At 69.3% G+C, this 54,190-nt stretch carries 62 protein-coding genes and 1 pseudogene; 33 read left to right on the top strand and 30 right to left on the bottom strand.

Annotation, left to right across the window (positions count from 1 at the left end):
- Positions 1–505 precede the first annotated feature (505 nt).
- A complete protein-coding gene (locus tag AW272_RS18700) occupies positions 506–1,078 on the top strand; it encodes a dihydrofolate reductase family protein (RefSeq protein ID WP_066366656.1) in 573 nt (190 codons plus the stop codon).
- Positions 1,079–1,176: 98 nt separating this feature from the next.
- Here AW272_RS18700 and AW272_RS18695 read toward each other — a convergent pair whose 3' ends face one another.
- From AW272_RS18695 to AW272_RS18685, 3 genes are all read right to left on the bottom strand, one after another.
- Entirely contained in the window at positions 1,177–2,184 is a 1,008-nt protein-coding gene (locus AW272_RS18695) for an RNA polymerase subunit sigma-70 (protein ID WP_066366654.1), read from the bottom strand.
- Between the two features lie 271 nt (positions 2,185–2,455).
- Entirely contained in the window at positions 2,456–2,947 is a 492-nt protein-coding gene (locus AW272_RS18690) for a quercetin 2,3-dioxygenase (RefSeq protein ID WP_066366652.1), read from the bottom strand.
- Positions 2,944–3,354 carry a VOC family protein gene (locus AW272_RS18685; RefSeq protein ID WP_066366651.1) on the bottom strand — a complete coding sequence of 137 codons (411 nt, stop codon included), beginning with the start codon at positions 3,352–3,354 and terminating at the stop codon, positions 2,944–2,946. Before AW272_RS18685 ends, AW272_RS18690 begins: the two co-directional genes overlap by 4 nt.
- A 69-nt stretch (positions 3,355–3,423) precedes the next feature.
- Between AW272_RS18685 and AW272_RS18680 the strand changes: the two genes are divergently transcribed.
- A complete protein-coding gene (locus AW272_RS18680) occupies positions 3,424–4,068 on the top strand; it encodes a TetR/AcrR family transcriptional regulator (protein WP_066366650.1) in 645 nt (214 codons plus the stop codon).
- A 120-nt stretch (positions 4,069–4,188) separates the two neighbouring features.
- Here AW272_RS18680 and AW272_RS18675 read toward each other — a convergent pair whose 3' ends face one another.
- Complete coding sequence (locus AW272_RS18675; protein ID WP_066366647.1) at positions 4,189–5,088, bottom strand: cation diffusion facilitator family transporter; 900 nt, start codon at positions 5,086–5,088, stop codon at positions 4,189–4,191.
- A 409-nt stretch (positions 5,089–5,497) separates the two neighbouring features.
- Here AW272_RS18675 and AW272_RS43205 point away from each other — a divergent pair, with 409 nt between their 5' ends.
- Together AW272_RS43205 and AW272_RS43200 are read left to right on the top strand one after the other, a co-directional pair.
- Positions 5,498–6,586: a ZIP family metal transporter gene (locus AW272_RS43205; protein WP_169807565.1), complete on the top strand. Its 1,089-nt coding sequence runs from the start codon at positions 5,498–5,500 to the stop codon at positions 6,584–6,586.
- 127 nt (positions 6,587–6,713) lie between these two features.
- Positions 6,714–7,088 carry a DivIVA domain-containing protein gene (locus AW272_RS43200; RefSeq protein WP_066366641.1) on the top strand — a complete coding sequence of 125 codons (375 nt, stop codon included), beginning with the start codon at positions 6,714–6,716 and terminating at the stop codon, positions 7,086–7,088.
- Between the two features lie 14 nt (positions 7,089–7,102).
- Here AW272_RS43200 and AW272_RS18660 read toward each other — a convergent pair whose 3' ends face one another.
- Entirely contained in the window at positions 7,103–7,513 is a 411-nt protein-coding gene (locus AW272_RS18660; RefSeq protein ID WP_066366637.1) for an ArsR/SmtB family transcription factor, read from the bottom strand.
- A 124-nt stretch (positions 7,514–7,637) separates the two neighbouring features.
- On the opposite strand from AW272_RS18660, the gene AW272_RS18655 reads away from it, so the two are divergent.
- Positions 7,638–8,933, top strand: coding sequence for a cation diffusion facilitator family transporter (locus AW272_RS18655; RefSeq protein WP_083958437.1), 1,296 nt, complete (start codon positions 7,638–7,640; stop codon positions 8,931–8,933).
- On the opposite strand, the gene AW272_RS18650 is transcribed toward AW272_RS18655, so the two are convergent.
- Positions 8,934–9,878, bottom strand: a complete 945-nt coding sequence (locus tag AW272_RS18650) for a coiled-coil domain-containing protein (protein ID WP_066366635.1) — start codon at positions 9,876–9,878, stop codon at positions 8,934–8,936. It abuts the gene before it with no gap.
- 188 nt (positions 9,879–10,066) lie between these two features.
- Positions 10,067–10,426 carry a hypothetical protein gene (locus tag AW272_RS18645; protein ID WP_066366633.1) on the bottom strand — a complete coding sequence of 120 codons (360 nt, stop codon included), beginning with the start codon at positions 10,424–10,426 and terminating at the stop codon, positions 10,067–10,069.
- Positions 10,427–10,565: 139 nt separating this feature from the next.
- Here AW272_RS18645 and AW272_RS18640 point away from each other — a divergent pair, with 139 nt between their 5' ends.
- The gene (locus tag AW272_RS18640; RefSeq protein ID WP_066366632.1) at positions 10,566–11,246 is read left to right on the top strand and encodes a DsbA family protein; all 681 of its coding nucleotides are present in this window, start codon (positions 10,566–10,568) and stop codon (positions 11,244–11,246) included.
- On the top strand, positions 11,227–11,835 hold the full coding sequence (locus tag AW272_RS18635; protein ID WP_066366631.1) for a vitamin K epoxide reductase family protein: 609 nt from the start codon (positions 11,227–11,229) through the stop codon (positions 11,833–11,835). The genes AW272_RS18640 and AW272_RS18635 overlap by 20 nt, the downstream gene beginning before the upstream one ends.
- Here the strand turns inward: AW272_RS18635 and AW272_RS18630 are convergent.
- Positions 11,832–12,173 carry a BlaI/MecI/CopY family transcriptional regulator gene (locus tag AW272_RS18630; RefSeq protein WP_066366630.1) on the bottom strand — a complete coding sequence of 114 codons (342 nt, stop codon included), beginning with the start codon at positions 12,171–12,173 and terminating at the stop codon, positions 11,832–11,834. The genes AW272_RS18635 and AW272_RS18630 overlap by 4 nt on opposite strands.
- A 129-nt stretch (positions 12,174–12,302) precedes the next feature.
- Between AW272_RS18630 and AW272_RS18625 the strand changes: the two genes are divergently transcribed.
- The 4 genes from AW272_RS18625 to AW272_RS18610 all read left to right on the top strand — a co-directional run bounded on the left by AW272_RS18625 (position 12,303) and on the right by AW272_RS18610 (position 16,267).
- Positions 12,303–12,677 carry a BlaI/MecI/CopY family transcriptional regulator gene (locus AW272_RS18625; protein WP_066366629.1) on the top strand — a complete coding sequence of 125 codons (375 nt, stop codon included), beginning with the start codon at positions 12,303–12,305 and terminating at the stop codon, positions 12,675–12,677.
- Complete coding sequence (locus AW272_RS18620; protein ID WP_066366628.1) at positions 12,674–13,606, top strand: M56 family metallopeptidase; 933 nt, start codon at positions 12,674–12,676, stop codon at positions 13,604–13,606. Before AW272_RS18625 ends, AW272_RS18620 begins: the two co-directional genes overlap by 4 nt.
- Before the next feature lie 69 nt (positions 13,607–13,675).
- Positions 13,676–14,632 carry a C40 family peptidase gene (locus tag AW272_RS18615; RefSeq protein WP_245657615.1) on the top strand — a complete coding sequence of 319 codons (957 nt, stop codon included), beginning with the start codon at positions 13,676–13,678 and terminating at the stop codon, positions 14,630–14,632.
- Positions 14,633–14,773: 141 nt separating this feature from the next.
- Entirely contained in the window at positions 14,774–16,267 is a 1,494-nt protein-coding gene (locus AW272_RS18610) for a CehA/McbA family metallohydrolase domain-containing protein (protein WP_245657614.1), read from the top strand.
- A gap of 189 nt (positions 16,268–16,456) precedes the next feature.
- On the opposite strand, the gene AW272_RS18605 is transcribed toward AW272_RS18610, so the two are convergent.
- Positions 16,457–17,155, bottom strand: a complete 699-nt coding sequence (locus AW272_RS18605) for a cation efflux transmembrane domain-containing protein (protein WP_157518629.1) — start codon at positions 17,153–17,155, stop codon at positions 16,457–16,459.
- On the bottom strand, positions 17,152–17,514 hold the full coding sequence (locus AW272_RS18600; protein ID WP_066366624.1) for an ArsR/SmtB family transcription factor: 363 nt from the start codon (positions 17,512–17,514) through the stop codon (positions 17,152–17,154). The genes AW272_RS18605 and AW272_RS18600 overlap by 4 nt, the downstream gene beginning before the upstream one ends.
- Before the next feature lie 605 nt (positions 17,515–18,119).
- Between AW272_RS18600 and AW272_RS18595 the strand changes: the two genes are divergently transcribed.
- Positions 18,120–18,674 (top strand): hypothetical protein, encoded by a 555-nt coding sequence (locus AW272_RS18595; RefSeq protein WP_218010944.1) that lies wholly within the window; start codon positions 18,120–18,122, stop codon positions 18,672–18,674.
- A 110-nt stretch (positions 18,675–18,784) separates the two neighbouring features.
- Entirely contained in the window at positions 18,785–19,789 is a 1,005-nt protein-coding gene (locus AW272_RS18590; protein ID WP_066366622.1) for an amidohydrolase family protein, read from the top strand.
- A gap of 15 nt (positions 19,790–19,804) precedes the next feature.
- On the opposite strand, the gene AW272_RS18585 is transcribed toward AW272_RS18590, so the two are convergent.
- On the bottom strand, positions 19,805–20,089 hold the full coding sequence (locus AW272_RS18585) for an NUDIX hydrolase (RefSeq protein ID WP_218010943.1): 285 nt from the start codon (positions 20,087–20,089) through the stop codon (positions 19,805–19,807).
- A 17-nt stretch (positions 20,090–20,106) separates the two neighbouring features.
- Positions 20,107–20,658, bottom strand: a complete 552-nt coding sequence (locus AW272_RS18580) for an NADPH-dependent FMN reductase (RefSeq protein ID WP_066366619.1) — start codon at positions 20,656–20,658, stop codon at positions 20,107–20,109.
- 113 nt (positions 20,659–20,771) lie between these two features.
- Between AW272_RS18580 and AW272_RS18575 the strand changes: the two are divergent.
- The 4 genes and pseudogenes from AW272_RS18575 to AW272_RS18560 all read left to right on the top strand — a co-directional run.
- Positions 20,772–21,689: pseudogene (locus tag AW272_RS18575) on the top strand (cupin domain-containing protein); the annotation flags it as partial.
- A 159-nt stretch (positions 21,690–21,848) separates the two neighbouring features.
- Complete coding sequence (locus AW272_RS18570) at positions 21,849–22,403, top strand: EF-hand domain-containing protein (RefSeq protein WP_066366612.1); 555 nt, start codon at positions 21,849–21,851, stop codon at positions 22,401–22,403.
- Between the two features lie 9 nt (positions 22,404–22,412).
- On the top strand, positions 22,413–22,850 hold the full coding sequence (locus tag AW272_RS18565; protein WP_066366604.1) for a cupin domain-containing protein: 438 nt from the start codon (positions 22,413–22,415) through the stop codon (positions 22,848–22,850).
- 159 nt (positions 22,851–23,009) lie between these two features.
- The gene (locus tag AW272_RS18560; protein WP_066366602.1) at positions 23,010–24,146 is read left to right on the top strand and encodes a DUF418 domain-containing protein; all 1,137 of its coding nucleotides are present in this window, start codon (positions 23,010–23,012) and stop codon (positions 24,144–24,146) included.
- Between the two features lie 4 nt (positions 24,147–24,150).
- Here AW272_RS18560 and AW272_RS18555 read toward each other — a convergent pair whose 3' ends face one another.
- Together AW272_RS18555 and AW272_RS18550 are read right to left on the bottom strand one after the other, a co-directional pair.
- Positions 24,151–25,011, bottom strand: a complete 861-nt coding sequence (locus AW272_RS18555) for a nitroreductase/quinone reductase family protein (RefSeq protein ID WP_066366596.1) — start codon at positions 25,009–25,011, stop codon at positions 24,151–24,153.
- A gap of 184 nt (positions 25,012–25,195) precedes the next feature.
- Entirely contained in the window at positions 25,196–26,110 is a 915-nt protein-coding gene (locus AW272_RS18550; RefSeq protein WP_066366594.1) for an SDR family oxidoreductase, read from the bottom strand.
- Between the two features lie 103 nt (positions 26,111–26,213).
- On the opposite strand from AW272_RS18550, the gene AW272_RS18545 reads away from it, so the two are divergent.
- The 4 genes from AW272_RS18545 to AW272_RS18530 are packed head-to-tail and all read left to right on the top strand — an operon-like array spanning position 26,214 to position 30,100.
- On the top strand, positions 26,214–27,056 hold the full coding sequence (locus AW272_RS18545; RefSeq protein WP_066366591.1) for a helix-turn-helix domain-containing protein: 843 nt from the start codon (positions 26,214–26,216) through the stop codon (positions 27,054–27,056).
- Between the two features lie 34 nt (positions 27,057–27,090).
- Entirely contained in the window at positions 27,091–27,606 is a 516-nt protein-coding gene (locus AW272_RS18540; protein ID WP_066366589.1) for a PadR family transcriptional regulator, read from the top strand.
- Complete coding sequence (locus tag AW272_RS18535) at positions 27,603–28,289, top strand: ABC transporter ATP-binding protein (RefSeq protein WP_083958433.1); 687 nt, start codon at positions 27,603–27,605, stop codon at positions 28,287–28,289. The genes AW272_RS18540 and AW272_RS18535 overlap by 4 nt, the downstream gene beginning before the upstream one ends.
- The gene (locus AW272_RS18530; RefSeq protein ID WP_066366587.1) at positions 28,286–30,100 is read left to right on the top strand and encodes an ABC transporter permease; all 1,815 of its coding nucleotides are present in this window, start codon (positions 28,286–28,288) and stop codon (positions 30,098–30,100) included. Before AW272_RS18535 ends, AW272_RS18530 begins: the two co-directional genes overlap by 4 nt.
- On the opposite strand, the gene AW272_RS18525 is transcribed toward AW272_RS18530, so the two are convergent.
- On the bottom strand, positions 30,081–30,902 hold the full coding sequence (locus AW272_RS18525) for a CPBP family intramembrane glutamic endopeptidase (RefSeq protein WP_066366584.1): 822 nt from the start codon (positions 30,900–30,902) through the stop codon (positions 30,081–30,083). The two genes, AW272_RS18530 and AW272_RS18525, sit on opposite strands and share 20 nt — an antisense overlap.
- Positions 30,892–31,755: an alpha/beta hydrolase family protein gene (locus AW272_RS18520; protein WP_066366581.1), complete on the bottom strand. Its 864-nt coding sequence runs from the start codon at positions 31,753–31,755 to the stop codon at positions 30,892–30,894. Before AW272_RS18520 ends, AW272_RS18525 begins: the two co-directional genes overlap by 11 nt.
- A gap of 75 nt (positions 31,756–31,830) precedes the next feature.
- Between AW272_RS18520 and AW272_RS18515 the strand changes: the two genes are divergently transcribed.
- On the top strand, positions 31,831–32,367 hold the full coding sequence (locus AW272_RS18515; RefSeq protein ID WP_066366579.1) for a helix-turn-helix domain-containing protein: 537 nt from the start codon (positions 31,831–31,833) through the stop codon (positions 32,365–32,367).
- Positions 32,368–32,376: 9 nt separating this feature from the next.
- Here AW272_RS18515 and AW272_RS18510 read toward each other — a convergent pair whose 3' ends face one another.
- Positions 32,377–33,258, bottom strand: coding sequence for an NmrA family NAD(P)-binding protein (locus AW272_RS18510; RefSeq protein WP_066366571.1), 882 nt, complete (start codon positions 33,256–33,258; stop codon positions 32,377–32,379).
- 139 nt (positions 33,259–33,397) lie between these two features.
- Here AW272_RS18510 and AW272_RS18505 point away from each other — a divergent pair, with 139 nt between their 5' ends.
- From AW272_RS18505 to AW272_RS18495, 3 genes are all read left to right on the top strand, one after another.
- On the top strand, positions 33,398–35,089 hold the full coding sequence (locus tag AW272_RS18505) for an acyl-CoA dehydrogenase family protein (RefSeq protein WP_083958432.1): 1,692 nt from the start codon (positions 33,398–33,400) through the stop codon (positions 35,087–35,089).
- Positions 35,086–35,709 (top strand): 2'-5' RNA ligase family protein, encoded by a 624-nt coding sequence (locus AW272_RS18500; RefSeq protein ID WP_218010942.1) that lies wholly within the window; start codon positions 35,086–35,088, stop codon positions 35,707–35,709. Before AW272_RS18505 ends, AW272_RS18500 begins: the two co-directional genes overlap by 4 nt.
- 72 nt (positions 35,710–35,781) lie before the next feature.
- On the top strand, positions 35,782–36,015 hold the full coding sequence (locus AW272_RS18495) for a DUF3040 domain-containing protein (RefSeq protein WP_218010941.1): 234 nt from the start codon (positions 35,782–35,784) through the stop codon (positions 36,013–36,015).
- Here the strand turns inward: AW272_RS18495 and AW272_RS18490 are convergent.
- Genes AW272_RS18490 through AW272_RS18465 form a run of 6 tightly spaced genes read right to left on the bottom strand, consistent with a single transcriptional unit; the run spans position 36,012 to position 41,393 of the window.
- Positions 36,012–36,701 (bottom strand): siderophore-interacting protein, encoded by a 690-nt coding sequence (locus tag AW272_RS18490; RefSeq protein ID WP_066366566.1) that lies wholly within the window; start codon positions 36,699–36,701, stop codon positions 36,012–36,014. The two genes, AW272_RS18495 and AW272_RS18490, sit on opposite strands and share 4 nt — an antisense overlap.
- A gap of 29 nt (positions 36,702–36,730) precedes the next feature.
- On the bottom strand, positions 36,731–37,804 hold the full coding sequence (locus AW272_RS18485) for a VWA domain-containing protein (protein WP_066366563.1): 1,074 nt from the start codon (positions 37,802–37,804) through the stop codon (positions 36,731–36,733).
- Positions 37,804–38,766, bottom strand: coding sequence for a VWA domain-containing protein (locus tag AW272_RS18480; RefSeq protein ID WP_066366561.1), 963 nt, complete (start codon positions 38,764–38,766; stop codon positions 37,804–37,806). The genes AW272_RS18485 and AW272_RS18480 overlap by 1 nt, the downstream gene beginning before the upstream one ends.
- Positions 38,763–39,623: a DUF58 domain-containing protein gene (locus tag AW272_RS18475; protein ID WP_066366559.1), complete on the bottom strand. Its 861-nt coding sequence runs from the start codon at positions 39,621–39,623 to the stop codon at positions 38,763–38,765. Before AW272_RS18475 ends, AW272_RS18480 begins: the two co-directional genes overlap by 4 nt.
- Positions 39,624–39,626: 3 nt before the next feature.
- Entirely contained in the window at positions 39,627–40,619 is a 993-nt protein-coding gene (locus tag AW272_RS18470; protein WP_066366558.1) for an AAA family ATPase, read from the bottom strand.
- Between the two features lie 12 nt (positions 40,620–40,631).
- A complete protein-coding gene (locus AW272_RS18465; RefSeq protein ID WP_066366557.1) occupies positions 40,632–41,393 on the bottom strand; it encodes a S1C family serine protease in 762 nt (253 codons plus the stop codon).
- 62 nt (positions 41,394–41,455) lie between these two features.
- On the opposite strand from AW272_RS18465, the gene AW272_RS18460 reads away from it, so the two are divergent.
- Both AW272_RS18460 and AW272_RS18455 read left to right on the top strand, forming a co-directional pair.
- Entirely contained in the window at positions 41,456–42,433 is a 978-nt protein-coding gene (locus tag AW272_RS18460; RefSeq protein WP_066366555.1) for an RNA polymerase subunit sigma-70, read from the top strand.
- Between the two features lie 50 nt (positions 42,434–42,483).
- Positions 42,484–42,936 (top strand): hypothetical protein, encoded by a 453-nt coding sequence (locus tag AW272_RS18455; protein ID WP_066366553.1) that lies wholly within the window; start codon positions 42,484–42,486, stop codon positions 42,934–42,936.
- Here the strand turns inward: AW272_RS18455 and AW272_RS18450 are convergent.
- The 3 genes from AW272_RS18450 to AW272_RS18440 are packed head-to-tail and all read right to left on the bottom strand — an operon-like array spanning position 42,933 to position 44,295.
- Entirely contained in the window at positions 42,933–43,241 is a 309-nt protein-coding gene (locus AW272_RS18450) for a winged helix-turn-helix domain-containing protein (RefSeq protein WP_066366550.1), read from the bottom strand. The two genes, AW272_RS18455 and AW272_RS18450, sit on opposite strands and share 4 nt — an antisense overlap.
- Positions 43,235–43,648 (bottom strand): hypothetical protein, encoded by a 414-nt coding sequence (locus tag AW272_RS18445; protein WP_066366548.1) that lies wholly within the window; start codon positions 43,646–43,648, stop codon positions 43,235–43,237. The genes AW272_RS18450 and AW272_RS18445 overlap by 7 nt, the downstream gene beginning before the upstream one ends.
- A gap of 44 nt (positions 43,649–43,692) precedes the next feature.
- Positions 43,693–44,295 (bottom strand): HNH endonuclease family protein, encoded by a 603-nt coding sequence (locus AW272_RS18440; protein ID WP_066366546.1) that lies wholly within the window; start codon positions 44,293–44,295, stop codon positions 43,693–43,695.
- A gap of 101 nt (positions 44,296–44,396) precedes the next feature.
- On the opposite strand from AW272_RS18440, the gene AW272_RS18435 reads away from it, so the two are divergent.
- Genes AW272_RS18435 through AW272_RS18415 form a run of 5 tightly spaced genes read left to right on the top strand, consistent with a single transcriptional unit; the run spans position 44,397 to position 49,600 of the window.
- Positions 44,397–45,071: a response regulator transcription factor gene (locus tag AW272_RS18435; RefSeq protein WP_066366539.1), complete on the top strand. Its 675-nt coding sequence runs from the start codon at positions 44,397–44,399 to the stop codon at positions 45,069–45,071.
- Positions 45,068–46,441: a sensor histidine kinase gene (locus AW272_RS18430; RefSeq protein ID WP_066366537.1), complete on the top strand. Its 1,374-nt coding sequence runs from the start codon at positions 45,068–45,070 to the stop codon at positions 46,439–46,441. Before AW272_RS18435 ends, AW272_RS18430 begins: the two co-directional genes overlap by 4 nt.
- A gap of 59 nt (positions 46,442–46,500) precedes the next feature.
- A complete protein-coding gene (locus AW272_RS18425) occupies positions 46,501–47,304 on the top strand; it encodes a polyphosphate polymerase domain-containing protein (RefSeq protein ID WP_066366535.1) in 804 nt (267 codons plus the stop codon).
- A 5-nt stretch (positions 47,305–47,309) separates the two neighbouring features.
- Positions 47,310–47,990, top strand: a complete 681-nt coding sequence (locus tag AW272_RS18420) for a DUF4956 domain-containing protein (protein ID WP_066366533.1) — start codon at positions 47,310–47,312, stop codon at positions 47,988–47,990.
- Positions 47,990–49,600 (top strand): CotH kinase family protein, encoded by a 1,611-nt coding sequence (locus AW272_RS18415; protein ID WP_066366531.1) that lies wholly within the window; start codon positions 47,990–47,992, stop codon positions 49,598–49,600. The genes AW272_RS18420 and AW272_RS18415 overlap by 1 nt, the downstream gene beginning before the upstream one ends.
- A 35-nt stretch (positions 49,601–49,635) precedes the next feature.
- On the opposite strand, the gene AW272_RS18410 is transcribed toward AW272_RS18415, so the two are convergent.
- The 3 genes from AW272_RS18410 to AW272_RS18400 are packed head-to-tail and all read right to left on the bottom strand — an operon-like array spanning position 49,636 to position 51,525.
- Positions 49,636–50,577, bottom strand: coding sequence for a M56 family metallopeptidase (locus AW272_RS18410; protein WP_066366527.1), 942 nt, complete (start codon positions 50,575–50,577; stop codon positions 49,636–49,638).
- Positions 50,574–50,927 carry a BlaI/MecI/CopY family transcriptional regulator gene (locus tag AW272_RS18405; protein WP_066366525.1) on the bottom strand — a complete coding sequence of 118 codons (354 nt, stop codon included), beginning with the start codon at positions 50,925–50,927 and terminating at the stop codon, positions 50,574–50,576. The genes AW272_RS18410 and AW272_RS18405 overlap by 4 nt, the downstream gene beginning before the upstream one ends.
- Before the next feature lie 10 nt (positions 50,928–50,937).
- On the bottom strand, positions 50,938–51,525 hold the full coding sequence (locus tag AW272_RS18400; RefSeq protein WP_066366524.1) for a dihydrofolate reductase family protein: 588 nt from the start codon (positions 51,523–51,525) through the stop codon (positions 50,938–50,940).
- Positions 51,526–51,679: 154 nt separating this feature from the next.
- Between AW272_RS18400 and asnB the strand changes: the two genes are divergently transcribed.
- Entirely contained in the window at positions 51,680–53,524 is a 1,845-nt protein-coding gene (gene asnB, locus AW272_RS18395; protein WP_066366522.1) for an asparagine synthase (glutamine-hydrolyzing), read from the top strand.
- On the opposite strand, the gene AW272_RS18390 is transcribed toward asnB, so the two are convergent.
- On the bottom strand, positions 53,508–53,921 hold the full coding sequence (locus AW272_RS18390) for a hypothetical protein (protein ID WP_157518628.1): 414 nt from the start codon (positions 53,919–53,921) through the stop codon (positions 53,508–53,510). The genes asnB and AW272_RS18390 overlap by 17 nt on opposite strands.
- Positions 53,922–54,190: the final 269 nt, after the last annotated feature.

The following is a 54,190-nucleotide window of genomic DNA, read 5'->3' as shown; positions in this document are numbered from 1 at the left end:
TGACTCCTCGGCCGCCGCGTGTCCCTCTCCGCCGCGATGCCCGCGCTCATCTGAAAGTTCGTGTACGGCTACAAACCCCAACGGTGCAAAAGAAGATCGCGAAGCTCACCCGTATGATCAAGCTTCCTAGCCTCCGTTTCCGTTGCAGTTCGCCTGTGTCCGCCGCTGACCGTCAGAGGTCGCGTGTGCTCTGACCAGCGGATTTGGACAGTAACGAGCTTGAGAGGACTGCCCTTGACTGCGGATCCGGAGGCTCGTAACGCGTAGGTCTGGGGGTCGATTCCCCAAGGCGGCTCCACTCTTGACCAGGGCGTTTCCCTTCGGGGAGGCGTCCTGTGATCGTTTCCGGTTGCATTTCCTCCGGTGTCCGTGCAACTGCCGCCTGTGGCCGGAACTCATGGACCCCGCCGCGCGGCGGCCCGATCCGGTCGTGCTCGCGCACCGATGAGATTTCCGCGCCGCGCCCGTCTGTACGTGTGAGATCGACTCACAGGAGGCTGGCACGATGCGGAAACTGATCTTCGCCATGAACGTGACCCTGGACGGCTACATCGCCGCGCCCGGCGACGACCTCGGCTGGAGTGGAGGGGATGGACCGAGCACCGAACTGTTCCAGTGGTGGTCCGACCGGGTGGGGGCCACCGGCCTGGCGCTGTACGGGCGCAAGCTGTGGGAGGCGATGAGCCCCCATTGGCCGACCGCCGACCAGCAGCCTGGGGCCACACCGGCGGAGATCGAGTACGCCCGCCGCTGGCGCGATATGCCGAAGGTGGTGTTCTCGTCGACGGTCGACAAGGTCGACTGGAACACCCGACTCGTCACGGGTGACGCGGTCGCCGAGATCGCCCGGCTCAGGGCCGGGGACGGCGGCCCGATGGACATCGGCGGCGCGACGCTCGCGGCGGCGGCCATGCGGGCCGGGCTGATCGACGAGTACGTGCTGGTCACCGTGCCGGTCATAGTGGGCGGCGGCACGCCGTTCTTCACCGCGTTGGACAGCTGGGTGAACCTGGACCTGATCGAGACGCGGACATTTCCCGGCGGCGTCTTGCTGACCCGGTACGAGACGAGGCGATGAGCACGGGCGAGTGATGCCCCGCCGGGAACGCCGGCGGGGCGGTGGTGTTCAGCTGGTCGGGTGCTCATCCTGCGGTGACTTCGGGGACGCCGGCCTGATCACAGTGTCGCGGGCAGGCCCAGCCAGGGTTTGTCGGCGGCGCTGAATCCGGTGAGCTCGGCGATCTTCCCGTCGACGATGCGCAGGACCGCGATGGTGAACAGACGGTGTTCCGGGTTGTCGGGGGTGCGGAGGTACAGCACGGCGGCAGGCATGCGGTTGACCGTCGTGGCGATGCAGCGCCAGTCGTCGCGGCCGCGCTGGAAGAGCCCATTGGAGACCCAGCCGTCCACCGCGTCCTTGGCCGTGACGATCAAGGTGCCCGGCTTGGGCAGCATCGCGAAGCGCAGGTCGTCGCGCAGCAGGGCCATCAGCCCGTCGAGGTCGTTGCGCTCATGGGCGTCCATATATGACTTCACCACGCCGCGCTCGTCATCCGACAGCTCGTGCGTGGCGTGGCTCCGCCAGTCGAGGCGGCGGTCGGGCAGCTGCTCGCGCATCGTCACGCGCGCCCGCTGCAGTGCGCTGGTCACCGATGCGACGGTCAGCTCGAGGGCGTCGGCGGCCGTCGACGCCGGCCAGCCGAGGACGTCGCGCACGATGAACACCGCCCGCTGCCGCGGCGGCAGGTGCTGGACGGCGACGATGAACGCCAGCTCGATCGTCTCCCGCGCCACCACCGATTCTTGCGGGTCCTCCGGGAGCATGTGATCCGGGTAGGGCTGCAGGTAGCGCACTTCCGAGCCCGCGCCGGGCAGCTCGGCGGGCACGGGTGTGCGGTCGTTGCGCTTCTCCAGGAAGTCGAGGCAGGCGTTCGTCGCGATCCGGTACAGCCAGGTCCGCACCGCGGCGTGGCCCTTGAACGACTCCCGCTTGTTCCACACCCGCAGAAACGTCTCCTGCGTCATGTCCTGGGCGTCGTCGTAGTTGGCGAGCATCCGGTAGCAGTGCACCTGCAGCTCACGCCGGTAGCGCTCCGTGATGAAGGCGAACTGCGCCGCGTCGTTTGAGCGGGCCGCCGCGATGAACGCCGCCTCGTCGTCGCCTGGCAATCTGGCGTCGGTCATGGTCGTCAATCCTTCCGCAGGTGGCGAGGAGCTACCAGAACTGACGACGTGGCGGAGGATTTCTGAGCGGTGAAGCGGCTGACACCGAGGCGGTCCAACTCGCGGACCGTCCGTGTCGAACCGATACGAGCCTCTTCGCATTTCCTCCTAGAGCACTATCGCGCGGAGGCTCGTAGTGCGTGAGGGCGCCCTTCGTCGTTCCCGGAGCCGAAGCCGGCGGACGGTGGCCTTCGTCGGTGCGGGCGGACGCGTGCCGGCATGTGCGGCTCGGTCATTGTGCGGGTGAGCGTGGTGGCGGGCCGAGGATCTGTTGGTGGTGGCGCTGGGCAGCCGCGATCAGGCGGGGGAGGTCAGGTTCGGTGGGTTCGGGCAGGCCTGGCCCGGTCGCCGGGTGACCGATCTCGGTGATGAAGTCTTCGAACCCCGACGGCGCGGTGATCTGCAGACCGCGTACGGGACCCTGGGTGACGAGGAAGCTGTGGGGAATGCCGCGTGGCAGGAACGTGAAGTCTCCGGGCCCGGCGGTGAAGTGCTGGTCGCCGCACTCGACGCTGATCTCGCCGTCCAGGATGTAGAACCCCTCGTCCTCGACGCCGTGGACGTGCAGAGGCGGGCCGAAGCCGACCGGCGCGGACCATTCGATGAGCGTGAACGCCCCGCCGGTCTGGGCGGCGCCGGCTTTGATGTTCATCCGGGTGTTCAGGAACCACACCTGCGGCCCGTCGTCTGGAGTCAGCCGGTACCCCTTGGTGTCGAAGCTCATCGTTCGCCTCCGGCGTGCGCCTCGGCGGGGAAGTAGAGGCGCACCTCGATACCGTCCGGGTCACACAGGCCGACGAGCACCCGGCCCATGTGTCCGGCGACGATCTCGCCGTACGGCTGGCCGAGGTCCTCGAGGCGCTGCTGCCACGCGTCGAGGGCGGCCGACGTGGGGATGCGCAGGGCGAGCGGATCGAACCCGGCCAGCGCGGCCGCGCGCGCCGGGTCGTGACGCAGGGCGAGTTCGACGCTGCCGCCGGGATCGCGCATCGCCACTCCCATGAGCACGCCCTCCTCCATGAACTCGATGTGGGTTTGCAGGCCCAGCACGCGCGCGTACCAGTCGCGGCTGCGTGGCAGGTCGGCGACGGGCAGCTTGACGTGGTGGAAGCCGTTGACCGCGGTGTCCACGAGGTATCCCCTTCCGGCTGAGTTTGGCTAGAGCTAGCTCTAGCCATTCACTAGAGTACGATCTAGCGAATGAGCCAACGTGTCAAGGCGGAGGGCCAACCTGGCACGCGCCGCGTGGAGCAGGCGCGCGCCACCCGGCGCCGGATCATCGACCAGGCCGCCAGCCTGTTCATCGAGCACGGCTACGCGGCCACGACCCTCACCCAGATCGCCAAGGGCGCCGGCGTGGCGGTCCAGACGCTCTACTTCCACTTCGGAAACAAGGCGACGGTGCTCAAGGAGGTCGTCGACGTGCTGGCCGTCGGCGATGACAAGCCGGTGCCCCTGCTGGATCGGACCTGGGCTCAGCGTGTGCGCGACGAGCCGGACGGCCGGCGCGCGCTCGCGATCTGGGTGCGCAACGCCCGCGCGGTCTTCGGCCGGGTGGCACCGATCATGAAGATCGTGCGTGACGCGGTCGGCGCCGATCCGGAGATGGCCGCGCAGTGGCAGACCAACCTCGGGCAGCGTTACCTCGCGCAGCGCACGGTCGTGCAGCAGCTGGCCGAGAAGCACGCGCTGCGGCCAGGACTGACCGTGGACCGCGCAACGGACATCGTCTTCTGCCTCGTGAGTATCGAGGTCTATCAGCTGTTCACCATCGAACGGGGTTGGACACCCGCCCAGTGGGAGCGGTGGATCAAAGACACCCTCACCACCGCGATCCTCCCCTGAGCGCGGCACCCCGACACGACGAGGCGTCGGTCCCGCTGTCATCGTCGCGGTGAGCGATGCTGAGGATGGCTCCCGTCCGATCGGCGAGCTGGGCGAGTGGATCCAGCGCGCGGGAAAGCCCTACCAGCCGATCTCGTCGCAGCCCTGGTGTTCGCGGGGTTCGACCTGGAGCGTGGCGTGCGCGACGCCGTGTTTGCTCCGCAGCACGTCACGGGCTCGGTCCAGGACGGCGTGATTGTCGCCCGGATCGTCGGTGACGAGGTGGGCGGTCGCGACGTTCATTCCTGAGGTCAGCGTCCAGAGATGAAGGTCGTGGACGTCGCTCACCCCGTCGATGTCGGCCAGGTCCGTGGCCACCACTGTGGTGTCCATGCCCTCAGGTACGTGCTGGCCCAAAACTGCGAAGACCTGACGTCCCAGGCCGATCGCCCGGACGGCGACGAAGACGCCGATGACCAGGGCGGCCACCGTGTCCCAGAACGGTTGCCCGGTCGCGATGACCAGCCATCCCGCCACGATGACACCCACCGATCCGGCGGTGTCGGCCATGACCTCCAGGTACGCGCCCTTGACGTTGAGGCTCTCGCTGGCGCCCGAGCGAAGGAGGAACAGGGCGATGAGATTGATCACCAAGCCGATGCCACCCACCACGAGCATCAGTCCTGTCGAGACCTCCGCCGGTTCGCCGATACGGCCGATGGCCTCGAAAACGATGTAGATCGACACCCCGAGCATGAGGGCGACGGCGAGGAGCGAGGCGAAGACCTCGGCCCGGTAGGAACCATAAGTACGGCGGCCCGTGTTGTCGGGGCGGGTGGCCAGACGCGTGGCCAGCAACGCGGCGCCCAAGGTGACGACATCAGCGGCCATGTGGCCCGCGTCCGACAACAGAGCCAGGGAACCGGCGATTAAGCCGGCGACGAGTTCGACGACGAAGAACATGCCAACGAGAGCGAAGGACAGCGCTAGACGCCGGCGATGGCGACCTGCGGCGTGACCGTGTCCATGTCCGCTACTCATCAGTCCCACACTTCAACGTATGAGCAAGTATTCATATATCTAGATTTGCATCCCAGGTGGCGGCGACGCAAGGGGGCGTTTGAACTTCTGAACACCTGCTCATATGTTTGACTGTCTGTCGCGAGGAGATGACGCTCAGTAATAATCAGAGAAGGGAACGCCCATGATTGAGCCCCATCAGCACGCCGAGGACGAGGACTGCGTCGAGTCGGAGCGCCCGGCGGAGACGGAGTGCAAAGACCATGACCACCCCCACGAGCACTAGTCCGCGCTCGGCTTGATCGATCGTGGCCGGTCGGCAGGTGAAGACCTCTGGCCGGCCACACTTGCGAAGGGCCTCGACATGTTCTTTCTCCAGCCGGCGTTGGCGGCCCATGGTGCCGACGGTCCCCAGGACTGGACGGTATGGGTGGCGGTCCTGCTGGTGGCGCTGAGCACACTGGCCGGAGCATGGGCGGCTCGCCGGAGCATGGACAGGATCAGCGTCGTGCTGGGGGTGGCCTCGGCGCTGATGCTGATGACGGCCATGGCCGATCTCCTGCCCGATGCCTACGAAGAGGCGATGGAGTCGGGCGTTCCGCTCTGGTGGGTGGTGCTGGCCGGGCTCTTCGGTTTCCTGGTGATCGCGTACTTCACCCGGAACGGTTGCGGACACGGCCACGAGCGCGAGGTGGGTCTTCGGCATGCGCCGGGATTCCACCGCGCTCGAGCGGGCGCGGCGGGTGCCGCGATCGCCGGTGGAGCCGGGACCGCTGTCGCTCTGTCGGCGCACCGGGTGGTGGAGGGGGCGACGCTCGCCCTTGCCGCGTCTGTCGTCGTCATCCTCGCCCTGATGGTGCACTCCGCGAGCGAGGGAGTGGCGCTGGCGGCGATGATCGACGTCGCGGGACGATCGCTGGCTCCATGGCTGGTGCTCTCCTGCCTCAGCCCCGCCGCGGGCGTACTCATGGCCAAGGTCGTGAGCCTGCCCGAGCAGGCGATACCGCTGCTGCTCGGCCTGATCGCGGGCATTTTGCTCCGAACGGCGATCGTGGGCCTCGAACTCGCCCGCGACAGCCGCACGGGAAGGCTCAAGCCGCGAGAGTGGCTGGGGGGAGGGGCCGTGGTCGCGGCGGCTGTGGGACTGGTCTTCGGAGTGCCGCACCTGATGGAGTCCGGAGAGCCTGCGCCGCTCGTCGTGGCGAGACCCGCGCCAAGACCGATGCCGGCACCAGATCCGACTCCGGCGGCTTTCACCCCGGCGACGCGCGCCGATCTGCGGATGGCCTTCGCCGACGGCCGAATCCGATTGAGGCAACTCCTGGACAGGACAGACGTCGTGACGGTCAGTACCCACATCGGCTGGCTCCTGCAGGCGCTGCCCGGCTATGACACTGGTGCGATCGTGGCCATGTTGCGGCGCGGTGGAATCGGTGGGGGTACGCACATCGGAGACCTCAACGCCGCACAACGTCGGTACCTGCTCATTCGGCTCGACCCGATCGGGCGCGGGAAGTGACCCGGCCAGGTGCGATCCGGGGCATTGCGCTCCGTCCGCCACAATCGGCGCCTTCCACACGTTGCGGATCTTCGCCTGCCGCGCGGGCGCCCTTCAGTACGGTCTGAAAATCTGTTCATCTATACAGGTGAAGGCGGTGACGGTCATGGGCTACGGGCATGGCCATGGAACGGATACGATCCCGCATCTCGATCTCGGCATGTTCCCCGGAGATCGCGATGTCCTCACTCCCGCTGAGGTCCATCACACGATCTTCACCACGGTCCGGTTCCGGGTCGGCTACGACCCGCGTGAGGTCGACGCCTTCATGGCTCGCGCTGAAGCCACTGTCGGCGCGCTCCTCCGGGAGAACGGGGAGCTGCGCGCCCAGCTCTCTCGGACCGGCCTGCCCCAGGGAGATCCGGACGCGGGTCTGCGCGAGGCTCACCGGCAGGTGTCGGACGACGTCCAGCAGGCGATCGACCGGTATCGCGATCGGATCCAGGGGATCCTCAACGCCTGATGAGACCCGCCGGTTCAGGACTCGTCGCGCTCGGGGTGGATGGCGTCGGTGTGCTCGGTGTGCGCGACGGCCAGGTCGAGAAGCATCCGGACGTGCGCGTCGTCGAGCCGGTAGTAGGCCATGCGCCCGGCTCGGCGAACGGAGACGACGCGGTGCGCGCGCAGCAGTCGCAGGGCGTGCGACGCCGCTGATTCGCTCAGCCCGCTGACGACCGCGAGGTCGCACACACACAGCTCTCCCTCCAGCAGGGCGAGCAGGAGGCTGAGGCGGCGGGGATCGGCCAGGAGCCCGAAGATGTCGGCCGTGTCGACCAGGTCGGTCTCCGACGGCATTCGCGAGCGGACCACGGCGACGCGCTCGGGATTCACCACCTTCGCCGCGCAACTGTCGATGTCAGTCGCCTGCTCGGATGAAGAGCTCTGCATACGCACGACCTTATGCGGAATCCGAACGTGACGAGCTCTCGGTGAAGGCCGGACACCCTGCCTCGCCGGGTGATATCAACGTATGAGCAAATGAACAGATGTTGATGCTATCGAGGTAGGAGCCATGGCCAGCACGAACTCTCAGGAGACTCCCGATGCCGATCACGCACCCGAGCATGGACATGGCCACGGTCACGGGCATGGTCACGGCGTCGTTCCAGGGGCTGACCGGCGTTATCTGACGCTCGCGCTGGTCCTGCTGGTGGTGTTCATGGCCGGTGAAGTGGTGGTCGGGTTCATGGCCAACTCGCTGGCCCTGATCTCCGACGCCGGGCACATGCTGACCGACGCCAGCTCGATCGTCCTGGCTCTGATCGCGATGAGGCTCGCCGCCCGGCCTGCCAAGGGCGCGTACACCTTCGGGTGGAAACGGGCCGAGATCCTGTCGGCCCAGCTCAACGGCGCCACCTTTCTCATCCTGGTGGGCTACTTCCTGTACGAGGGCGTTCGCCGGCTCATCGACCCGCAGCCGGTGGAAGGCCCGCTGGTCCTCTACACCGCGCTGGCCGGCATCGTCGTCAACGCCGCCTGCACGTGGTTGTTGTCCAAGGCCAACCGGCAGAGCCTGAACGTCGAGGGCGCCTACCAGCACATCCTCAACGACATGTTCGCCTTCATGGCCACCGCCGTGGCCGGGGGAGTCGTCTGGCTGACCGGCTGGGAACGCGCCGACGCGGTGGCCGCACTGGTCGTGGCCCTCCTCATGGCCAAGGCCGCCGTGGGCCTGCTCCGCGAGTCCGGGCGGATCTTCCTGCAGGCCGCCCCCAAGGGCCTGAACCCAGATGCCATCGGCTCCGCCCTGGCCGCGCAGGACAAGGTCGTCGAGGTCCACGACCTTCACGTATGGACGGTGACCAGCGGCTACCCCTCCTTGTCCGCCCACGTCCTGGTCGAGGCAGGCACCGACATGCGCCGAGTCCGCGCCATCCTGAACAGGCTCCTGCGGGAGCGATTCCAGATCGAGCACGTCACCCTCGAAATGGATCTGGCCGACGAGACCGCTCCGCAGGCCGGCGCGGCCGGGCACTGCGGCGACGCACACGGCCCCAGCTACCCGGCCGCGCGCGAAGGCGGCATGGACCGCCTGGGCCGCGCCCTGCTCGTACCGCAACGGCGCCGCATTCTCATCGCGCTGGTCACCGGCTCGCGCGCCACGAATGAACTCGCCGAACGCCTGATGGTCACCCCGGCGGAGGTGGCCACGCATCTGGCCTGTCTCGAAGGGTGCGGCCTGGTGCGCGGGGGAGCAGGTGGCTACGAGCTGACCGACGACCGCCTGGCGCACGCGCTGTCGGATCTCCTGAGCTTCGGCCTGGTGGTGAAACACGAGGCCGCGTGCCTGGAACCGGCATCGGCGTGATCAGTACATCGAGATGTGGACGTGGTCCTGGTGGTTGGCCGTGACGCCGCCCCGGTTCGACATCGACCGCCAGCCAGAGCCCTGCCAGATCCGCTGGCGGTAGATGACGTATTTGACTCCCAGACGGCGGGAATTCTCGATGGCCCACGCCGCCAGCCGATCGCCCAGCGCGGCCTCGGCGGGAGTCGGCCACGTACCGCCAGAAGTGATCATGAAGTCGCAGGCCCGGCCGAGGGGATGTTCCCCGCCGTCCTGGAGGGACCGGTAACAGCCGACTCCGTCGGGCAGCGAGAAACGTTCTTTGACCTGGTCGCGGATCAGTCGCGTCCGGGGCGTGATGTAGTCGGGCCCGTCGGGAAGCTGCGGAACCCACGTGCCGTTGGGCCGCCGCCCGCTGGGTGTCAGGACCAACTGGTCGATCTTCTTCTTGATCTTGTCGATCGTGTCGTCGGCCTCGTCGCGTTGCGTGCGTAGCGTCTTGTCGCGTTTCTGGAGGTCCTGGCGTTTGTCCGTGGCGGACTCCTCCGCCCGGAGCCGTTGGTCGCGCAGTTTCTCCAGCCGGATGATGGCGGCATTGTTCTCCGCGGCCCGCTGGTGCAACAGGGCGGTGGTGTGGATGCGCTCGTGCGGTTCGGCGTCGCCGAAGGCGATCCCCGCGTTCGACGGCGCACCCTGGTAGCTGAGCGTGGCGAGGAGCGTGACCTGGCGTCGGGCGTCCTCGTAGGTTTGTTCGGCGGTTGCCAGCCGCTCCCCGGCCTGTTCTTCGGCGGCCCGCGCGTCTTCCAGCGCTACCCTGTTGGCGTTGTAGTCGCCGACGATCGCGTCATAGTCCTTCTGTAACTCGGCCAGCTCGCGCTTCAACTGCTCGGGCGTCGGCTTGCGTTCGGCGTCGGCGGAGGAGCCGACCATGAGGACGACGGTTGCCGTCGTGACCAATGCCGCCATCGCTCTCCGGGACACAGACCTCTTCCTCGCCAACTTTTACGCAATGTAGAAACAGCTCGCACAGTCTAGTCAGACTTGGTTTTCTCATGGCGAATCGGCGCGTAGCGCACCTGCGCCCAAAAGGCATCGGTCAGAGCAGCAGCAGGAGCGGGCCCGCATGATGGGCGAGGCTCGGAAAGGCGCTGAGCTCAGACGCTGATGTCCTCAAGCTCTCCGCCCGTCTTGTCCTGGAGGCTCTCCAGCAGGTCAGGCTTGGCGACGATGGCCCACAGCTCGCCGATCAGGTAGATGCCGCCCCACATCTGGGCGTAGTCGAGCCAGTCACGCTTGCCCTTCTCGGTGACGAAGGTGGTGATGGTGTAGCGGCCCTGAGGTGTCTCGCAGATGCCCTGGCGGAGCTCGTCGGCGTCGATCTGCAAGTAGGTGCCGGCGCAGCCGATCGCGGTGTACATCTGCTCGACACTGCGCGGCCCGCCCTCCGGCATCGACCCGCAGGCCGCGCACAGCAGGGCCGCGACGAGGGCGGCGGAGAACTTTATGGCGTCCACACCTGGGATACGCCACTCTTGTTTCTACGGTTCATAGAACTTCCCGCTATCTTCTACATTAGGTAGAAATTAGAGCGGAAGGACTGTCGTGACGACGTCAGAAGGCCGCGCCAAGGCGCGGCGAGCGAAGATCGATTCCATGCGGGCCCACAATCGGCAGCGGGACGCGCGCCTGCGCAACGTCAAAGTCACTCTCGCGGTCGTCGGGGTCTTCGTGCTCCTCGCGGTGGCGTTCGTGTTCATCGACAGGGCGACGAGCGATCCGAACGCCACTCTCGCGGCCGGCGAGACCCAGTATGTCCGCGCCGACAGTCACCGCCTCCAGACGGCCCCGGACGGCAAGGTGACACTGGTCGAGTTCCTCGACTTCGAGTGCGAGGCGTGCCTGTCGTACTTCCCCGTGGTGGAGAAACTGCGCGAGCAGTACGAGGGCAAGGTCACCTTCGTCGCCCGCTACTTCCCGATCCCCAGCCACTTCAACGCCGAGCGTGCGGCGCGGGCGGTGGAGGCCTCCGCGCAGCAGGGCAAGTTCGACGACATGTACAAGAAGATGTACGAGACCCAGAAGACGTGGGGTGAGAAGCAGGTCCCGGCCGACACCCTCTTCCGCGGGTTCGCCGAGGAGATGGGGCTCGACATGGCGAAGTGGGACAAGGACTTCGAAGACCCCGCCACGCTGGCACGGGTCAAGAAGGACGTGGCTGATGGTGAAGCGCTGGGAGTGGGCGGCACGCCGACCTTCTTCCTCAACGAGAAGAAGATCCAGCCGCAGTCCGAGGACGAGTTCAAGGCGGCCATCGATGCAGCTCTCGCAGGCTGAACCCCTCACGTCGCAGGAAGGCGACGAGGAGCCCTACCCCCGGCTCCTGCCTCGGCTGCTGGCGGCCGGAGGCCTGTTCGGCCTGGTGGCAGCCTTCATCCTGGCGGTCGAGAAGATCGCGCTGCTGAAAGATCCCTCATATGTGCCGAGTTGCAGCATCAACCCGGTGCTCTCGTGCGGCTCCGTGATGACCACGCCGCAGGCGGAGGCGTTCGGGTTCCCCAACCCGTTGCTCGGCATCGCGTCGTTCGCCGTGGTCACGACGGTCGGTGTGGTGCTGCTGGCCGGTGCCGTGCTGCCCCGGTGGGTGTGGCTGGGGTTGCAGGCCGGGGTGACCTTCGGTGTGGTCTTCGTGCACTGGCTCATCTATCAGAGCCTGTACGTCATCGGCGCCCTGTGTCCCTACTGCATGGTCGTGTGGGCGGTCACCATCCCGCTCTTCCTGTACGTCACCCTGCACAACCTGCGCCGACGCCCGGCGGCGTGGCTGCTGTCCGGCTACCACCTGCCCATCTTGGTGGCGTGGTATCTGGTGATCGTCGCCCTCATCGGGGTGCGGTTCTGGTCGTACTGGAGCACCCTGATCTAGTCGTCGCGGGCCTCCAGCGCATCGCGCAGTGCCGCCGCCACCTCGGGTGGCACGACACCGACGAAGCGCTGGACCGCCAGGGTGACGTCCCCGGCATCCTCCAGGGCCGCGCGCATCGCCTCCGCGACGACGGCGTCCTTCTCGACGGCGGCTTCATAGAGGTGGGCACGGCCGATCCGGCGACGACTGACCATGCCCTTCTTCGTGAGCCGCACGAGCACGGTGAGGACGGTCGTCGTCGCGGGACGGGACTCGAGACTTTCGGCGAGGTCCTGCGCGAAGATGCCGTCGGGCCGCTGCCAGAGGGCTTCCATGATCGCTCGTTCGAGGGTGCCCATGCGCACCGTGCTGCCTCCCGGCGGAAAGTTACTTCTATGCTGTGTAGAAGTTTAGCCGCCTTCGTCCACGTGCGGGCGCTCTACGATGCCCCGTAGGATTGGGCCGTTCTGGTCGGGGAGGTGTAGTTCATGGTCCGAGGCCTCGGCGAACTCGAAGCCACGATCATGGATCGGATGTGGTCCTACCGCAGGCCCGCCCTGGTGCGGGAGGTGCTGGACGACCTCCGTCGCGATCGGGAGATCGCCTACACGACCGTGATGACGGTGATGGACAAGCTGCACACCAAGGGCCTGCTCAAGCGGTGGCTCGACGGCCGTGCCTACGTCTACGAGGCGGTGACCTCGAAAGAGGCCTACACCGCCGACCTCATGCGCGAGTCCCTCGCCGGCAGTGGCAACCAGGCCGCCACGCTCGTCCACTTCCTGGAACGGCTGACCCCTGAGGAAGCCGCGGCCATGGAGGCGGCGCTGCGGGTGATCCCGCCGTCCACCAGGCGATCATGATCGTCGCCCTCGTCCTGGTCGTGTACGCGGCCGTCGCCTCGGTAGCCATGCCCTCCTTGATGGCCGGTACGAAACTGGCCGAGCGAGCGCCCCGGCTCGCCATCGCCGTCTGGCAGGCGGCCAGTTTCTCCGTCGTCGCCTCCCTGCTCCTCGCGGTCTTCGTGGTGGTCGTCCCGGCTCACCTCGTGGGTCACGGGCTGGCCGATCTCTTCGAGGCGTGCGCCGAGTTGCTCTCGTCCCGGATCGACCTGGGCTCGGCCGCCACGGTCACCGCGCTGACCTTGGGGGCGGTCGTCTGCGCGCGGATGGCGTACACCACCATCGCTGTTCTCTGGCAGTCCCGCCAGGCCCGGGGTAGGCATGGCGACGCCCTGGCCCTGATCGGCCATCACGACGCGGAGCTGGACGCCCTCGTCGTCGACTACGACGAAGGCCTCGCCTACTGCCTGCCCGGCCGGAACGGGCACGCCGTCATCACCACCGGCGCGCTGGGCGCGCTGACGCCCGCGCAGGTCGCGGCCGTTCTCGCCCACGAGCACGCGCATCTGCGCGGCCGCCACCACCTGGTGCTCGCCGCGGCCGAGGCGCTCGATCGCGCGTTCCCCGGCGTGCCGCTCTTCCGCTCCGGCCGCAGTGAGGCGGCGCGGCTGATCGAGCTGCTGGCCGACGACGTCGCCGCCCGGCGCCACGAGCGGGTGGACATCGCGGCCGCCTTGGTGGGGCTCGCCACGGGGCGGGTGCCCGCCTTCACGCTCGGAGCCGGAGGGGAGACGGCTCTTGTCCGGGTGCTGCGGATGCTGAGTCCCGAGGCGCCTCTCGGGCGGGCCGAGCGCCTGGCCGGCGTGTTCGCGGTGGTACTGCTCATCGGCGGTCCGGCCGCCATGGCCGTCATGCCGGGAATCAGCGAGATGATCGCCCATCACGGCTGAAGTCCGGCGGGGCACATGCCATCTTCTGTACGATTTCGCCTACGTCGGCAAGTACTAAGGAGCATAGTAGTGACGCCTCGCGTGGGAATTGCGACGGTCCTCGCCCTCGTCGTCACGATCGTGCTGACCGGGAGCGCCGTCGCGGACCCACCGCCAACGATTCCCCAGGCCAGGGCGAAGCTGGTCAAGCTCAACGAACGCGCCGACGAGATCGTCGAGAAGTACAACCGAGCCACCGAGGCGTACAAGAAAGCCGGCAAGAAGCACCAGCGCCTCAACGCCGAGTTGAAACGGCAGAGCGCGACCGCCGACGTGCTGCGCGACAACCTCGCCGGCCTCGCGGTCAACACCTATCAGTACGGCGGGATGGACCCATGGGGTTCATTCATGGACTCCGGCGGCGGGTCGATGGCGCTGGTCAGTCAAATGGCGCTGACCGCCGAGGCGGAACTGGCGGCCTTCGAGGTCGCGACGCGCGAACTGCGTGAGCGCCGGGACGCCGCCAAGACGGTACTGGCCGAGGCGAAGGCGGCGCAGGCCGAGATCCGCACCGAGAGGGCCAAGGTCGAGAAGCTGAAGACCCAGCAGACCGCGCTCTTACGCCGGTTGGGCGCCTTCCGGGTCGGCAACCCCGACAGCGTCGGCATCACGTACACGGGGCCTGCGTCCGGGAACGCGCGGGCCGCCTTGCAGTTCGGCTTCGCGCAGGTCGGCAAGCCCTACCAGTTCGGGGCCACGGGGCCGGGTTCCTACGACTGCTCCGGCTTCACTCAGGCCAGCTGGCGTGCGGCGGGCGTCCAGCTTCCCCGCACCACCTACGAACAGTGGGCCTGGGGCGCGACCCGTCGAGTCTCCCTCGACGAACTCCAGCCGGGCGACCTCCTCTTCAGCAAGGGCCTCGGACACATGGGCATGTACGCGGGCGACGGCAAGATGGTCCACTCCCCGCAGACGGGCGACGTCGTCAAGGTGGTCGACCTGGACGACTACTGGCGGACGCGACTGCTCGGCGCCGTGCGCCCGTGAGGACGCTCGCACTTCACGGTGATTTCGGCCATATGGCGTCGTTAGTTCTCTATAAGCGCGTTAGCTATTTATGTCCTGTTCAGCCGGTCGCTGGAGGCTCATCTGTTGCACCCTTCTCGTAAGTGAGCGGAAGGCTCAGACGTGACAGACAAGCACCACGAAGAGACCGAAGGCGGCATGTCGCGCCGCCAGCTGGTCAGGTACGCGGGCATCGGCGCCACCCTGGTCGCCGCAGGCCAGGTGGCGACCACCGGCACGGCCGCCGCCGACGACAAGCACGGCAACGACAAGCCCTCGTCGTCCAAGGGCCGGATGTGGCGCGCGGGCGACCACCATGTGCACTCGGAGTACAGCGGAGCGTTCGACACCTCCGTGACCCCGCCCAAGTTCAGCAAGGGCGCGGACGCGGTCTACCCGATCGTGACCAACGCGATCATGGCGAAGCACTTCGGCCTCACTTGGGCCATGTGCACCGACCACGGTGGGCCGAACCACTCGAAGGTGAACCTGGAGCAGGCCTACCCCGACCTGCTGCGCTCGCGCATCCTCGTACCGGATGTCCTGCAGTTCTGGGGCATGGAGTTCGACGCGCCCGCGCTCGACCACCACACCCTGATGATCCCGCACCACAGCGGCGAGGCTCAGCAGCTGTTCGAGCTGGAGAAGCACTACGCCAAGCTCGAGGCCTTCCCGGTCGACCCGGGCCGCGACACCGAGGCCAAGATGGTCGAGTTCCTCAAGGCCGCCAAGGGCATGGGCAACAAGCCGCTGGTGATCGCCCACCACGCCTCGCGCTCGGCCACGGGCCTGGGCGTGTACGGCCTGGACACCCCCAAGGAGTTCCGCAACGGCAACAACGCCGCCCCCGACATCTACGTCGGCTTCGAGGGCGCCCCCGGCCACCAGGCCGGTCCGCTGAACGGCGGCGCGCGCGGCGGTTACGGCAACCACCCCACCTACGGCGGCTTCGACCAGATGACCGCCCGCGTGGGCGGCCTGTGGGACTCGCTGCTCGGCGAAGGCCGGCGCTGGTGGATCACCGCGACCTCCGACTCGCACGTGCACTGGACCCGCGGCGGCTCCGACTTCTGGCCGGGTGAGTACAGCAAGACCTATGTGTACGCCCGCCAGGACTACGCCGACATCATGGACGGCCTGCGCAACGGCCGGATCTGGGTCACCACCGGCGACCTGATCACCAGCCTCGACCTGACCGCGAGCGGCCAGGGCCGTGAGGCGGCGAGCGGCGAGACCATCATGCTCAGCCGCCGCAACCGCAGCGACGTCGAGATCGAGATCAGGTTCCGCCCGCGCACGGTCGTCAACGGCAACGGCGTCCGCCCCCAGGTCCGCCGCGTCGACCTGATCACCGGCCAGATCACCGGCCCGAACGCCGACGTGAACGCCGACACCAACCCCACCACCAAGGTCGTGGCCCGCTTCGGCCCCCGCGACTGGCACAAGCAGGGCAGCGAGTACGTCATCCGCCACACCCTGCGCAATGTCGAGTCCGACATGTACGCCCGGGTACGCGGCACCAGCACCGACGAGGCCGAGCCGCTGGCCGACGGGAAGGAGAGCCCGTGGGACGACCTGTGGTTCTACTCCAACCCGGTCTTCGTCCAGTTCCGCTGACCCCATGAGCAGACGGCCTCTCCCGTGTCCCTGAGAGAGGCCGTCTCCACGATCACGCCGACTTCAGAAGCGTCGCCAGGTCGGGAGGGTGCCGCCATCGCTCTTGGAGACTGGTGGACGTTCGGGCCGCGCCCATTTCGGCTCGGTAGGCGACACGTACTCGGTCGGGCATCCGGCCGATCACGGTCTTCAATCCTTGCAGCAGCCGTCGCCGCAGCCATCCGCGCTGGATGTGGCTGTTGCCGCGCCGGCCATGGGCATCGGGGCGCAGCAGGCGTCCCCGCGCCAGGCCTCGCGGCCTTCCTTGACCGCGACGGCGGCGATGATCAGGGCGGCGATGGGGTCAGCCCAGGACCAGCCGAAGAGGCTGTTGAGCGCCAGGCCGACGAGCAGGACGCCGGACAGATAGGTGCACAGGAGGGTCTGCTTGGAGTCGGCGACGGCACTGGCCGAGCCCAGCTCACGCCCGGTCCGGCGCTGTGCGTACGACAGGAAAGGCATGATCAGCAGGGACAGGCCCGCCAGGATGAGCCCGGCCGTGGAGTGTTCGGCCTGACCGGTGCCGAGCAGGGCCCGCACGGCGTCGAAGGTCACGTAGGCGGCCAGCGCGAAGAACGAGACCGCGATCACGCGCAGCGCCGTCTTCTCGCGGCGTTCGTGATCGGTGACGGAGAACTGCCAGGCGACCGCGGCGGCCGAGGCGACTTCGACGATGGAGTCGAGGCCGAAGCCGATGAGCGCGGCCGAGGAGGCGATGGTTCCGGCGGTGATCGCCACCCCGGCTTCGATGACGTTGTAGGTGATCGTGGCGGCGACGAGCCAGCGGATTCGGCCCTGCAACAAAGCGCGACGGGTCGGATTTGGGCCGATTCCAGGAATGGTCGTCACGACGCCTCCTCGACGGGGCAGAGAGCCACCTCGTAACCGGTCGCCAGAAGCAGGTGTTCCGCCGAAGCGAGCAGGTCCATCAGCTCGGGGCGGGTGAGGGCGTAGAAGGACTGCCGGCCCTCCGTCCGGAAGTCGACGAGACCACAGCCGCGCAGGCACGCCAGATGCTTGGAGACCGTGGACTGAGCCAGGCCGAGCTCTCCGGTCAGGTCGACGACGCGGGCCTCGCCCTTGGTGAGGCGCTGGACGATGTGCAGCCGGGTCTCATCGGCCAGGGAATGGAACAGGGCAGCCGCGGGGGAGACGCCAGCGGCGATGTCCGCGCTGACGCAGCGTCCGGACTCATTATCGATCGCCATATCGCGATGATATTCTCCGAACCGAATTCATCGCTAGATGGCGATGTCATCTTTCTTGTTGGGGGCCATACCCAACCGACTCTGCCGTCAAGGACCTTGCTTGACTCGCGGCCTGCTGCGGCAACCACGGTGGAGCAGCCTCAGATGACGACGAAGCGGGAAGAGCCCAAGGCCATGCTGTGCTCGCCTCCGGCAGCGAGCGCGACCAGGCTGTACAGGTTGCCCAGCGCCCTACGCCCGCGTCTTCCACACTCCCGGCCCCGGATTCCTGACCGTGGGGGACGACGGCCACCACTACCGGTCGGAACTGGCCGCCCACGTCTCCGCCGCGCAGGACGACCATCGCTACGCCCCTGGGCGCCGCCGCCGCGCACTGGGCGCTGGTCCGCCTGGAACGGCTGGCCAGGGTCGATTCCGAACCTCAGAAACGTCAGCTGGTCGCCCTCATGGAGTCCACCGCCAGGGCCCTGACCGCGTACCCGAATCTGCGGGGCTGGGCCGAGCGTACCGCCGACGCGCTGAGGCGGCGCTGGCCCGAAGCCGACCGGGATTTCGGCCGGTTACCGATGTACACCCGGCGTTGAATGAGGACCTACGATGGCGCGGTGACCAGCACTGGTGCGGTTCCCGACCGGTTCGGCGACCTGTGGTCCAAGGAGCGTGATCGGCAGAACGCCGCGTACACGGCGATGATGCGGGCGACCGGGCATCCGGTCTCATGGGCATACGAGGTCTGGGACGCCGTCGTCGCCAACCTGCGTCACGACGACAACCACAACCGGGCGATCGCCGCGCAGGTCCTCTGCAACCTGGCGATCAGCGATCCGGACCTGCGGATCCTCGGCTGCCTCGACCCGCTGATCCACGTGACCAGGGACAGCCGATTCGTGACCGCGCGACACTGTCTGCAGTCGCTGTGGAAGATCGGGCTCGCCGGCCCTGACCAGCGGAATGCCGTCGTGGCCGCGCTCGCCGCCCGGTTCGCGGACGCCGCCCCGGAGAAGAATGCCACGCTCATCCGCTTCGACATCGTCGTAGGGCTGCGGAACCTGTACAAGGCCACCGGCGACGAGACCATCGAGCCGCAGGCGTTGGCCCTGGTCGAAACCGAGAACGATCCCAAATACCGCGGCAAGTACGCCAAAGCCTGGAGACAGTGAACATCAGGGTCGATGGCCGCTGATCTCCCCCGACAGACCTTTGCCTCGGCTGTCAGCGCCGGGTTCTAGCGTGGTGACAGAGCCTTCTTCGGGCTGAGGGAGTGGGTCACATGCGAGCCGTGATCGGTGTCGAGGAGCACGCGTGGACCGCTGAGCTGCGGGCCGCCCTGCTGGCGGACGGCGGAGGCGACGCGGTCGACCGCAGGAACAGCCAAGGGGAGATCAACCGGCGCCTCCTCGACGTCGGGGCGGAGCGGCTGGCCTGGATGGACGACACCGGCGTGGACACGCAGGTGCTGTCGATCGCGAGCCCGGGTACGCAACCCCTGCCGCCGCAGGAGGCGGTGCCGCTGGCCCGGGACGCGAACGACTTCCTCGCCGACACCGTCAGGCGTCATCCGCGCCGGTTCGCGGCGTTCGCCACGTTGCCGATGGGCGATCCGCCGGCCGCTGCGGCGGAGTTGGAGCGGGCGGTGGGCCGGCTGGGTCTCGTCGGCGCGATGATCTTTCCCCGTGCGCGGGGGGTGTTCCTCGACCGTGATGTCTTCCGGCCCGTCTTCGCCGCGGCGGCTGAGCTGGGGGTCCCGCTGTATCTTCATCCGGCGGTGCCGCCGCGGGCGATCGGTGAGGATCTGTACGGCGGATTCGACGACCCGACCGGCATGCTGCTCACCACCGCGGGCTGGGGGTGGCATGCGGAGACCGGGCTGGCGGCGCTCCGGCTGATCCTGGCCGGCACCTTCGACCGGCACCCCGGGCTGCAGATCATCCTGGGGCACTGGGGCGAGATGCTCGTGCCGTTCGCCGATCGGGCCGATCTGCTCAGCAGGGACGCCACCTACCTGGAGCGGCGGATTCTCGACTACATCACCGGCAACCTCAACGTCACCGCCGGCGGCATTTTCAGCCACCGGATGCTCAGGCAGGCCGTCGACGTGCTCGGCCCCGACCGGGTGATGTTCGGCGCCGACACCCCGTTCGGCCCTGCCGCCGATGCCCGTGCCTTCGTGGACGCCGCCCCGATCAGCGCGGACGACAAGGCGAAGCTCGCTCACCTGAACGCCGAGAATCTCCTCGGGCTGCCTCGTCGCGTCAGGGCGGCCTCGGTGCCTTGACCGGTCGGTCTCGGCTCAGGACCAGAGTTCGAAGGGCTCGTCGATCTCCTCTTCGGCCAGGAAGGCGTCCAAGAGGGAAGGCAGGTTGCGCGGGTAGAAACGTCCGTCGCTCGTGACGACATCGGCGATGGGCCACCACTTGAAGTCGAAGTAGTCCTCCTTCTCGTAGTCCAGCCGCTCGGACTCGTCGATGCCCGGACCGGGACCGGGCAGCCGCACCAGGACGACCACCTCGTTCTGCACGTGGCGGGTGTTCCGGTGCCGGAAGGAGGCCCTGCGCCGCCACGTCGGCGCCCCCACCTGCGCCCACCTCCAGTTCAGTTCCTGAGTGGACGCAGGGCGCCGCCCCAGGCGAGGACCTGGTCGAGGACGACGTTCAGCCGGTCCTCGTGGGTGGTGGCGGGCTTGAAGCCGTCTGTGAAGTCGGTGTGGATCGACAGTCCGACCTGGTTCGACACGGTGGCCACGCTGAGCAGGCCGAAAACGTGCCGCAGGTGGGAGATCGCGCGGGGTGCGCCGTCGACGCCGTAGCCGACGAAACCGGCCGCCTTGTTGGTCCACTCCGAGTACAGGAAGTCGATGGCGTTCTTCAGCGCGCCTGGGTAGGAGTTGTTGTATTCGGGGGTCACGATCACGAACGCGTCCAGGGGCGAGATCGTGGCCGACCAGCGCTTGGTGTGTTCGTGCTGGTAGTTGCCCATGGCGGGGTGCTGGGGCTCGTCGAGGTTGCCCAGGTTGTGGTCTTTCAGGTCGATGAGTTCATAGTCGGCGTCGCCTCGTTTGACCGCCAGATCGCGGACCCAGTGGGCCACCGCCTCGCCGTTGCGGCCGGGACGGGTGCTGCCCAGGATGATGCCTACCTTCAGCATGACGGTTCTCCCTCAATCGGTTACCTGAACCACATTAGGGAGACCAGTTGAGATACTGAATGCTCTGCAGTCCACCATTTATACGCCAGCGTCTCAGGTCGTAGACTCGTCGCATGGACATGCTCAGCGAGGTGGTGGCCTTCATGCGGGGCGGGCGTCCCGCCTCCTCCCACGTCTCCTGGCGGGCGCCCTGGGGTGTGTCGTTCCTCGTGCCGCCCGGGTCCTCGGGTTTCCACCTGGTGCTGCGCGGCTCCTGCTGGCTCATTCCCCTGGACGGCGAGCCTGTCCCGCTGAGCGTGGGGGACCTGGTGTTCCTGCCGCACAGCGGTTCGTTCGGGCTGGCCGACGATCCGGCGAGGCCGCTGGTCGAGTCTGACTGCTCCCTACATTCGGAGTTGTTCGCGTCGGCCGGTTCCGGTGGCGCCGGGACCGAGACGGTGATCCTTTCCTGCAGCTACCGCCTGGACCCCGACCGGACCCATCCGATCCTGGAGGCGCTGCCCGACGTGATCCACCTGCCCGCGACGCTCGGCAGCCATCCGGAGCTGCGGGCCGCCGTCGAGCTGCTGGCCGCCGAGATCGAAAACCCGCGTCTCGGCACCGACACCGTCGTGACGTCGCTGCTGGACATGATGCAGCTGTACGTCCTGCGGGCCTACTTCGAGACTCAGGAAGAGCCCTGCACCCTGTCCGGCTGGGCCGCCGCGATGGCCGATCCCGTCGTCGGACGCGCGCTCGACGCCATCCACCGCGACCCGGCCCGGCGCTGGACGGTCGAGTCGCTCGGCGCCCACGCGGGCATGTCGCGAGCCGGCTTCGCCCGCCGTTTCACGGCGTTGGTCGGGCAGCCGCCGCTGGCGTATCTGACCTGGTGGCGGTTGATGAGCGCGGCGCGCATGCTGGGCGACTCGGACGCGTCGGTGGCGGAGGTGGCCGAGCGGGTGGGATACGGGTCGGAGTTCGCCTTCGGCAACGCCTTCAAGCGGGAGCTGGGTCTCGCGCCGGGCCGGTATCGGCGCCGAGCCGCGATGGACCGGGGCACGTCTTCAGAGGGTCATGTCGTGGCGGCGCGTCGTTTTGAGTTGCATATCCCTGTCTCCGATGATTTCGGAGCGTAATTGACCATAAGCTTTACGTGATGTTACGGTGCGCAGGCCGCTGAGACACCACCCCCCACACCAGGAGGTGCCATGACTTTCGCTGTGCCTGACGCCCTCGCCCGGAAGTTCGACAAGCGATTCGCGCTGTTCGACGCCGACGGCGACGGTGTGCTGACCAAGGACGACTTCGAGGCCGCCGCCACCCGGTTTTTGGCGGCGTTCGACGTCCCCGCCGACTCCGCCGAGGGGCGGGATGTGCTGGCCGCGTACGCGGGCATGTGGAACGCCCTGATCCACAGCGCCGACGTCGACAGCGACGGGCGGCTGAGCCGCGACGAGTTCGTCGCCTACCTCGCCGGTGACGAGTTCCGGGCACACGGCTACGCGGTGACGGCCGGGCGGGTCGCCGAGTCGGTCCTCGCCGTCTGCGACAGCGACGGCGACGGCCGGATCTCCTACGACGAGTTCGCCGCCATCCCCGGCATCTCCGCGCTGCCCGACGGCGAGCGCCGCGAGGTGTTCACGCGGCTCGACACCGATGGCAGCGGTCATCTCGACATCGGCGAGATCCATGCCGCGCAGCGCGATTTCTACCACAGCACCGATCCTGACGCGCCCGGCAACCTAATCTTCGGCCAGCTCTGAGGAGACGACGTGGACCATCCCCCGCAGCCTGACGGTCACTGCCGCGTCGTCCGCTCCGCCGTGATGTACGAAGGCAAGCAGCACCTCCAGTTCTTCGCCGGGATCGCCGCCGAGACCGTGGGCGCCCGCAACATCTGCATGCACCTGCAGACCATCCCGCCCGCCGGCGGCGGCCGGGCCCACAAGCACGACCACCACGAGACCGCCATCTACGTCATCAAGGGCGCCGTGGGCGCCTGGTACGGCGAAGATCTGCAGCACTACCTCGAAGCCCGCCAGGGCGAGTTCATCTACATCCCGGCCAGCACCCCGCACATGCCGGTGAACCTCAGCGACAGCGAACCGGCCGAGGTCGTGCTGGCCCGCACCGACCCGCGCGAGCAGGAGAGCACGGTGCTCCTGCCCGATCTGGAAGGCCAGCGGTCCCTGCCGGCTCCAGCAGGCTAGATCAAGGCGGCGACCCGGGCGTTCTTCCTCTGGAAGAGCGCCCTTCGTCGTATCCGCCGTAGATCGAGGTTGTCACGGGTGACCGGCGCGATCAGAATCGGATCTTGTGCGCCCGAGATCGTCGTCAACGGTCACACCGGCGCGGTAGGAGGCACATCTGTGTCCATTCTGGGGTTACGGCCGGTCGCGGAGACCGAACGCCAACTCGCCCCCGACCTCGCCAGAGGGATCATGCTTCTGCTGATCGCCGTGGCCAACTCCGCGATCTATCTGTACGACCGGCCTTACGGCCTCCGCCAGCACGTCGTCGAAGACGGCCTGACCGACCGGGTGGCCGGGGCGCTGGCGCTGACGTTCGTCGACGGGCGCGCCTATCCGATGTTCGCCGCGCTGTTCGGCTACGGCATGGTCCAGATCTGGAACCGGCGGCGTGACGACGGCGAGGGACGGCGGATCCTGCGGCGGCGGAGCCTGTGGCTGATCGCCTTCGGCGCGGTGCACGCGCTGCTGCTGTTCTCCGGCGACATCCTCGGGACCTACGGGCTGGTCGGGCTGCTGCTGGCGCTGCTGATGCGGGCGAGCGACCGGACCCTGTTGATCCTCGCCGGGGGCTGGCTCGTGCCGGTCGCCGTGCTGTCCGCCGGCGCCTACACCATGCCGCACGCCGCCTATGAGCGGACGATGTTCTGGTCGCTGGAGCTCTCCGACCCGCTGGCCGCGCTGGCGTTGCGGCCGCTCGAATGGTTGATGACCCCAGCGGGGATGACGGGCGTGCTCACCGCCGCCCTCCTGGGCGTCTGGGCCGGTCGGCGGAGTCTGCTCGCCGAACCCGACACGCTGGTGCGGCGGTTCGCGGTGTGGGGGCCGGTCGTCGGCGTGCTCGGCGGGCTGCCGGTGGGGCTGGCCGCGTCCGGGTTCCTGGAGCTTGACGGCGGCCTGGTCGTGACCTCGTTCGTCGCGCTGCACACCGTCTCGGGGATCGCCGCCGGGCTTGGGTACGCGGCGCTGATCGCCCTGATCGCCCGGCGCATCGGGGAACATCGTGGCGCTGTGGTGACCGCGCTGGCGGCCTGCGGGCAGCGATCTCTGACGTGTTATCTGCTGCAGTCGGTGGTGTTCGTGGCGCTGCTGCCGCCGTACACGCTCGGGCTCGGCGGGCACCTCGGCGGCGCCGCCACGATCGCGCTGGCCACCGCCACCTGGGTGGCGACGGTGGCGGCGGCCGAGGTGATGCGCCGGAGAGGGATGCGCGGGCCCGCCGAGACGCTGTTGCGGCGGCTGACCTATTCCCGGTGACGCCCTACCTGGGGGGCCAGGGGATCTCGGTCAGGAAGGGGAGAAGCGACGCCTCCTCGTAGTCGAGGTGGGCGTTCAGTTCTGTCGACATCCGGTCGAGTTCGGCGCGGAAGCGTCGCGGGTCGGCGGCGCCGATGTCGGCCAGCAGGGAGACCAGTTCGCCCTGGATGCGGGCGACCGTGCGGTGTTCCTCGCCGAGCCGGGCGAAGGTGTCGGCCAGGTGGGGGTGGTAGTGGGCGATGCCGGGGAACAGGTGGTCGTCTTCGCTGGTGTGGTGGAACTCCAGCGTCTGGCAGAACGCCAGGCAGCGCTGGCGGATCTGCAGGCCGAGGCTGATGTCGGCCGTCGGTGCGGCGAAGTGGGCGTCGACTTCCGTCCTGACGTGGCGCAGTTGGGCGCGCAGCCAGGTGTGGACCTCCATGAGCTTGTCGGCGAGGGTGTTGACTTCGAGGGCGGGCTCGTCCTGCTCCAGGACCACGACCGGCAGGGGCCGGGTGGTCTGGGCCTGGTAGTCGCCGTATCCGGGTGACACGGCGACGACCTGCGCGAACAGTTCCTCGCGCCGGGCTCCCTCGGCGGGGACCGCGAGGGCCTCGAAGGTCTCGGCGCCGATCTCCACTCGTACGACGGGGTGGGCGAGCAGGTTGTGGTACCAGCCGGGGTGGCGTGGGGCGCCGAGGTTGGAACCGACGATCAGCAGCGAGGCGCCGTGGCGGACGTAGCCGAGGGGAGTGGTGGTCTCCTTCCCCGACTTCGCGCCGGTGGTCGTCAGCAGGAGCAGGTCGCCGCCTTCGAAGGGGCCGCCGACCTTTCCCCCGTTGGCGCGGAACTCCTCGATGATCGATTGGTTGAAGGGCGTGGGCATACGGTTCTGTGTCTCCGGAGCTTGGGGTGAAATGCGAGCTAGAGGTCAGCTACAGGGCGCGGAGTAGGAACTCACGGCTTACTCCCTGGGTGAAGGATGTTCGCCCGATCACCGGCCGGCCCACTGCTCTTTGGCCGGAGTCACGCGACATCGGCTCTATTGCATCCGCCCGGACCGTCGCCTGTCAACCGGGTCTGATCATGCTCTCGGCGGCGGCGATGATCGCGTCCTCGGGGTCGCGCGGCTTCCACCGCAGGACACGGCGGGCCTTCTCGCTGGAGACCTTCTTGGCATGGCCGGGATCACCGGCCTCGAAGGGGACGCCCAGCAGGGTCGCGATCCGCTTCACCTCGATGGCGGGACCGCCGGCGAGGAGGAAGCGCTGACCTGCGGCTTCGGGTTCGGTCATGGCCAGGATGTGCGCGTTCGCGACGTCGCGCACGTCGACGATCGGGATCCACATGTTCGGGAGCGGCTGCCCGTCGAGGAGCCGCCGGATGATGTGGTTGGCGCCGGAGATCTCCGGGCCCATCACGGGGCCCATCACCGCGACCGGCAGGATCGTGGCCAGCTCCGGTGAAGCGCCCTCGGCCGCCACGAAATCCCAGGCCGCGCGCTCGGCGAGCGTCTTGCTCCTGCCGTAGGCGTCGATGCCGGGGCCGTCCAGGACCGACCAGTCCTCTTCGGTGAAGGTGTGGTCGGTCGGCGGGTGACCCCAGCCGACGGCGTGGAAGGCCGAGGTGAGCACGACCCTTTTGACGCCGGCGTCGCGGGCGGCCCGCAGCACGCGGAGGGTGCCCTCGCGGGCAGGGGCGATGAGGTCGTTCTCGTCGTGGACGTCGCCCAGATGGACCGGAGAGGCAACGTGGAGCACGTAGTCGCAGCCGCTGACGGCTTCGGCCCAGCCCTCGTCGCTCATGAGGTCGGCCTCGACGAAACTCAGCGCGCCGGAGTCGGTGAGCACCGCCCTCACGGCGCTTTCGCGGGCCAGTGATCGCACGGTCGTGCGGACGAGATAACCCTGATCGAGAAGTTGGAGGACGCAGTGTCCGGCGATGAATCCGGACCCGCCGGTGACGAGAACACGCTGCTTGGTCATGGGAACGACGTTCGCCGGTCGGCCCAGGCCCAGCCAGGTCCCTCTCGACACTGGTAGTGACAGGGACAGGCAGGCGTCCGAGGTCGAGGATTAGCGTGGAGGCATGACCGACGAGCCGAACCTGCTGGGCGAGTATCTTCGCGCCCGGCGTGAACTCGTGACCCCCGAGCAGGTGGGCATCCCCGTGCTCGGGACGCGGCGGGTGCCGGGGTTGCGGCGCGAGGAGGTCGCGATGCTCGCGGGGATCAGCGCCGAATATTACCTGCGGCTGGAGCAGGGGCGGGACCGCCGCCCGTCCGTTCAGGTGCTGGTGTCGATCGCCCGCGTCCTGCTGCTCGACGACGACAGCTATCTCCTCAGCCTCGCCGAGGACAGGCCCCGGCGCGCCCGGCGGCGGCCCAGGCGGGAGGTCGTGCCGCCGAGTACCGCGAGGCTGGTGGCGTCACTTCCGTACCCCGCCTTCGTCGAGGGCCGCTACCTCGACGTGCTCGCCGCCAACGCCCTCGCCACGGCGTTGTCGCCGCGGCTGACGGTGGGCGGCAACCGGCTGCGGGACGTCTTCCTCGACCCCGCCGAACAGGCGCTCTTTCCCGATTGGGAGCGCGCCTCCGCCGCCCTGGTCGCGGGGTTCCGGCAGTCGGTCGGCAGTGACATCGACGATCCCCGGTTCATCGAGCTCGTCGGCGAACTCTCGCTCGCCAGCCCGCACTTCCGCCGGTTGTGGGCCCGCCACGACGTCGCCGGACGGCTCGGCGCCACCCTCAGCTTCAACCATCCCCAGGTCGGTGAGCTGCGCCTGGACCGCGAGAAGCTCGCCCTCAGCGGTACGGACGGCATCATGCTCGTCATCTACCACCCCGAGCCCGGCACCGACAGCGCGGAGAAGCTGGCCCTGCTCGCCTCCGCCTCGGTCACCCCGAGATCGTTTGACGTTCCCATTGCCTAACCGCTATCTATTACCTAGCGGTTAGGGGTGATGGATGCAGGACGCGATTCTGGCGATGCTCGCCAAGGAGCCCTCACACGGCTACGACCTCGGGCTTCGGCTGCGGCGGGCGCTCGGTCCGCTGGGTGGGTCGATGAACGCCGGTCAGGTCTACGTCACTCTCGCGAGGCTGGAGAAGGCGGGCCTGGTCGTCCAGGAAAAAGGGGACAGGCCCGATCGCAAGGTGTACGCGCTCACCCAGGCCGGCCAGGAGCGGGTGGCCGCCTGGCTGACCGAGGTCAGCCGGCCCAAGCCCGACCTGGTGGAGTTCCACCTCAAGCTCGCCGCGGCGAGCGCGTCCAGGCTCGCCGATCCGGTGGAGCTGGTCGGCGCGCAGCGGCGCGAGCTGATGCGGCGGCTGCACGAGACGCAGCGGGCGATCCTGGCCGAGCCGGACGGCTCGACGGGCGGGCTGCTGCTGGAAGGGGTCGCGTTGCGGCTGCAAGCGGATCTGCGCTGGCTGGAAGCCTGCGAGCGCGTCTGGTCGAAGGTCGAGAAGGAATCAGAGTGAACGTGCTGCAGGTGCGTGGGCTGGCCAAGCGGCACGGCCAGAAGCAGAGCCTGGTCCGCGCGGTCGACGGGGTCGATCTGGACGTGCCGGCCGGACAGACGCTGGCGGTGATGGGGCCCAGCGGCTGCGGGAAGTCGACCTTGCTGCACCTGCTGGGTGGTCTCGAGCGGCCCAGCGACGGCGAGGTGTGGCTGGCCGGTGAGCGCATCGACACCGCGAGCGAGCGGGCCCTGGCCCGGCTGCGGCGCAGGTCGGTGGGGTTCGTCTTCCAGGCCTTCCACCTGGTCGAGGAGTTGTCGGCGGCCGAGAACGTGGAGCTGCCGGTGCTGCTGGCGGGAAGTTCGCCGCGTCAGGCCAGACGGCGGGCGCGGCTGCTGCTGGAGCAGGTCGGGCTGGCCGACCGGGCCCGGCATCTGCCCTGGAAACTGTCGGGCGGAGAGCGGCAGCGGGTGGCGGTCGCCCGCGCGCTGGCCAACGAACCGCTGGTGGTGCTCGCCGACGAGCCGACCGGGAACCTCGACACCGCGGCGACGAACGAGGTGCTGCGGCTGTTCGCGCATCTGCGGGCCGAGGGGCAGACCCTCGTGATGGTCACGCATGACGGCAGGGTCGCGGCCACCGCCGACCGGCTGATCTCGATGCGCGATGGGATGTTCGTCGAGGACACCTGGCTCGCGTCGTGACGGGCCGCGTCCTGCTCGTGTTCCGCCTCGTGGTGGGGGATGTACGGCGGCATCCAGGTCCGGCCGCGATGCTCGTGCTGTCGGTGGCCGTCGCGAGCGCGGTGCTGAGCCTGGGCATGTCGCTGCCGGGGGTGACCGAGCGGCTCTACCTGCACACCCGGGCCGCGACGGCCGGGCCCGACGTGGTGGCCCTGGCACCCGACGACAGTCCCGTCGCGACCTCGGCGCTGACCTCTCTGGTGGACGCTCCCGGGGTGGCGGCCACCAGCAGGCCGTACAAACAGTTCTGGGCGACTCTCACCCCGCGCGGCCGACCCGAGGTGCGCGTGGTCGTGCTCGGGGTCGACAGGAAACCCGGGCCGATCGATCGTCCGCTGATGGTCTCGGGCGAATGGGTCAGTCCCGGTGGTGTCGTGGTCGAGAAGGGCTTCGCCACCGCTGTGGACCTGCGCGTCGGAGACCAGGTGGCCATCGCCGGCCGGTCATATCCGATCGTCGGGATCGGGGTGACCGCGGCTCGCATGGCCTACCCCGGAGCGATGATGGGCGGGCCGGGCAACGGGCCGTCCGACCGGGCCGGTCTGGTCTGGATGAACGAACCCGACACCCGGGCGCTGGCCGCCTCGGACCTGCCGAGAACCTCGATCATCTACCTGAGGATGCACGACCCCGCCGCCACCTCGAAGTACATGATCTCCTACCACGAGACCCGCAACTCGGCCGGTGGCTTCGTCGGCGACTCCTTCGTGAACTCCTTCACCTGGCAGTTCATCGCGAACGAGGACGGCAGACATCTCCGGGACAGTCAGCCGATCATGATCATCGGCGGCTGGCTGCTCAGCTTCCTGGCCGTCGCCGGCATGAGCACGCTGGCCGCCGGCCGGGCCGCCGGGCAGGTGCGCCGGGTCGGGCTGCTCAAGGTCATCGGGGCCACCCCCGGTCTCATCGCCGTGGTCCTGCTCACCGAATACCTCATCCTGGCGGTGCTGGCCGACGCGCTGGGGCTGGTCGTCGCGCACGTGCTGGCGCCCTCGATCATCAATCCCAGCGGCAGCCTTCTCGCCGACGGGGCCGGGCTGAGCGGGATGGTCATCCTGATGACGACGATCGTGGCCGTCGGGGTGGCGATCCTGACCGTGCTCGGTCCGGCCGTACGGGCGGTGCGCTCCGACGCGGTGACCACGCTCTCCGCCGGGTCCCGGCGGCCCGAATATCTGGTGATGCTGTCCAGGGTGGCGGCGCTGCTGCCGACTCCGCTGCTGCTCGGGCTCCGTCTCATCGCCCGCCGCCCCGGCCGTGCCGTCCTGCACCTCTGCGGCACGGCGGCCACGGCGATCGGTCTCACCGTTCTCCTGATGGTGGAGTCCCAGCCGGAACAGGGCTGGGATTTCGGCGGGGTCGTTCTGGCCGATCTGGCGAACGATCAGAGCCGCCATCTTCTGATGGGGGTCAGTGCCGCGTTGATCGCGCTCTCGGTGGTGAACACCCTCACGATGACCTGGACCACGGCGATGGAGTCGCGGGCCACCATGGCGATCGCCCGGACGCTCGGGGCGACTCCCGGGCAGATCACCTGGGGCCTGTCCGTCGCCCAGCTGCTGCCCACCCTGCCGGGGGCCCTCGCGGGCATCCCCGCCGGCCTGTTCCTGAACTGGTTCTTCGGGCCCCCGGATCCGCCCGAGATGCACACGGAGTGGCTGTTCCTCGTACCGCTCGTATTGATGCTGGGCACCGCGCTCCTGACCGCCCTGCCCGCCCGTGCCCTGGCCCGCCGATCGGTGGCGGAGACGCTCAACGCGGAGACAGCGTGAGAACCGGCTCGACCGTGCGGGTGCGCGGCGTGGCGGCGAGCAGCACGGTGACGACGATCATCTGGACGACCAGGACGACCGCCTGCGTCACCGGAGAACTCACGGTGAGCAGCGCCATCGTCGCGTTGACCCCGAAGTGCGTCGCGATCGCGGCGATGACACCCGCACGCTCGTAGGCCCAGCCGGTCAGCAGGGCCATCGGGACGACGCTGAGGCTGAACAGCAGACCGCTCCAGCTGAACAGGCCGAGCTCGTTCTGGACGGTGCCGGAGATGAAGAACAGCGGCAGGTGCCAGATCGCCCAGGCGACGCCGAGGACGAGACCCGACCCGACGCGGCCGAGCGAGGCGCGCAGCCGGGGATGGGCGGTGCCGCGCCACCCGGGCTCCTCGGCCAGCGGGCCCGTGACGATCATGCTCAGCAGGAACGGCACGAGCCCGCCGACCGACGCGATCAGCTTCTGACCTTCGGCCAGGCTCAGCTCGGGGCCGCCGAGAAGGTTCGCGAGCAGCGCGCCGCCCACCACGGTCGCCGGCGCCAGGACCAGCAGAAGCGGCACCCACAGCAGCCGCGCGCCGGACCAGGTCCGCACGGAGTGGGCGGGGACGGGCTCACCCCGGCGAGCCCGGAGCACCCGGATCACGATCGCCCCGATCACCGGGCCGAAGCCGCCGAGCAGGAAGGGGACGGCGGTGGGGAAACTCGTCGGCGCTCCCCCGAGCGCGATCGCGGATAACCAGAACGCGTAGGTCGTCGTGAACGCGACGGTGAAGAAGATGACGAGGTCTTTCCTAGTGTTCATGTGCTTCCCTCTCGAAGATCTGGGCGAGCCAGGTGGTCACCTGCGCGAGCAGGCCGGGGTCGATCGGCTGCCGGAGCTGCCGTGGATAGGAGCGCGCCGAGGCGGGGCCCGGGTCACGACGTAGCAGGTGGGTGAGGTCGGCGATCCGGTGGGTCTCGACCTCGCCGGGCACAAGCCGGCGGATCTCGTCGAGGTCGGCGGGGTCGACCTGGACGTCCTTGCCGCCGGTGATCGCCAGGACGGCGGCCTTGATGTTCGGCAGGTCCGCGCGCGAATCGTGGGCGAGCAGCCCGCGTATCGCGGCCGGGCCGGTTCTGACGGCGAGGGCTCGCAGCAGCGGCGTCAGCAGCCGCGCGAACGCCGGAAGATCGCGGGCCAGATTCTCGAACTGCCACCGCAGGGCGTCTTCACCTGACCGGGCGAACCCGCCCAGCAGCACCACCGCGCGGACCCCGGGCCGGGCGGCCAGGGCCATGGCGTGGATCGCGCCCTCGCTGTGCCCGACCACGCCGATCGCGCCGGCCCGGATGCCGGACAGCGCGGCCAGGGCGCGGAGCGCGGCGACGGCGTCGCGGCGGTTGTCGGCGAACTCGGTCTTCCGCCAGTCGCCGCCGGTGGCGCCGACGCCGCGCCGGTCGTACCGCAGCGTGGCGATCCCCCGCTCCGCGAGCGCGGCGGCCATCGGCGCGCCGAGCGCCATGCGGAGCCGCCGGGTGTTGCCGTCGCGGTCGAGCCGGCCGGAGCCGTGCAGCAGCAGGACGGCCGGGTGCGGGCCGGGTCCCGGCGGCAGGGTCAACGTGCCGGCCAGCGGTAACCCGTCGTCCGCGACGGCTGCCATGTCGACGTCCCGCATGTCCTTTACCACCTCTCTCGTTTTTGGTGACGTTCTCAATATTGAGAACATTATCGTATGTGAGAGACTCGGGCCATGGCAACCGCAGACCTTCTCCTGCACCCCGTCCGGATGCGCATCCTGCAAGCCCTGTTCGACGGTGACCCCCTGAACACCAACCAGCTCCGCGACCGCCTGCCCGACATCGCCCCCGCGACGATGTACCGGCACATCGCCCTGCTGGCCGAGGCGGGGGTGCTGGAGGTGGCGGGCGAGACCCGCGTGCGCGGCATCGTGGTGCGCAGTTACCGGGTGCGCTCGGAGAAGGCGACGGTCGACCCGGCGGCGCGGGCGACCATGACGCCCGAGGACCACAGACGGGCGTTCACCACGTTCGTCGTGTCACTGCTGGCCGATTTCGAGCGCTACCTGAAGGCCGACGACGCCGAACCGACCTCAGATGGTGTGGTCTACCGGCAGGCGATAGTGAACCTGTCCGACGAAGAGTTCGCGGCGATGGTCGGGGAGATCCAGAACGCCGTCGTCAGCCGGGTCGACCTGCCCGCGGGCGAGGGCCGCACCCGCCGCATCGTCAACCTCGTCGTCGTGCCGGAAAGGACCGTGCCAGAGTGACGGCACCGCTCAACGAGTGGTCGGGAACAGGTTCCGGTTCGTGGTGACGTACTGCTCGACGGTTTGCGGGGGCTTGCCGGTGATCCGCTCGATGGTGTCGTCGGTGCCGGCGAAGATCCCCTCGCGGTAGTCGATGGCCACGGCCGACAGGTGCTGGATCAGGTGTTCTGACCGGCCGACGTCTCGCAGGATCTCGGCGTAGGCGTCGGTGCTGATCGGGTCGTAGCGGACCGGCACTCCCAGCACCCCGGACATCACTTCGGCGATCTCGTGGTGGTTCATCTCGACCGGGCCGTACAGCGGATAGGTGTGGCCGATGTGCTCGTCGGGGTTCGCCAGGATGGCGGCGATCACGCGGGCCTGGTCGGTGGCGGCGATCGGGGCGTGGCGGCCCTCGGCGAAGGGGAGGCGCAGGACGCCCGTGCCGTCGGTGAACCTCCAGTTGATCGGGAGCCATTCGGCGAAGAACGTGGGTCGCAGGTGGACGGCTCCTGCCGGCGACCAGTCGAGAACGCGTTCGGCGAGCCAGTGCTGGCGGGCGGCGTCGCTGTGGGAGGTGCGGCGGGCGGAGATCTGCGACATGTTGACCACTACTTCGAGGCCCGCCTCGGCGCCGGCCTGGGCGAAGGTCGTGGTCGCCTCGATGAGGCCGGGCTCGATCGGGTAGACGAAGTAGGCCCGGCGGACGCCTTCGAGGGCGCGGCGCACGGCGTCGATGTCGAGCAGGTCGCCGGTGGCGATCTCCGCGCCCAGCGTGGCCAGCCTGGTCGATCGATCGTCTTGGCGGTGGACGAGGGCGCGTACCGGCAGGCCCTGTTCCAGCAGGTCGCGGGCCGCTTCCGCGCCGGTCTTGCCGGTCGCGCCGGTGATCAGGATCGGGTGATCGCTCATCGATGCCTCCCACCTCCCACTCTAAGAAGCCCAGGTCGGGGGGCCTGCGGCGGGCTCGTCCCAGAAGCGGAGCGACCGATTGCCACTCCTTGATCACGGAGCGTGTTTACTGTCGTCGGAGGTGGTCACAGTGGTAGCCATGGCATTGGCCGAGGCGCTGTTCGGGTTCCGGTACGCGGATGTGCACGCACCCTGGCGAGATCTGTTCGCCCGGTTCGACCCGGCCGAGGTCGCCGACCTCGGCTACGAAGACCGGATCGCGGCCACCTATGACCGGCTGAGGGTCGTCGACCGGCACGTACACGATGTCGAGAAGCTCGTCGGTGATCCGGAGAGCCTGGCCGCGCTGCACGAATGGGCGGCCCCTGTCGACGGTGGGCTGGCCACGGTCGCCGGGATTCACTACAACCTGTTCCTGGGCAGCCTCCTCGACCACGGCCGGGAGGTCGGTGGTCGGCGACGCGTCGGGACCTTCCTGTGCACCGAGATCGGCCACGGCAACAATGCCGCCCGCATGGGCACCACGGCGACCCGCGACGGCGTCGGCTTCGTGCTGCACACGCCCGACGTCGCGGCGACCAAGTTCATGCCGAACACCAGCGCCATCGGCGGTCCGAAGACGGCCGTGGTGGCGGCCCGGCTGATCGACGGCGAGACCGATCAGGGGGTGTTCCTGTTCGTCGTCCCGCTGGACGCTCCCGGGGTGCGGGTGGAGTTGCTCAAGCCGAAGCTGGGACCGGCGATCGACCACTGTCTCACCACGTTCGACCAGGTCAAGCTGGGCCCGGACGCCCTGCTCCAAGGGCCGCACGGCCGGATCGGCGCCGACGGCGTGTTCACCAGCCCCATCGGTAACCGGCGGCGGCGCATGCTCCACTCCATCGGGCGGGTCACCGCCGGGAAGCTGTGCATGAGCGCCTGCGCGGTCGGGGCTGTCCGGCACGCGCTGGCGCTGGCGGTCCGCTACGCGCACGTCCGGCAGGTCGCGGCGCTGACCGGCGGCACTGACGCGAGCGTGCCGGTCTGGGCCTACCGCAGCCACCACGCGCCCCTGCTCGACGGGCTGGCCACGGCTTACGCCGCCACGCTGCTGCACCGCGCCGCCGTGGCGGACGCCGGCGACGAGACCCGGGTGGCCCTCACCAAGGCCTGGGTCACCTGGCAGGGCCGCCAGGTGATCATCGAGGCGCGGGAACGGTGCGGGGCGCACGGGCTCTTCGACGCCAACGGCATCGCCCCGATCCAGACCGCCTTCGAGGGGCTCATCACCGCCGAAGGCGACAACCTCGCCATCATGGTGAAGGCGGCGGGGGAACTCCTGCTGAGCGGTGCGGACCCCGGGCCCGACCCCGACCTCCTGCAGAACCTCCTCGTCCTCGCCGAGGGAATCTGGCGTGATCGCGCCCGGACGGCGCTGCGGGCCAAGGGGCGGCGCGGTCCGCTCGACCGGTGGAACCGCACGTCGACGGCCGCGCTCCGGTACGCCGAGGCGATGGCCGGTCGCATGGCGGCGGGGGAACTGCTGAGCGCCGCCCGGAAGACGGACGTCGCTCTGCTCCGCGTCCTCCACCGGTTGCTCGCGCTGCGGCTGCTCGCGCCCGCCACGGGCGACCTGCTGGCCGCGGGACATCTCACGGCGGCCCAGGTGGAGGCGTTTCCGACGATGCGGGACGAGGCGTACGCCGACCTCGCGCCGCACGCCCTCACCCTGGTCGACGGGTTCATGATCCACGAAGACGTGTCGGCCCGGCACCCGATCACGGCCCCGGACGCCGTGACCCACGCCCGCCGCACCCTGTCGCTGATCGACGTTCGGGAGGAGACCGCATGAGCGATGAAGAGCAGATGGTGGATCACTGGTGGTGGCGGCCCGGGTGGCGGGTGGGGCGGCGGGGCTATGCCTGGCACCTGACCTTCCGGGACGCGCTCGGCGTCCACCGCCTGGCCGATGTCTACCGGCAGGCGCTCAAGGAGATCGCCGGGCTGGACCCGGTGCCCGACATGTCGCTGCACCTGACCATGCAGCACGTCGGGTTCACCGACGAGGTGCCCGACGAGGACATGCGGGCGATGGTCAGCGCCGCCACCCGGCGGCTCGCGTTGCTGCCCGCGTTCGAGATCGTGCTCGACCGGCCGGTGATCACGCGGGAGGCCGTCCGGTGGGACGTGACGCCGGCCGAGCCCGTGGCGGCCGTGCGGCTGGCCGTCCGGCAGGCGATCGCCGAGGTGTGGCCGCAGGTGCGGGGGCGGGACGAGGGGTTCGTGCCGCACATCTCGATCGCCTACAGCAACGCGGCCGTGCCCTATTCCACGGTCGCGGCGGCGCTTCAGGCGGTCGACGCGCCACCGGCGTGTGTGCGGATCGAGAACGCCGACCTGATCCACCAGCACCGCGATCGGCGTATGTACGAGTGGGAGGAGTCCACCCCCGTCTGGCTCGCGAACGGCTGACGCGTCATCGGTTCCTGAGCGCGCTTATGGGGTAGCGGGCCTACCGGTTGCCCCACGAGAAGGATCATGCCCATGGGAATGTCGGCCGCTGAACAGCGCATCCTGACGGAGATCGAGCAGACGCTCCGCACTCAGGACCACGACTTCGCCAACCGGATCGACGAGATGAACGCCGCCCACGCGCGGGCGTCGACCGGCCGCCAGGTGCGGCCGGACAGGACCAGGAAAACGGTCCTGCTGGTGCTGGCCGCCGTCGCGGCGGTGATGCTGGCGGCCATCGTGCTGCTGGTCGTGCTCAATGCCTAGTCGAGGCCGGTGCGGCCTTCGGCCCAGTAGGCCTTGCCGAGGGTCTTCGCCGGGCCGGGCGTCCAGTCGCGGGCCGCGCGCCGGATCGGGCCGACGGTTGCGGCGTCTCCGGTGACGACCAGGTCGTAGACGCCTGATCCGGGGACGGTCAGCAGGTCGTGGCTGTTCTTCGGGACGACGGTCGCGGTGACGCCGAGACCGGCCAGGACCTCGGTGTACTCGGCCGGGACGTCGGCCTCCAGGACGTAGGTGACGCCCTCGGGCCTGGCCTCGTGGAGTGCGGCGGCCAGGCCGACGCTGGACTCGTCGCCGATGAAGACCACCTGGGCGGCCGTGCTGGTCAGGTCGAGGGAGCGGCGGGGGCCCATCAGGTCACAGGGGTCGCCAGGCGCCACCCGGTCGATCCAGCGGGCGGCCGGGCCGGTGCCGTGCCGGTAGGCGACCAGCGAGGTCGTGCCCTCGGCCGCGTTCCAGGCGAACGGGGTGTAGGTGCGCATGGTCATCGTGCCGCGATCGGTGCGCAGCTGGACCTTGCTCCCCGGCGTGTACGACGCCGACCGGAACTTCTCCGACTGCAGGTCGACCCGGACGAAGTGCTCGGAGAGCGCCGTCCGGCGGGTGACGACCGCCTGGGTGAGGAAGGCTCCGCTCGCGAGGTCGGCGAGACGTTCGGATATGCGTGCCATCGTCCGGGCCTTTCCTGTTGGTCCGGAAATCAGCCTAGTGCCCGGACGGGACGCCCCCGGTTCCACCACATAGACAAACCGACCCCGGCAAACGTGAGCAACGTGCCGAACAGGACGAACCAGACCGTCGTCTCCTGCTTGGCCTCGTGCAGGCCGATCTCGCTGGGCAGGTCGGTCAGGACCTCGGTGAGCTGGCCGGCGTCCTCGGCGCGGAAGTACTTGCCGCCGGTGGTGTCGGCCACCGCGGTCAGGGTCTCCTCGTCGATCTGCATGACCCGGCGGCGCAGGCCGCTGTCGTCGCCCCACCGGCCGAAGCCTCCGCCGCCCCCTCGCCAGTTGTCGCCGCTGACCTGGTCGGCCGTGCAGACCATGGCGGCCGGTTCGGTCGTACCGAAACCGATGGTGAAGACCCGCAGGCGGCGGGCGGCGGCCTGTTCGGCGGCGGTGAGGGGGGCGACGCCGGTGGTGTTGGAGCCGTCGGTGAGGATCACGATCGTGTCAGGTTCGTAGTCACCCTTTGAAGTGGGCGCGGCCAGGTCGACGCCGGTCTCGGTGACGTTGGGGTTGTATTCGGCGATGGTGTCGATCGAGGTGAGGATCGCCTGGCCGATCGCGGTGCCCCGCGAGGTCTTCAGCGACTCCAGGGCCTCGACCAGCTGGTCTTTCTCGGTGGTCGGGGGGACCAGCAGGCCGGCGATGCCGGCGAAGGCGACCAGGCCGATGCGGGTGCCGTCGTCGCTCTGCTCGATGAACGCGCGGGCGGCCTCGATGGCGGCGGTCAGGCGGTTGGGGTCGACGTCGGTGGAGCACATCGAGCCCGAGGCGTCCATCGCCAGGATGATCGAGGTGTTGTCGCGCGGCACCGAGACCGTGGCCTCGGGGCGGGCGACGCTCGCGGCGATCAGCGCCAGGCCGACCAGGAACAGCGCGACCGGGATCCGCCGCCGCCAGGCGCTGCGGCCGGGGATGGCCGCGCGGATGAGGCCGATGCTGGAGACGGTGATGGCGGTGCGCTTGCGGCGGCGGTTGAACCACCAGCGGGCCAGCAGCAGTAACGGGACGACGAGCAGCGCGAGCAGGGCCAGGGGCCAGCCGAGCGACATCAGACGATCCTTCCGTGCCAGCGGGTGCCGAGCAGGCCGCCGAGGGTGAGCAGCAGCAGCGCGGCCCCGGCGAACGGAGCGGTCAGTTCGAGGGGTTCTTTCTTCATGGTCAGCCGTAGGTCGATGGCGTCGGTCGTGGCGGCGAGCGCCTGCGCGTCAGCCGCTTCGTGGTACTTCCCGCCGGTGGTCTGGGCGACCGCGGTGAGCAGGTCGGCGTCGAGGGCGGTGGCGAGGTTGAAGCCCTCGACCTCGACGGTGGCGCCCCGGGCGGTGCCCACCCCGACGGTGTGGACGCGCACTCCCGACGCCGCCGCGACCTCCGCCGCCACGGCGACGTCGGGGCCGCCGGTCTCCTGGCCGTCGGAGAAGACGACGACCGTCGCCTCGGGGAAGTAGCCCAGGCTCTGCGGCTGCTGCCCCTCTTCGGGCAGGACGACCGGCTTGCCGGTGATCGTGCCGAGCGCGACCAGCAGGGCCCGGCCGATGGAGGTGCCGCCGTTGGCGCCGGCCCGGTCGATGGCGGCCAGGGTCGCGGGGCGGTCGTCGGTGGGGGGCTGGGTGAGCAGGGCCTGGTCGCCGAAGATGATGACCCCGATGTCGACCGTGCTCGGCTGCTTCTCGACGAAGCCCTTGGCGGCGGCCTGGGCGGCGGCCAGCCGCGACGGCCGCACGTCGGTGGCCTTCATGCTGGCGGAGATGTCGAAGGCCAGCAGCACGGTGCCCGATATGCGCGGCACGCTGACCTCGGCCTGCGGCCGGGCCAGCCCGGTCAGCAGGACCGGCAGGGCGGCGAGGAGAAGGGCGTACGGGAGATGTCTGCGCAGACCCCCACCGGTCAGGCCGCCGAAACCCGCCGCGGCCAAGGCGGCGTTCCGCCGCTTCTGCAGGATCGTGTACGCCGCCACCGCGCCACCCGTGAGCAGCACGGCCAGCACCAGCACGAGCGGTTGGTCGAAGGTCACCAGGCCCTCCGTCCGCGTACCAGGCGCAGGAGCGTGGCCACGAGGTCGTGGTCGGTGGTGACGTGGTGGGCGTCGACACCCGCGCGGCGCATGGCCGCCGCCAGTTCGGTCTCGCGAGCGGAGACCTGGGCGGCCAGCCGGTCGCGCAGCAGCGGGTCGCTGGAGTCGACGAGCAACTGCTCGCCGGTCTCGGCGTCCTCGACCACGATGAGGCCGAGGTCGGGAAGTTCGAGTTCGGCCGGGTCGACGATGCGGACCACCACTACCTCGTGCCGGTGGGTGAGCATCCCGAGCGGCTTCTCCCAGCCGGGGTCGCCGATGAAGTCGGACATGACCACGACCAGGCTGCGCTGCCGGATCGAAGCCGCCGCGAGCCGCAGCATCCCGGCCAGGTCGGTGACGGTCTTCGAGCGGGCCGGTTCGCGCATCAGGTCCTTGGTGATGCGCAGGACCTGGTCCCTGCCGCTACGGGGTGGGATCAGGCGGTGCTCGGTGGTGTCGTACAGGATGGCGCCGATCTTGTTGCCGCCACGGGAGACGATGCGGGCGATGCTGACCGCCAGTTCGGTGGCGGCCCGCGTCTTGCCGGCCCGCATCGAGGCCGACCGGTCGACGACGAGCCAGGCGGTCATCTCGCGGTCTTCGGTGTAGAGCCGCACGAACGGCTCGTCGAGCCGCGCGGTGACGTTCCAGTCGATGTGGCGTACGTCGTCTTCCGGCAGGTAGCCGCGCAGATCGGTGAAGTCGATGCCGGCGCCTCGCCACACCGTGCGGTAGGCGCCCTGCAACCGGCCGTCGAGCCGTCTGCCGAGCCGCCACTCCAGGCGGCGCAGCAACCGGTCGGGCGGGGTGACCATCGGTCAGCGTCCCCGGCCGGCGGGCCTGGGCACCGGCAGGTTGGCCAGGATCTTCGACAGGACCAGGTCGGCGGTGACCTCGTCCGAGAGGGCCTCGTACGACAGGACCAGCCGGTGCCGCATCACGTCGAGGGCGAGGTCGACGAGATCCTCCGGTACGACGTACTCCCGCCCCCGGATGTAGGCCAGCGCGCGGCCCGCGAGGACCAGGCTGATCGACGAGCGGGGGCTGGCGCCGTAGGTGACATACCTGGCCAGGTCGCTCTGGCCGACGCGGGCGGGGTCGCGGCTGGCGTGGGCGAGCTGGACGGCGTACTCGATCAGCGACGGGTCGACGTAGACCGCGTCGGCCTGCTGCTGGAGTTCCAGCAGGGCCGACGGCTCCAGGATCTTCTGGATGACCGCCGTCGGGGTGAGGGCCCGTTCGACGACCACGAACTCCTCGGTCACGCTCGGGTAGCCGACGAGGATCTTCATCATGAACCGGTCGACCTGGGCCTCCGGCAGGGGATAGACGCCCTCGTTCTCGATCGGGTTCTGGGTGGCCATGACCAGGAACGGGTGCGGCACCTTGTGGGTCTCGCGGCCGATGGTGACCTGGCGTTCCTGCATCACCTCCAGCAGGGCGCTCTGCACCTTGGCCGGGGCCCGGTTGATCTCGTCGGCGAGCAGCAGGTTGGTGAACACCGGCCCGAGCTGGACCTGGAACTCGCCGGTCGGCTGGTGGTAGACGCGGGTGCCGACGATGTCGGCGGGCACCAGGTCGGGGGTGAACTGCACCCGCCGGAAGTCACCGCCCATCGCCTCGGCGAGCGACTTCACGGCCAGCGTCTTGGCCAGGCCCGGCACGCCCTCGACGAGGATGTGCCCGCGTGCCAGCAGCGCCACGAGCATGCGCTCCAGGAGGGCGTCCTGGCCGACGATGGTCTTCTTGACCTCGTACAGAAGCTTCTCGACGGGACCCGACGGGGCGTTCTCGGGGTCGTTCCAGCTCACGGGGGATCCTTCCTAGAGCGGCAACATGTCGCCGTCACCCTCGCCGCCGAGCGCGGCGCCGATGGGCATGGCGAAACCGATGCCGATGAACGTGCCGGCTTCGGTGGGATTGGCGAGGGACACGACGATGCCGACGACCTGGCCGCGGTCGTTGACGAGCGGCCCACCGGAGCTGCCCGGGTTCACCGTCGCGTCGAACTGGATGTGGCCCTCGGTACCCGCGACCTCGCGGTCCAGTCCCGAGACGACACCGCTGCTGGTGCTCAGGGTCAGCCCGAGCGGGTTGCCGATCGCGACGATGTCGTCGCCGACCTGCGTGGCGCCGCCGAGCACGGCCGGGACGAGGGTGCCGGGGAGTTTCTCCGGCATGAGGGTGGCGATGTCCTTCTTGGGGTCGCTGCCGACGACCTTCGCGACGGTCTTGCTGCCGTCGGTGTAGGAGACCTCGATCGACACGGCCGAGGCGACGACGTGGGCGGCGGTCAGGATGGTGCCGTCGGCGTTGGCGATGACACCGGTGCCGACGGCCGAGGTGGTCATGCTCGACTCGCCGTCGTCGTCACCCTCCCGTTTGGTCTCGATCCTGACGATCGACGGGAGGAGCGTCTGGTAGACCTCGGCGGTGGTCAGAGGGGTGTCTGATGGCGATGGGGATGGACTCGGAGCGGCCGCTTCCGGTAAGTCGCCTCCTCGGAACAGGACCATTCCGGTGATCACCACGGCCCAGACCACGGCCGCTCCGATGAGCAACCATGACTTCGGCCTTTTGGTCATGGATTCGACGGTACGTGTAAGTCCTGAAAATTGCCTTAAAGGTCCGTTGTACTGTCTCTTTGATGCCTGAGGAGACGGAGTTCACCCAGCTGGTCGAGCGGCACCGGCCCGAGTTGCGGGTGCACTGCTACCGGATGCTCGGCTCCTACCAGGACGCCGAGGACCTCGTCCAGGAGACGTTCCTGCGGGCGTGGCGGGGCCGGGAGGGCTTCGAGGGCCGGGCCTCGGTCCGCACCTGGCTCTACCGCATCGCCACCAACGCCTGTCTCGACGCGCTCGACCGGCGTCCGCGCCGGGTGCTCCCGTTCGACGTGGCCCCCGCCGCCCTCGACGCCGACGGGCCCGTTCCCGATCCCGGCGGCCACGCGTGGCTCGAACCGTATCCAGACCACCTGGTCGACGACGTCGCGGCCGATGTCGTGGCCAGGGAGACGATGGAACTGGCGTTCCTCGCCGCCATCCAGCATCTCCCGCCGAGGCAGCGGGCCGTGTTCATCCTGCGCGACGTCCTCGAGTGGCCGGCCGACGAGACCGCCGCGCTGCTGGACGTCAACGTCACCGCCGTCAAGAGCGCACTCCAGCGGGCCAGGGCGACGATGCGCGCCCGGCTGCCGCGACGGCGGAGCGAATGGGCGGCGGGCAAGGGCCTGACCGAAGAGGAGCAGGCCGTCCTGCGGCGTTACATGGCCGCGCACGAGTCCGGCGACGAGGAGGCGCTGATCGGCGTCCTCCACGAGGACCTGCGCACGGCGTTCCCGCCGATGCCGCTGTGGGCCGATTCCCGGGCGGCGTTCCTGGCGGGCAGCCGCAAGCACGCCGCCGTCGGCGAATATCTCTTCGTGCCGACCTCCGCCAACCGGCAGCCCGCTACGGCGATCTATCTGCGCAGGCCGGGCGACACCCTGTTCCGGCCGTTGGTGGTGGAGGTCCTGCGGGTCGAGAACGGGGTCATCGTCGAGATCGTGGACTTCGGCGACCCGGCCGTGTTCGCCTCGTTCGGCCTCCCCGCGACTTTTTCCGCGAACCCCGATTCCTTTTGACCGCCGGGTCGTCAGTACTCCGTGAAGACTCCAACCGAGAGGACACGGACATGAACGACACACTCGCCCGGCTCGACGCGCTCGTCGGCCGATGGAGCCTCCAGCCGCACGTCGAAGGCGTCGGCACCGCGTGGACCGAGTTCTCGTGGGACGCGAGCGGCCTGTTCCTGCGCCAGCTGACCGACGCCGACCCGATGCCGGACACCACTCCTTCGGGGTGGCGGGAGAACGCGCCGTTCCCGACCACCACCCTGATCGGCCTCGACGACGCGACCGACGAGTTCACCGTCCTGTACGCGGACGGCCGAGGCGTCCACCGCGTCTACGGGATGAACTTCACCGACGGCCGGTGGACGATGTGGCGCGACGCCCCGGGCTTCAACCAGCGTTTCACCGGCACGCTGAGCGCCGACGGCGACACCGTGGACGCGCGGTGGGAGACCTCGGCGGACGGCGCCACCTGGACGCTGGACTTCGAGCTGACCTACACCCGCCTGCGTTAGGGCAGCCCCGCCCCGTCGGCGATGGCCCGGAGGGCGGCCAGGTGGCGGGTGAAGGCCTCGCGCCCTTCGGGGGTGAGCTTGAGCCAGGTGCGCGGCCGCTTGCCCGCGTAGCCCTTGATGACCTCGACGTATCCGGCCTTCTCCAACATGGTGACCTGCTTGGACAGGGTCGGATCGGTGATCTCGACGGCGTCGCGGACGAAGGCGAACTCGACCCGGTCGGCCGCCGCCAGTACGGCGACGATGGACATCCGTACGGGCGAGTGGATGACGTCGTCGAGATCGTGACGGGGATGGCTCACCATGCCCGGCTCTCCACGTGGGCGCCGATGAAGAACGGCGCCGCCACGACCAGCGAACCGACGAACGCGGCGAGCGGATCGCCGTGCAGCCCGGCCGCGATCAGCACGGCCAGGTAGACGCCGTGCAGCAGCATCCCCGCCACCACGGCGAGCAGATAGCGGCGCAGGAAGCCGAGCGGCGCGACCCGTTGCCGGTGCGCGTACCAGGCTCCCCATCCCGCGAAGATCACCGCCCAGGAGGCGGGGATGAGCGTCCACGGGCCGGACACGAACGCCGTCGTGAAGTCGACGGCGAACATCACGCAGCCGAACGCGACCAGTACCAGCACCGGCCACCTGGCCGCGGCGCGCACGGTCTGCCGGTGGGCCTCGGCCGCTTTCAAGGCCGCGGCGGCCTCTTCTCGATCCATGCTTCGATAGTGGCAACTACTTTCCAACATGGCAAGTAGTTGCCTCAGCAGAATGTGAGCATGTTCTGGAGGGCCGACTTCTCCCGCCTGGTGACCGACAGCCGATAGTGGCGTTTGACGGTGATCCAGTCGCGGGCGTACGCGCACCAGTACGACCGCACCGGAGGCCGCCAGTTGGCCGGGCTGTGGCCGCCCTTGGCGAGGTTGGCCGACTCGCTCACCGCGATGAGCTCGGGCCGGGTCAGGTCGTGCGCGAACGCGTGCCGCCGGGCCGGGCTCCACCGCCACGCCCCCGAGATCCACGCGTTGGCCAGCGGGACCACGTGGTCGACGTCGATCTGGCCGGTGTCCTTCAGGGTGCGGCCGTCGTAGGGGCTGTACCAGCGCCCGTCCGCGTCGCCGCACCGGCCGTCGGCGGGGGATCGGTCGTCGCGCATCAGGACGGTCTGGCGGGTGTCACAGCCGCCGGTCCCCGGCCGCCGCCAGGTGGTCATGAACTTCGCGCGGTCGTAGCGGGCCAGGATCCGGGCGCTGGCCGGTCTCACCTGGAGTTGCGCCAGCGCGGAGAGGGCGGACGCGTCGGCGGGCGCGGGCAGCAGGACGAGGAACACGCTCACGAGAGCCGCTCGCGGCCATAGGGCGGTCATGACCTCGGCGATACCCAGCGATTACGCAGAGTAGTCAAAGTCCCAGGAGGGTACGACCTGTTCCTTAGCCTGCTTTCAGGCCGATGGCATAGAAGACAACCATGGATGTCCGAGTGCTGGTGGTCGACGACGAGCCGAGCATCCGTGACCTGCTCGCCGAGGCGCTGGAGCTCAACGGGTTCAGCGTCGTCGCCGTCTCCTGCGGCCGGGCCGCCCTCCAGGAGGTCGCCAGAGACCGGCCCGACATCGTCGTCCTCGACGTCATGCTCCCCGACATCGACGGGTTCACCGTCGCCCGGCGACTGGGCGAGGCCGGGCCGCCGGTCCTGTTCCTGACCGCGAAAGACCAGGTCGGCGACCGCATCAAGGGACTGACGGCGGGCGGCGACGACTACGTGACCAAACCGTTCAGCCTCGAAGAGGTGGTGCTGCGGCTGCGGGCGATCCTGCGCCGCATGCGCCCGCCCGAGGCCGACGACGTCATCCGCTACGCCGATCTCGAACTCGACGAGGAGGCCTACGTGGTGAGGCGGGCCGGGCGGCCCATCCGGCTGTCTCCCACGGAGTTCGCCCTGCTGCGCTATCTGATGATCAACGCCGAACGGGTCGTCAGCAAGTCGCAGATCCTCGAACGCGTCTGGGACCACGGGTTCGACACCGACAGCCGGATCGTGGAGTCGTACATCAGCTATCTGCGCAGGAAGATCGACACGGGTGGGCCGCCGCTGATCCACACCCTGCGGGGGGTCGGATACCGGCTGTCGGGTGCGCCGTGAACCGTCCGTGGCCGCTGCGGCTGCGGCTGCTCGCGGCCCTGCTCACCCTGTCGGCTCTCGGGCTGGCGGGGTTCGGCGTGTCCGGGGTGCTGGTGCTGGAGCGGTCGCTGCTGGCGCGGTTGGACAGTCAGCTGCGCGACTTCGCCGTGAGCGTCACCCGCCGGCCGCCGCCCACCGACGCCCAGCCGCCGCGGCGCGGGAGCCTGGAGCTGCCGAGCCAGTTCCGGGTGAGCTTCTACAGCGCGTCCGGGCAGCTCGAACGGCATCTCCCGACGACCTTCGGCGACGGGCCGGAACTGCCTGGGAGTGTCGTCGCGGGGGCCACGCCGCGGCCGTTCACCGTCGGCGACTGGCGGGTGATCGTCGAGCGGCTGCCGGACGGCCGGCGGGTGGCGGTCGCGATGTCGCTGGAGTCGAACCGGGCGACCGTCCGGGAGTTGCTGATCATCGAGGTCGTGGCCGGTGTGGTCGTGCTGGTCCTGCTCGGGGCGCTCGCCTGGGTCGTCGTACGACTGGGGCTCCGTCCCCTGACCAGGATGGAGACCACCGCCGAGGCCATCGCGGCCGGCGACCTCGACCGCCGGGTCGCCGACGCCGACCCCCGCACCGAGCCCGGCAGGCTCGGCCTCGCCCTGAACACGATGCTGGAACGCCTGGCCTCGGCGCTGAAGGCCCGCGAACAGTCGGAACGGCGGCTGCGGCATTTCGTCGCCGACGCCTCTCACGAACTGCGCACCCCGCTGACCTCGATCCGCGGCTTCGCCGAGCTCTACCAGCACGGGCAGCAGACCCGCGACCCCGTCGCCGAACGGCTGCTGGGACGCATCGAGAACGAGGCCCGGCGCATGGGCGTGCTCGTGGAGGACATGCTGCTGCTGGCCCGCCTGGACCGCGAGCCGATGCTCGAGCTCAGCACGGTCGACCTGCGGGTGCTGGCCGGGGACGTCGTGCACGCCGCCCGCGCCAGGGAACCCGGACGGCCGATCACTCTGGAGGTGCCGGGCGACGCGGTGGTCGTACGGGGAGACGAGCACCGGCTCCACCAGGTGATCGCGAATCTCGTCGGGAACGCGGTCACCCACACGGCCGACCGGGTCTTCGTCACGGTCGCGCGGCCCGACGAGAAGACGGCCCTGGTCTCGGTACGCGACCAGGGAGCCGGCATCGATCCCGAGCATCTGCCGCATGTCTTCGACCGGTTCTACCGGGCCGATCAGTCGAGGTCACGGGCCCACGGCGGGACCGGCCTCGGGCTGGCCATCGCCGCCGCGCTGGTCGAGGCGCACCACGGGCGGATCGAGGTGACGAGCGTGGCCGGCGAGGGCACCACCTTCCTGGTGCGGCTCCCGTTCAGCTCCGGTTCGTGTTGAGTTCACACATTGTTCCCAGGTTCGTCGGGTCGGATGTGCGCTGACCCGAACGGAGGAACATGCACGGTGACCGATTGCGCGCGCCGAGCAGGCTGCACGCCTTCAACCGCTACGAGATCAAGTATTTGATCGACGTCGACCAGGTCGACCGCCTGCGGGAAGAGATCGCACGGCGCCTCGACCGCGACCGGCACTGCCCGGACGAGGGCTACAGCATCTGGAGCGTCTACTACGACACCCGGCGGCTCCGCTTCTACTGGGAGAAGATCGAGGGCCTGAAGTTCCGCCGCAAGCTGCGCATCCGCCACTACGGCGACCGCTTCGCGGCCACCGCCGAGACCCCCGTGTACGTCGAGATCAAACAGCGGGTGAACAAGGTCACCCAGAAGCGCAGGGTCCGGCTCCCCTACACCGACGCGCTCGCCCTGTGCGACCGGCGGCGGATGGTCGAGAGCGACGCGCAGCCCTTCGTCGAGGAAGTCCTCGACCTGGTTTCCCGCCTCGACCTGCACGCCACCGCGATGACCGGCTACACCCGCCACGCCTACGTCGGCCGCGACGCGGATCTGGGCCTGCGGGTCACCTTCGACCGCCGCGTCCGGGGCCGCGACCGCGACTTCGACCTGGCCGCCCAGGCGGAGAACCGGCTGATCGTGCCGGCCCGCAAGGCGATCGTCGAGGTCAAGGCCAACGAGCGGGTGCCCTACTGGTTCACCGACCTGGCCGCCGCCCAGAACCTCCAGGTGGTCCGGGTCTCCAAGTACTGCCAGAGCGTGGAGGCCTACGGGCTGGTGCCGCGCTCGATCTTCCACATCGCAGGCGATCACGCCGACGCCCACCGCCCGGCCTACACGAAGGTCTGATCCCCATGGACTTCACTTTCCAGGACCTGTCCGGCACGTTCAGCGTGACCGACATCGCCGTCGCGATGAGCCTGTCGTTCGTGCTGAGCGCGATGATCGGCTGGGTCTACCGGGCGACGCACCGCAACGTGTCGTACAGCCAGTCGTACGTACAGACCCTCGTCATCCTCGGCATGCTCATCTCGCTCATCATGCTGGTCGTCGGCTCGAACATCGCGCGCGCGTTCGCCCTGGTCGGAGCCCTGTCGGTGGTGCGGTTCCGCAACGCCATCAAGGAGACCAGGGACGTCGGCTTCATCTTTCTCGTCATGGCCGTCGGCATGGCGGTCGGCACCCGCTTCTACGTGCTGGCCATCGTCGCGGCCGTGGCGATCTGCCTGATCGTCGTGATCATGAACCGCTTCAACTGGTTCGCACTCAACACGCAGCGCCAGGTCGTGAAGGTGCAGGTGCCATCGGACGAGGACGACTACACGCACGCCATCCAGGACATCCTGATCCAGCACACCGACGAGTTCGAGCTGGTCAGCATGGAGTCGATCCGGGCCGGAGCGCTCCTGGAGCTGATGTACACCGTGAAGATCAAGAAAGGTCACGAACCCGCTGACCTGATCAGCGCCCTGCGCGACCGCAACCACGGCCAGTCGGTCACCGTCCTGACCGGCTACGACCAGACCGATCTCTGATGGCCCTCAAGCATCGGATCCCGGTCTCCCTGCGGATGAACTGGAAACCGGTCGCCGCTTCGGGGGTCTTCCTCGCGGTGTGCGCCGGGGTCTTCGGAACGGGGACCATCCGCCCGTACGTGACCAGCACCGCCTCGGCTTCCGGCGACACCGTGGTCACCGACCTGAAAGGTTCGGCGGAGCTCTTCGACCCCTCCGCCGCGCACGAGGTGAAGCTGACGTTCACCGACGCGGCCTACGAGGACATGCTGACCGAGTACTTCAAGAGCGGCGAGAAGAACTACGTCGAAGCCGACCTGGTCATCGACGGGATGACGATCCCGAGCGTGGGTGTCCGTCTGAAGGGCAACTCGACCCTGGGCAGCCTGACCTGGAACGGCAAGGCCCGCGAGGGCGGCCGGGGACCGGGCGGCGGCCGGCCACCGGAGGGCTTCCAACCGCCGGAGGGCTTCGAACCGCCGGAGGGCTTCGAACCGCCGGAGGGCTTCGAACCGCCGGAGGGCTTCGAGCCGCCGGAGGGCTTCGAGCCGCCCGGGGGCGGCGAGATGCCGCGCGGTGGCGGGTTCGCCGGCATGGGCCGGGTCTCCCTCAAGGCGGAGGAGCCGGAGAACCTCCCCTGGCTGATCAGCTTCGACGAGTTCGTCGAGGGCCGCCGCTACCAGGGCCACAGCCAGATCGCCGTGCGCCCGACCTCGATGGGTTCGCCGACCCTGCTCAAGGAGTCGCTGGCGATCTCGATGGTCGGCGCGTCGGGCGAACCGTCCCAGGGCTACGCCTACAGCGCCTTCTCCGTGAACGGGCGATCCTCGGGCCCTCGGCTGCTGGTCGAATACCTCGACGAGGGCTACGCGGAGGAACTCGGCGACGGCGTGCTCTACAAGTCCCTGGCGACCTCGACCTTCACGTACAAGGGCGAGGACCAGACGTCGTACACCGACGACTACAAACAGATCAACGCCAAGGGCGAGCAGGACCTCCAGCCCGTGATCGACCTGGTCAAGTGGGTCGAACAGTCCTCCGGCGAGGAGTTCGCCGCAGGCTTGGCCGCGAAGCTGGACGTGGAGTCGTTCGCCCGGTACCTGGCCCTGCAGAACATGCTGCTCAACTTCGACGACATGGCGGGGCCGGGCCGCAACTACTACCTCTGGTACGACCTGACCACCAAGAAGTTCAAGGTCATCACCTGGGACCTGAACCTCGCCTTCAGCGGCGACGCGAACGCGGGCCCCGACGACGCGATGAGCATGGGCGGCCTCGGCCGCGGCGGCCAGGCCCCCGCAGACCAAGTACAGCAGCCCGGCGGACAGGACGCGGCTCCCGGGCAGACCCGGCAGCGGCCCGGCGGTGGTGGCGGTATGCGCATGGGCCACAAGCTGAAGGACCGTTTTCTCGAGACGCCCGCCTTCAAGACGATCTACGAGGAGCAGTACCGGAAGCTCTATCAGGAGCTGCTGGCCGGCGGGAAGGCGACCACTCTCCTCGACCAGGCGGCCGCGTCATACGGGGCCAACCAGGGCGCCGACGCCCCCGAGGCCCAGAAGGAGGTCACCACCCTGCGCGAGACGCTCACCACCCGGACGAAAGCCCTGGGCGAGGATTTCGCGAAGTGACGAACGGCCCGGCGCCGCCAGCTCCGGTTCTGGACCTAGTCGGGCACGCAGCTGAGCAGGTCGGCCGACGGATGGCAGTCCCACCACAGCCACGGCGCGACCAGCACGGCCACCGGCCCGCTCAGCACCAGCAGCGCCGACGAGTAGACCAGCACCGACACCCACCACACCGCCTGGCGTCCCCGGGCGACCAGGCGGCGGACCCGCTCGACCACCCCGGCGTCGGCCGCGCCCAGCCCGCCGGCGGGGGCCGGTTGGGCCATCATCACCAGCGCGCGGGCCAGCGGGAGCGGGTCGCGGGCGTGGTCGTCGGCGATCATCTCCAGCAGCACCGCCACGGCCTGCCGGGCGGTGCGGGCGAACGGCAGCCAGCCGAACGCCCTGCTCAGCGCCACGAACGGGAGCAGCACCAGGTCGTGGCGGCCCGCCGCGTGGGCGCGTTCGTGCTTCAGCACGGCCTGGAGCTCCGCCGCCGACAGCGAGTCGATGGCCCCCTGGCTGAGCACCACCCTGCCGCCCGCCCCGGGGACGCAGTAGGCGAGGCGGCGGGCGCTCGGGAGGACGTACACATCGAAATCGGGAAGGTGCTCCGCCGCCACGTCGACCAGCAGGCGCTGCCGCCGCCGTTCGGCCAGCGCGCTGAAAGCGGCTTTGAACGTGTGGGCGCCCAGCCAGACCAGCACCCCGGCCGACCAGGTCAGCGCGGCGAACTCGGTCAGGCCCAGGCCGTGGAGGCCGTGGCCGGATGCCAGCCCCCGGACGAACGTGTGCATGCCGTGCGGGAACACCGCGCCGAGCGGGGCGACCGCCGCGACCAGACCGGCGGTGATCGCGCCCAGCCCGGCCGACAGGGCGACGGCCTGCCACAGCGCCAGCGCGGCCCGGGGGTGCCGCCAGGTCCATTCGGCCTTGGCCAGGCGGGCGGACATGCTCATCGGGAGCAGGGCGACCAGGGCCGACAGGAGCCACGGAGTCATTGGGCGTCTCTCGCGTCGAGCGCCTCCCGGAGGGCGGCGGCGACCTCCGGGGAGACCGTGCCGACGAAGCGCTGCACGGCCCCTTCGAGGTCGCCGGCCTCGTCGAGCGCGGCCCGCATGGCCTCGGCGGCGACGGCGTCCTTGTCGACGGCGGCGCGGTAGAGGTGGGCGCGGCCGACCCGCTCGCGGGAGACCATGCCCTTGTTGGCCAGCCGGACCAGAACCGTCAGGACCGTGGTGGTCGCCGGTTGCGACGGCAGTTTCGCCGCCAGGTCGTGGGCGAAGATCCCGTCAGGGTGCCGCCACAGGGCATCCATGATCGACCGCTCGAGCGTGCCCATCCGCGCCATGCCCCCCAGATTAACGCCGCACGCGGTAGCGCAGGTGGGTCACTCCGGTGCCCTCGACGATCCTGACCGGTCCGTCGAACTGGACCGGCGTGACGCCCAGGTCGGCGAACAGCGGGGTGCCGCTCCCGAGGAGCACCGGGACGAGTTCGACGCCGATCTCGTCGAGCAGGCCGGCTTCGAGCGCCTGCCTCGCCATCTGACCGCCGTTGACCACGACGTCCTTGTCTCCCGCGATCTCCCGGGCCTTCGCCACGGCCGCCTCGATGCCCTCGTCGACGAACACGAAGTTCGGGCGGTCCTCCGGGAGGCGGTGCGTCAGGACGACCACCGGGACGCCCATCGGGTGCATGCCGCCCCACCCGTTGGTCAGGTCGTAGAGGTGGCGGCCGACGACCAGTGCGCCCACGTCGCCCCACTCCTCCTGGAGCAGGCCGGCGCTGGCCTTCGACAGGCGCAGCGGCGGGACGTTCGGGCTGGCGCCGGGGACCTCGACGTCGCCGTTGCCGTACCACTGGAACAGCAGGTCGAAGCCGCTGTCGCCGGGGCCGGCGATGAAGCCGTCGAGGGACATCGTGCCGCCGGTGAGGACCTTGCCCATTGTTCTGTCTCCTTCGGTTTTTCGTTCTCTTGTCCACGCGTCGTCCGGGTGGGCGCGGATTCGACATCGGGTCCTAAAGATTTTTTTATCCGGGCATACCGGCCCCCCGGTCGAGGGTTCCCACAGATGTGTGAGGGATGGGGGGATCGGGAGCATGTGTGGAATCACCGGCTGGGTGGATTACGAGCGCGACCTGACGGGGGCCAGGCCCAAGGAGATCGCGCAGGCCATGACCGACACGATGAGCTGTCGCGGGCCCGACGACGAAGGACTCTGGTTCGCGGCGCACGCCGCGATCGGGCACCGAAGGCTCGCCATCATCGACCTCGCCGGTGGACGGCAGCCGATGGTCGCCGAATCGGACGGCCTGGACCTGGCGGTCCTCACCTACAGCGGTGAGGTCTACAACTTCCAGGAACTCCGCGCCGAACTGGTCACGCGGGGGCACGCGTTCCGGACGTACAGCGACACCGAGGTTCTGCTCCACGCCTACCTGGAGTGGGGCGAGGACGTCGCCGAACATCTGAACGGGATGTTCGCGTTCGCCGTCTGGGACACCCGGGAGGAGAAGCTGATCCTGGTCCGCGACCGGATGGGGATCAAGCCGCTCTACTACTACCCGACGCCCGCGGGGGTGCTGTTCGGGTCCGAGCCGAAGGCGATCCTGGCCAACCCGATGGCCGAGCGGGTGGTCGACGCCGACGGGCTGCGCGAGATGCTCGCGTTCGTGAAGACGCCGGAGAACGCGATCTTCAAGGGGATGTACGAGGTCCGCCCCGGCCAGGTCGTCAAGGTGACCCGGCAGGGGATCACCAAGCGCCGCTACTGGCAGCTCTCCTCCTACGAGCACCCCGACGACGTTCCGACGACGGTGCTGACCGTGCGGACGCTGCTCGACGACATCATCGCCCGCCAGCTCATCAGCGACGTGCCGCTGTGCACGCTGCTGTCCGGCGGGCTCGACTCCAGCGCCGTCACCGCGCTGGCCGCCCTCGACCTGCAGGAACAGGGGCTCGGTACGGTTAGGTCGTTCTCGGTCGACTTCGCCGGCTACACCAAGAACTTCAAGCCGGACGCCGCCAGGGCCACCCCCGACGGGCCCTACGCGCACGACCTGGTGCGGCACATCGGTTCCGACCACACCGACATCGTGCTCGACTCGGCCGACCTCATCGACCCCGCGGTCCGGTCGGCGGTGCTGCGCGCCCGCGACCTGCCGGTCGGCATGGGCGACATGGACACCTCGCTCTACCTGCTGTTCCGGGCGATCCGCAAGCACTCCACGGTGGCCCTGTCAGGCGAGTCGGCCGACGAGGTGTTCGGCGGCTACCAGTGGTTCCACGACCCGGTGGCCGTCAACGCCGACACCTTCCCGTGGCTGGCCATCGGCGACGTCGTGGGCCACCTGAACCTGGAACTGCTCGACCAGGACCTGCTGCGGATGCTGGACATCCCCGGCTACCAGGCCGACAGCTACCACGACTCGATGGCCGAGGTGCCCAGGCTCACCGGGGAGACCGGGCTCGAGGCGCGGATGCGGGAGATCAGCTACTTCAACCTGACCCGGTTCGTCCAGATGCTGCTCGACCGCAAGGACCGGATGAGCATGGCCGTCGGGCTGGAGGTCCGGGTGCCGTTCTGCGACCACCGCCTGGTCGAATACGTGTTCAACGCGCCCTGGGCGATGAAGACGTTCGACGGCCGGGAGAAGAGCCTGCTGCGCGCGGCCTGCGCGGACGTCCTGCCCGAGTCGATCCTGCGCCGGGTCAAGTCGCCCTACCCGTCGACCCAGGACCCGTCGTACGGGGTGGCGCTCCGCGACGCCGTCCGCGACCTGCTGCGCGGCGACTACCTCCCGAGCCAGGAGGTCATGGACCTGGTCGACGCCAGGAAGATGGTCAGCAGGACCGACGGCGAACCCCTGCCGAGGGCGCCGCTGGAGCGGCTGCTCCAGCTCGACGCCTGGCTGAGGGAGTACGACGTCAAGGTGCACGTCTGAACCGGCGACGGGTCAGCACGATCAGGGCGACGCCCTCGATGGAGGCGACCGCGCCCGCCAGGGCGAGGACTTTGAGGGCGTCGCCGTTCATGCCGGTGAAGGGCAGTTCCCCACCCGGCTCTGCCACGTCGGCCCGGACGACGTCCTCCTCAGAGGCGGCTCCAGGGGCGTCGACGTCGGCCTGAACGCCGTCGGCGCCTCGGGAGTCGGCATGGTCGATGGGCCGATATCCGGACGGCCTCTCATCCCGTGGCTTCTCCTGATCCGGGGCCGGTTCCTCCGGAGGCAGCACGCGGAACGAGACCCCCGTGCCGCCCGGATCCTCCGCCGCCAGCGCGGCTCCCGGCGCGCAGACCGCGAACAGCAGTCCCGCCACCGCGGGCATACTCTTTCTCATTTCTCCCCCGTATATCCCAGCCCTCCCGCCATATACCCAATTGGCGGAGTAGGGCGCATCGGGGAATCTTTACGTAATATGACCCAGTGAAAACCATGGGGAGACTGCGGGCGATATTGAGCAGTCCTCTTGGTGGTTGATTGACCCGCCGGAGACCTCGGAGCACCGGTCGCGGCCCTGACGCGTACACCGGAACTCTCAATTACCTCGCCACCACGTTGTCATGCCGGAGAATGGCCGGCGGAATATCCGTCCGCCGGCCTCTGGGG

The sequence above is a fragment of the Herbidospora mongoliensis genome, assembly GCF_001570545.1.
Taxonomy (GTDB): domain Bacteria; phylum Actinomycetota; class Actinomycetes; order Streptosporangiales; family Streptosporangiaceae; genus Herbidospora; species Herbidospora mongoliensis.
The sequence above is the reverse complement of the archived record's forward strand: the minus strand, read 5'-3'. Positions and strand labels throughout refer to the sequence as shown.

Coding starts and splice junctions, on each gene's coding strand:
- AW272_RS18410 (WP_066366527.1), bottom strand. CDS start 50,577: ATGACTCCGTGGCTCCTGTCGGCCCTGGTCGCCCTGCTCCCGATGAGC.
- AW272_RS18630 (WP_066366630.1), bottom strand. CDS start 12,173: ATGGGCACCCTCGAACGAGCGATCATGGAAGCCCTCTGGCAGCGGCCC.
- AW272_RS18545 (WP_066366591.1), top strand. CDS start 26,214: ATGACCGACGAGCCGAACCTGCTGGGCGAGTATCTTCGCGCCCGGCGT.
- AW272_RS18540 (WP_066366589.1), top strand. CDS start 27,091: ATGCAGGACGCGATTCTGGCGATGCTCGCCAAGGAGCCCTCACACGGC.
- AW272_RS18555 (WP_066366596.1), bottom strand. CDS start 25,011: ATGCCCACGCCCTTCAACCAATCGATCATCGAGGAGTTCCGCGCCAAC.
- AW272_RS18625 (WP_066366629.1), top strand. CDS start 12,303: ATGGTCCGAGGCCTCGGCGAACTCGAAGCCACGATCATGGATCGGATG.
- AW272_RS18520 (WP_066366581.1), bottom strand. CDS start 31,755: ATGCGGGACGTCGACATGGCAGCCGTCGCGGACGACGGGTTACCGCTG.
- AW272_RS18425 (WP_066366535.1), top strand. CDS start 46,501: ATGCACGGTGACCGATTGCGCGCGCCGAGCAGGCTGCACGCCTTCAAC.
- AW272_RS18440 (WP_066366546.1), bottom strand. CDS start 44,295: ATGACCGCCCTATGGCCGCGAGCGGCTCTCGTGAGCGTGTTCCTCGTC.
- AW272_RS18400 (WP_066366524.1), bottom strand. CDS start 51,525: ATGGGCAAGGTCCTCACCGGCGGCACGATGTCCCTCGACGGCTTCATC.
- AW272_RS18490 (WP_066366566.1), bottom strand. CDS start 36,701: ATGGCACGCATATCCGAACGTCTCGCCGACCTCGCGAGCGGAGCCTTC.
- AW272_RS18500 (WP_218010942.1), top strand. CDS start 35,086: ATGAGCGATGAAGAGCAGATGGTGGATCACTGGTGGTGGCGGCCCGGG.
- AW272_RS18420 (WP_066366533.1), top strand. CDS start 47,310: ATGGACTTCACTTTCCAGGACCTGTCCGGCACGTTCAGCGTGACCGAC.
- AW272_RS18675 (WP_066366647.1), bottom strand. CDS start 5,088: ATGAGTAGCGGACATGGACACGGTCACGCCGCAGGTCGCCATCGCCGG.
- AW272_RS18485 (WP_066366563.1), bottom strand. CDS start 37,804: ATGTCGCTCGGCTGGCCCCTGGCCCTGCTCGCGCTGCTCGTCGTCCCG.
- AW272_RS18475 (WP_066366559.1), bottom strand. CDS start 39,623: ATGGTCACCCCGCCCGACCGGTTGCTGCGCCGCCTGGAGTGGCGGCTC.
- AW272_RS18450 (WP_066366550.1), bottom strand. CDS start 43,241: ATGGTGAGCCATCCCCGTCACGATCTCGACGACGTCATCCACTCGCCC.
- AW272_RS18510 (WP_066366571.1), bottom strand. CDS start 33,258: ATGAGCGATCACCCGATCCTGATCACCGGCGCGACCGGCAAGACCGGC.
- AW272_RS18640 (WP_066366632.1), top strand. CDS start 10,566: ATGCGGGCCCACAATCGGCAGCGGGACGCGCGCCTGCGCAACGTCAAA.
- AW272_RS18550 (WP_066366594.1), bottom strand. CDS start 26,110: ATGACCAAGCAGCGTGTTCTCGTCACCGGCGGGTCCGGATTCATCGCC.
- AW272_RS18435 (WP_066366539.1), top strand. CDS start 44,397: ATGGATGTCCGAGTGCTGGTGGTCGACGACGAGCCGAGCATCCGTGAC.
- AW272_RS18405 (WP_066366525.1), bottom strand. CDS start 50,927: ATGGCGCGGATGGGCACGCTCGAGCGGTCGATCATGGATGCCCTGTGG.
- AW272_RS18515 (WP_066366579.1), top strand. CDS start 31,831: ATGGCAACCGCAGACCTTCTCCTGCACCCCGTCCGGATGCGCATCCTG.
- AW272_RS18695 (WP_066366654.1), bottom strand. CDS start 2,184: ATGACCGACGCCAGATTGCCAGGCGACGACGAGGCGGCGTTCATCGCG.
- AW272_RS18580 (WP_066366619.1), bottom strand. CDS start 20,658: ATGCTGAAGGTAGGCATCATCCTGGGCAGCACCCGTCCCGGCCGCAAC.
- AW272_RS18600 (WP_066366624.1), bottom strand. CDS start 17,514: ATGGCGATCGATAATGAGTCCGGACGCTGCGTCAGCGCGGACATCGCC.
- AW272_RS18700 (WP_066366656.1), top strand. CDS start 506: ATGCGGAAACTGATCTTCGCCATGAACGTGACCCTGGACGGCTACATC.
- AW272_RS18680 (WP_066366650.1), top strand. CDS start 3,424: ATGAGCCAACGTGTCAAGGCGGAGGGCCAACCTGGCACGCGCCGCGTG.
- AW272_RS18690 (WP_066366652.1), bottom strand. CDS start 2,947: ATGAGCTTCGACACCAAGGGGTACCGGCTGACTCCAGACGACGGGCCG.
- AW272_RS18455 (WP_066366553.1), top strand. CDS start 42,484: ATGAACGACACACTCGCCCGGCTCGACGCGCTCGTCGGCCGATGGAGC.
- AW272_RS18445 (WP_066366548.1), bottom strand. CDS start 43,648: ATGGATCGAGAAGAGGCCGCCGCGGCCTTGAAAGCGGCCGAGGCCCAC.
- AW272_RS18570 (WP_066366612.1), top strand. CDS start 21,849: ATGACTTTCGCTGTGCCTGACGCCCTCGCCCGGAAGTTCGACAAGCGA.
- AW272_RS18525 (WP_066366584.1), bottom strand. CDS start 30,902: ATGAACACTAGGAAAGACCTCGTCATCTTCTTCACCGTCGCGTTCACG.
- AW272_RS18655 (WP_083958437.1), top strand. CDS start 7,638: ATGGCCAGCACGAACTCTCAGGAGACTCCCGATGCCGATCACGCACCC.
- asnB (WP_066366522.1), top strand. CDS start 51,680: ATGTGTGGAATCACCGGCTGGGTGGATTACGAGCGCGACCTGACGGGG.
- AW272_RS18415 (WP_066366531.1), top strand. CDS start 47,990: ATGGCCCTCAAGCATCGGATCCCGGTCTCCCTGCGGATGAACTGGAAA.
- AW272_RS18505 (WP_083958432.1), top strand. CDS start 33,398: ATGGCATTGGCCGAGGCGCTGTTCGGGTTCCGGTACGCGGATGTGCAC.
- AW272_RS18390 (WP_157518628.1), bottom strand. CDS start 53,921: ATGAGAAAGAGTATGCCCGCGGTGGCGGGACTGCTGTTCGCGGTCTGC.
- AW272_RS18465 (WP_066366557.1), bottom strand. CDS start 41,393: ATGACCAAAAGGCCGAAGTCATGGTTGCTCATCGGAGCGGCCGTGGTC.
- AW272_RS18660 (WP_066366637.1), bottom strand. CDS start 7,513: ATGCAGAGCTCTTCATCCGAGCAGGCGACTGACATCGACAGTTGCGCG.
- AW272_RS18495 (WP_218010941.1), top strand. CDS start 35,782: ATGGGAATGTCGGCCGCTGAACAGCGCATCCTGACGGAGATCGAGCAG.
- AW272_RS18590 (WP_066366622.1), top strand. CDS start 18,785: ATGCGAGCCGTGATCGGTGTCGAGGAGCACGCGTGGACCGCTGAGCTG.
- AW272_RS18460 (WP_066366555.1), top strand. CDS start 41,456: ATGCCTGAGGAGACGGAGTTCACCCAGCTGGTCGAGCGGCACCGGCCC.
- AW272_RS18650 (WP_066366635.1), bottom strand. CDS start 9,878: ATGGCGGCATTGGTCACGACGGCAACCGTCGTCCTCATGGTCGGCTCC.
- AW272_RS18635 (WP_066366631.1), top strand. CDS start 11,227: ATGCAGCTCTCGCAGGCTGAACCCCTCACGTCGCAGGAAGGCGACGAG.
- AW272_RS18620 (WP_066366628.1), top strand. CDS start 12,674: ATGATCGTCGCCCTCGTCCTGGTCGTGTACGCGGCCGTCGCCTCGGTA.